We start from the raw sequence: 53911 nt of genomic DNA, 5'->3' as shown, positions 1-53911 counted from the left end.
GCGATCACGGTCTCCGGCCGGCAGCGTGGCCGGCCTGGTCCGATCCGGGCGACGCTGATGCCATCCAGCAGCGGCAGCAGCTGCGGGTTGTCTCCCGCTTGGCCTGGGGTGAGCAGGATCCGGACCGGCAGGCCTCGCCCTTCGACGGCAAGGTGGATCTTGGTGCTCAGTCCGCCGCGGGACCGGCCGAGTCCTTCCCCGTCGCAGGCGATGGCTTCGGTTCCGTCGCTGCATCCCCCTTTTTCCGGGCACCGGCAGCATGCTGGTGCGCCCGGACCACGCTCGAGTCGACCGAGGTGATCCATTCGAGTTCGCCGACGGCGTCGTCTTTGACGATCACCCGGTCGAGGATCTTCTCCCAGGTGCCGTCTTTGGTCCACAACCGCAGCCGTTCATGCGCGGTCTTCCACGGGCCATAGCGATCGGGCAGGTCACGCCAGGGGGCACCGGTGCGCAGCTTCCACAGGATCGCGTTGATCACCTGACGGTGATCCCGCCACCGCCGCCCACCACCCTGCACCGGCGGCAGCAGCGGCTCGATCACCGCCCACGCCTTATCCGTCAACTCACCGCGACCAACCACCACGCATAGCTACCAGAGGTCCAGCTCAACCACTTACAGGACACGCCCTAGGCACCCGTCGACGAGCCGGGCCGGACGATCATCAGCACCGTGACGACCGCCCACAGCAGGTTGAACACGCCGGTCAGCATGGCCAGCCGACCCAGGGTGTCCGATGTGGACTCCTCGGCCAGCAGCCGCCGCTGGCGCGGCAGGATCAGCAGGGCGAGCACCGCGGCCGCGACGGCCGTCAGGCCGATCGACGTGAGCAGCCACGGATCGCCCATGACGTGCATGGTGCCGGCGACGCCGAAGCCGAACACCGGAACCGCGATGGCGGCGTAGGCGTACACGCGGCAGATGCGGTGCAGCAGGGCCGCCGTCTTGCCGTCGCCCCGGCGCACGGCGGCGGGGAACATGCTGGTCGCGACCGCGACCGGGCCGACGGCGAGGATGGCCGCCAGGACGTGGATCGAGAGAAAGATTTTCGACACGCGCCCGAAGCTAGCGATCTTGGCGGCCCCGGGGGAGTGGCTGGATTGCCACGAACCGCCGGAATCCGGCCATCCCCCCGATGACTGTCGAATCCGGCGCTGCTCGCTCGACGTCCTGGCAGAGGGGAAGGAGAGCACGATGACCGCCACGACCACCACCCCGAACCGCGTCCGGAGCTTGCCGGTCCTGCTCGCCACCGAGGACGACGCCGAGGACATGGGCCTGCTGGCGCCCGACGACCGGCTGACCTGCCACGTGCACGGCCGGTGGATCCACCAGTGCGTCGCCTCACCGGCGCACGTCAGCCCGGTCACCCGCCACCGCTGGTGCCGAGGCTGCCGCACCGAGCTGGCCGTCGCGGTCGACGAGCTGTCCCTGGCCGTGACGATGACCTGCCCGACCTGCGGCCACGGCGACAGCCCGGCCACCACCCGCCTGACCACGGCGTGCCGAGCGAGCCTCGCCGCCGAGCGAGCCACCCGCCGCGCGGCTTAGCCCGGCATCGCCATGGTGACCTGGCGCCACGGTGTGCCTCGCCATCGGGGCGGACCCACGGCTGCGAGCCCACCGCCGCCCTCGGGCAGCGGTGCTGGCCGCGGCTGCGAGTCCACCGCGCCGCGGCTTGACGTGCGGGCATCGCCGCCGCCTGCCGTGTGGGGCTGCAGCGGCGAGTCCGCCGCCGACCGCGGGCAGCGCACGTTGACCGCTGCGTGCCGGGCGAGTCTCGCCGCCGGGCGGGTCACCCGCCGGGTGGCTCAGCCCGGCACCCACATCGTCACGCGGGTGCCGCGGCCCGGCTGCGAGTCCACCGTTCCGTGCCCGCCGACTTCGGCCAGGCGGGCCATGATGGACTGGCTGATGCCGAAGCCCGGCGGCCGGTCCCGGACATCGAAGCCCTGCCCCTGGTCGCGGGCCACCACCGCGATTCCGCCGTCGCGTTGCTCCACGCGCAGCACGACCTGCTTCGTCCCCGAGTGCTTCACCGTGTTGCGCAACGCTTCCCGGACCGCTTCGCACAACGCCGTGCGGCGGTCCTGCGAGACCTTGTGGTCGTCGGCGAAGTCCGCGGCGACGAGCTGCGTGCGCAGGCCGTCGCGGGCCAGTTCCGTGGCGACGTCGGCCAGCTCGACCGCGAAACCCCGCGCCGAGCCGGTCGGCACCGGCTCGGTGATCCGGCGGCGCAGCTCGGCCGCCTCCGCCTTGGCGACCGAGCGCAGCTCCGACAGCCGGGTGACGGCCTGGGCGTCGTCTCCCGGTGCCGAAATGGCCAGCGCTTCCAACGTCTGCAGCACGCTGTCGTGCATGATGCGCCGGGTTCGGTGGCGCTCGGCCTCGCGGCCGCGCCGCAGCCCGATGTCCACCGCGAAGCGGGTGCCGACGCCGAGCATGATGAGGATCGCCACCGCGAGCACGATTGCCACCGCCAGCGCCACCATGCAGCCGATCGACCGCGTCAGCGCGAGCTGGTGGTCGAGCGGCAGGCCGCCGGCCACGGTCAGCAACGCCCGGAACGGAACGGCCGCGGCGAACAGCCACAGCGCCGCGGGCAGCCCGGACGTGCCCGCCCACATGGCGACCGAGCCGACGAGCCAGGTCCACGACACGTCGACGGCGAACGGCTGGATCTCGGCCGGGGCCGTCACGGCTACCACCAGGTTGAGGACCACGCCCAGGGACAGGTCCAGACTGAGCGCGCGGCCGGTGAGGCGGGCCCGCAGGCCGCCCGAGCGCAGCACCCAGACGATCGCGGCGATGTTGGCCGCGACGCCGAACACCGTGGCGCCCAGCACTGGTCCGAGCCCGAGCACGCCGTTCGCGGCGGTGAACCCGATGAACACCTTGACGAACGCGGCGGCCCGGTAGGCCATCGGCACGGCCACCCAGTAGCGCGAGGCGCGAGCGAGCGTCGCGTCCCCCACGGCGGTGAGATCGCCGCTGTCGGGAAGGGGCTCGGTCGGTTCCGCTGGTGTGCCGCTGCGCAGCAGCGTGCGGACGAAGGCGCGTGGCGGTGCGGCAGAGCCCGCCTCGGGCATCGGTGGTCCCCATTCATCCGGCCGTCCGGGCGGCCTGAGCCTGGCAGTGCGGCGGGGGACTCGTCAACCGTCCCGGCCCGGAGCCAGCCCGCTGGAGCAAACCCCTCTACCGCTTCGTGATCTGCCGGGGACGCGCCGTCAGTACGCGTGGAACATGGCGTCCTCGTCCGTGTACTCCGGCCAGCCCGGCGAACCCGTCGTCGCGAAGCGGTACCAGGCGCCGTTCAGCTCCGCGGCCAGCTCGGGTGGCGGGTTTTCGCCGAGCAGCCCTCGCGGCCCCGACAGCGCGTCCAGTGCTCCGAACACGAACGGCAGCTCCAGCCCGTGGCACGCGCCCAGCCTGCCTTCGAGCAGGGGTGAGCCCCACTCGAACTCGTACCGGAACGTCCGTCCCGCGTGGTTCTCGGCCAGCGCGCGGACGCCGTCGCGGAAGACCAGGTCCGTCAGGGCCTCGACCAGGACCTCGCCCGCCGTGCGGCCGGAACCGAGGCCGTACGCGTACAGCACGCCCGCGGGGTCCGGGTGGGACACCGCCAGGGAGGCCACCGCCTGGTCGTCGGTGACCGCTTCGAGGGCGCCCGTCGGCACCAGGTAGAGCCGCATCTCTTCGCTGCAGCTGCCGGCGATCAGGTCGACGTCGCGGCCCGCGCCCGCCTTGATCGCCTTGGCCGGGTGCTGCGGCAGGACGTCGTCGCCGACCACCGGGAGGAAGGGGCTCAGGCCGTAGCCGCGGTCATAGCCCAGCGCGTCACGCAGGTCGGGCGCGCCGCCCGGGCGCAGGACCGCGTCCTGGGCGTCGAGCAGCTGCTCGGTCGACACCTTGCGGAACGCCTCCGCGGTCGGTTCCGCCTTCAGCTCGTCCGCGACCACCTTGGCCAGCCGGCGGGCCTGGACGCCGTCGCGGACCATGTCCGGGTGTCCGCTTTGGACGATCGCGCGGTGGAAGAGCCCGGTCGAGAGCGGTGAGCCGAGCAGGCAGGCGACGCTGACCGCGCCGGAAGCCGCGCCGAAGAGGGTCACGTTGGCCGGGTCGCCGCCGAACGCGGCGATGTTCTCGTGGACCCAGTGCAGGGCCGCGAGCTGGTCGCGCAGGCCCAGGTTCGTCGCGCCGCCGTCCAGGGGGAGAAAGCCGTCGACGCCGAGCCGGTACTGGACGGTCACCAGGACCGCGCCGGAGCGGGCGAACGCCGTGCCGTCGTGGACCGCGGCGGACGCGGCGCCGCCGAGGAACGCGCCGCCGTGCACGAACACCAGTACCGGCAGGGAAGCGGCGCCCGGCTGCGGCGTCCAGACGTCGACCGTGAGGTACTCCGGTCCCGGGCGCCAGCCGGTGCCGGTGAGCGGGGTCAGGTCGAGGTGGGGCACATCGTGACGGCGTTGCGGTGCCGTCGGCCCGGGTCTCCGCGTGTCGCGGACGCCCTCCCACGGTGGGGCGGGGACGGGTTCGGCGAAGCGGAGCTCGCCCTCGGGTGCGGCGGCGTACGGGATGCCGCGGAAGAGCGCCACGCCGGCGGGGGTGACCTGACCGCGGACCGCGCCGGACGTGGTGGGGACGACGGGGTCGGTCATGCGGGGGTCCCTTCGTGGACTGTCGGGGGAGGCGCCCGTCAGCCTAGGACCGCGGACGGGCCGCCGTCATGGGCGTTCCGTCTCCGAGGTTGTCGCGGATGGATAACGGCGACCGGCCCGGATCGACTCCGGTGGCGGCGCCGTGGGTTCCCGGCGCGGTGCGGGCAGGGCGTTGGGGAACGCCCTGCCCACACCGTCAGCCTTCGAGGAGGTCCTCGATGGTGATCGGGATGTGCCGGACCCGGATGCCGGTGGCGTTGTACACGGCGTTGGCGACCGCGGCCGCCATGCCGACCGTGCCGATCTCGCCGAGGCCCCGCGCGCCCACCGCGTTGTGGAGGGTGTCCGGGTACTCGACGAAGTGGACGCCGACCTCCGGGATGTCGGCGTTGACCGGCAGCAGGTAGCTCGCGAAGTCGCCGTTGGCGAGCCGCCCGTTGGCCTCGATCTCGAGGCCCTCGTGCAGCGCCGCCGAGACACCCCAGATCATGCCGCCCATGATCTGGCTGCGGGCCGCCTTGTCGTTGATGATCCGGCCCGCGTCGAACACCCCGAGCATCCGGGAGACGCGTGCTTCACGCGTCCACTTGTGCACCCGGACCTCGCAGAACTGGGCGCCCCACGAGGCGAAGGAGTGCTTGGTCATCTCCTCGCCGGGCGCCGACGTCCCGGTCACCTGGAGTGACTCGCGTCCCACCGCCCGCAGCAGCTCGCCGAACGTCATCGACTCGCCGTCGGCGAAGACGCGGCCGTCGGCGTAGGTGACCTGGCGCCCGGCGAAGGGCGCGCCGGGGTCGGCGGCGAGCGCGGTCAGTTCGTCGATCGCCTTGGTGGCGGCGAGCATGATCGCCGTTCCCGCGCTCGCCGTCGCCGTCGAGCCGCCGGACATGCCGCCCGGCGGGAGCGCGGAGTCGCCCAGGCGCGGGGTGATCCGGTCGGCCGGGATGTCCAGTGACTCGGCGCCGATCAGGGAGAGCACGGTCAGCAGGCCGGTGCCGGGGTCCGCGCCGCTCGTCCCGACGACGGCGGTGTCGTCCGCGTGCAGCGTGATGCCGACGGTGGCCGGGAACCGCAGGGCGGGGAACACCGCGGTGGCGACGCCCATGCCGACGAGCCAGTCGCCGTCGGTGCGGGAGCCCGCCGGGCGGTGCGCCCAGCCGAAGCGGTCCGCACCGATGCGGAAGCACTCGTCGAGGTGCTTGCTCGACCACTGCAGGTCGTGACCGGGCGGAGCGGTCGAGTTGTTGCGGACGCGCAGCTCGATCGGGTCCATGCCCAGCTTCACGGCGAGCTCGTCGATCGCGCTTTCCAGCGCGAACGAGCCGGGTGCCTCGCCGGGGGCCCGCATGAACGTCGTCGGCGGGAGGTTGAGCGGCACGACCTTCTGGGTGATGGACAGGTTCTTCGTCGAGTACCACTCGCGCGAGGTGCCGTGCGACGTCGGTTCGACGAACGACCGGGCCGTGTCGGTGTGGCACCACGAGTCGTGGCGCAGGGCGACCAGGGTGCCGTCCGGCTCGGCGCCGATCGCGAGCTTCTGGATCGTCGCGGCCCGGCCGGCGGTGGCGGTGAAGACCTGTTCGCGGGTGAGCGCGGCCTTCACCGGCCGGCCGAGGCTGCGGGCGGCCGCCGCGGCCAGGAACGCCGGCGTGGACGTCCGCCCCTTGCCGCCGAACGCGCCGCCGACGAACGGGTTGACCGCGTGGACGGCTTCCGGGGCCAGCTCGAGCGCGATGGCCAGCTCCGCGGCCTGCATGTCGGAGGCCTGGTTGCCGCTGTAGACGGTCAGCTCGCCGTCGTCCCACACCGCGACCGCGGAGTGCGGCTCCATCGCGGCGTGGTTCTGCGTCGCGGTCGTGTAGGTCGCCTCGACGACCACCGGGCTCGCGGCCAAGGCGGCTTCGATGGATTCGACGTCCTCGGCGAGCACCTCGATTTCGGGCGGCGCGCCGCCGAAGGTCGGTGCCGCGGGTTCGGCCGTGTCGAGGCCCTCGACGAGCGAGGTCAGGGCGGGCCGCTCCCGGTAGGTGACCTCGACGAGGGCCGCGGCGTCCCTGGCCTGCTCGAACGTCTCCGCGACCACGAAACCGATCGGCTGGCCGTAGTAGGTGACCTGCTTGTCCTGCAGGGGAACCCACGTCTCGCCGAAGACCGGCAGGCTCGGCGTGCGCAGGGTCAGGGGGTCGAACGGCGTGTACACCGCGAGCACGCCGGGCGCGCTCTTCGCCGCGGTGGCGTCCACGGCCTCGATCTCGCCGTGGGCGATCGTGCTGAGCACGACGTAGCCGTAGACCATGCCGGGGAAGGTGTGGTCGGCGCCGTACTTGGCGTCGCCGGTGACCTTCAGCGGCGCGTCCAGCCGGGTGATCATCGGGAGCTCCCCTCGGTCAGTTCGAGCAGTGCCCGGACGATGGTGCGCTGCAGCAGCGTCACCTTGAACCCGTTTTCGGACAACGGTTGTGCGCCGTCGGCGGCCACGGCCGCGGCCGCTTCGAAGGCCGCCTCGGTCGCCGGGCCGCCGCGCAGGGCCGCCTCGACGGACGGCAGCCGCCACGGCACCGTCCCGACGCCGCCGGCGGCGACCCGGGCGTCGGCGACGACCCCGTCGCGCACGTCCAGCGCGACGGCGGCGGAGCACAGCGCGAACTCGTAGGACTGCCGGTCGCGCACCTTGACGTAGGTGGAGTTCGCGGCCCAGTCCAGCCGCGGCACGACCACCTCGGTGATCAGTTCGCCGGGGCGCAGGTCGTTCTCCACGGCGGGGGTGTCGCCGGGCAGCTGGTAGAAGTCGCCGAGCGCGACCTCGCGGGTGCCGGTCGCGTCGGCCAGCCGCAGGCGGGCGTCGAGGGCGACCAGGGCGACGGCGACGTCACTGGCGTGGGTCGCCACGCACGACTCGCTGGTGCCGAGGATCGCGTGCATCCGGTTCGCGCCGGTGATCGCCGAACAACCGCTGCCGGGAACGCGCTTGTTGCACGGCATGGCGACGTCGCGGAAGTACGAGCAACGCGTGCGCTGCAGCAGGTTCCCGCCGATGCTGGCCATGTTCCGCAGCTGCTGGGACGCGCTCAGCAGCAGGGCGCGCGAGATCGCCGGGTAGACGCCGGGGTGCGCGGCGATGGCCGCCATCCGCTCCAGCGCGCCGAAGCGCAGCCCGTCGCTGGTGTCGATGCCGCGCAACGGCACCTCGTTGATGTCCAGGACGTGCTCGGGCGTCAGGACGTCGAGCTTCATGAGGTCGACCAGGGTCGTCCCGCCGGCCAGGTACGTGCCGGGCGTGGCGACCGCCGCTTCGACGGTGGTGGGTGCGGTCAGCTCAAAGGGACGCATCGGCCCGCCTCGCCTGCTCGACCGCCTTGACGATGTTCGGGTAGGCCGCGCACCGGCAGAGGTTGCCGGACATGAACTCCCGCACGTCCTCGACGTCCTGCTCGACGGCGGCGACCGCCGACATGATCTGCCCGGCGGTGCAGAACCCGCACTGCAGGGCGTCCTGGTCGACGAACGCCTGCTGCACCGGGTGCAGTCCGTCCTCTGTGGACAGTCCTTCGACGGTGGTCACGGGCTGCTTGACGGTGGCGGCCAGGGTGAGGCACGAGAGCACGGGCTTGCCGCCGACGTGCACGGTGCAGGCGCCGCACTGCCCGCGGTCGCAGCCCTTCTTCGGGCCGGTGACGGCGAGCCGCTCGCGCAAGGCGTCCAGGAGTGTCACGCCGGGATCGACGTCCAGGTGTTCGGGTGTGCCGTTGACTTCGAGTGAGATTTCCACTGGTCTCTTTCCGCGGAGCCGGGCGGACGGCCCGGCAGTGTGGTGGGCGGTGCCGAGGGGGAGCGGATAGTCATCCGCTTCACTCGCCGCGAGGCTAGCGGATTACAATCCGCTTGGCAATGAACCGGTCAGGCCGGAGTTGCTCCAGCGCTCGGCTAGATTCAGCGGACGGCACGACCACCGGGAGGAACCATGACGACCGGATCGGTCAGCCCCCGCCGCGCGGACACGCGGCGCAACCACGAGCGCATCCTCGTCGCGGCGGCGGCGTCGCTGGCCGAGACGGGCGAGGTCTCGTTCAACGCGATCGCCAAGCAGGCCGAGGTCGGCGTCGGCACGGTCTACCGGCACTTCCCGACTCCGGAGGCCCTGATCCTGGCGGTCTACCGGCGGGAGGTCCGGCACATCGTGGAGATCGTGCCGGTGCTGCTGGACAAGCACCCCCCGGAAGAAGCGCTCCGGGTGTGGGTGACCGACCACGTCGCCCACTACATGATGACGAAGAAGGGCCTGGCCGACGCCCTGCGAACGGCGACGGCGGCCCGGGGCGAGCTGCCCGGCGACGCGTACGAGGACATGCTCGGCGCGGTGTCGGCGATGCTCGAAGCCAACGTGGCGGCCGGGACGGTCCGCCCGGGCCTGACCCCGGTCCTGGTGATGCGAGGACTGGGCGGCCTGCTGTGGCTCGACCCGGACGGCGACTGGCGGCGCGACGCGGCGGAGCTCGCCGACCTCCTCTGGCACGGGATGGCCGCGCAGCCCGGTTAGACGTCGCCGTCGAGGCGGACGGTCACGGTGACCCGGCCCTTTCCGTCGCGCCGCGCGACCGCGTGACCGGCGTGGCCGGCGCGGCCGGCGCCGTCGAGTTCGAGGGTGACCGGGCCGCCGTCGCCGGTGAAGTTGCGCCACCACGACTTCGCGTCGGGCATCATCACGCGGATGGTGACGACGTCGCCGGTCCGCCGGTAGCCGACCGGAGTGCTGAAGGTGCGCCCCGACCGCCGCCCGGTGTAGCTGATCCGCGTGAGGTGGCGGCGGACCAGCGGGCCCCAGCGCGGTGACGTCCGGAGCGTGTCCACGCAGGCGTTGGCCCGGGTGATCGCGGATTTCGGCAGCGGGCCTCGGAATCCCACGGCAGCCTCCTCGGAGTGGTTGCCGCCACCGTACCGGAAAACGGAGAGCTATGTTCCGGTTGTGAGTGGGGTTCGGTCGCTCGCCCGGCCGAAGACCGAGGGGCCCGTGGTGCTGAGGGGCCGGCGGAGGGCGCGGCACCTGTGGGCGCGGCCCCGGTAGGGCGGAATGGGCGGGGTCGAGAGATCGGCGAGGCGTGAAATGGATGAGGGCGGGGGCGGCCGGGCTCCCGGTGCCGGCGCGGCTACGGCATGGTCCGCGACACTAGCTGGACGTGGGGAAGGTGAAGGCGGCCTCGGTGTGGGGCCAGCGGGTGGTGACGACCTTCGCGCGCGTGTAGAAGCGGACGCCCGCCGGGCCGTGGATGGGGCTGTCGCCGATGAGGGAGTCCTTCCAGCCGCCGAAGGAGTAGTACGACATCGGGACCGGGATCGGGACGTTGACGCCGATCATGCCGACCTTCACTTCGCGCTGGAACTTGCGGGCCGCTTCGCCGCTGGCTGTGAAGACGGCGGTGCCGTTGCCGTACGGGTTGGCGTTGATCACGGCGATCGCCTCGTCGAGTGTCTGCGCGCGGACGATCGCCAGGACCGGGCCGAAGATCTCCTCGCGGTAGGCGTCCATTTCGGGGGTGACGCCGTCGAGCAGGGACGGGCCGACGAAGAAGCCTTCCTCGTGGCCTTCGACGGTCAAGCCGCGGCCGTCGACGATGACCTTCGCGCCCTGTTCCGCGCCTCGGGCGATGGAGCGGACCACGCGCTCGCGGGCGGCTTCGCTGACGACCGGGCCCATGTCGCTGGCCGGGTCCGTGCCGGGGCCGACCTTCACCTCGTGGGCCGTGCGTTCGAGGATCTCCACCAGCTTGTCGCCGGCCGAGCCGACCGCGACGCCGACGGAAACCGCCATGCAGCGCTGGCCGGCGGAGCCGAACGCGGCGGCGGTCAGGTGGTCGGCGGCGTATTCGAGGTCGGCGTCGGGCAGGACCACCGCGTGGTTCTTCGCGCCGCCCAGGGCCTGGACGCGTTTGCCGGCCGCGGTGCCGCGCTCGTGGACGTACTTGGCGATCGGGGTGGAGCCGACGAACGACACCGCCGCGATGCCGGGGTGGTCGAGGATCGCGTCGACGGCGGTCTTGTCGCCGTGGACGACGTTGAAGACGCCGTCGGGCAGGCCGGCTTCGGCGTACAGCCGGGCGACGTAGTTCGAGGCCGAGGGGTCGCGTTCGCTGGGCTTGAGGACGAACGTGTTGCCGGTGGCGATGGCGATCGGGTGCATCCACAGCGGCACCATGATCGGGAAGTTGAACGGGGTGATGCCGGCGACCACGCCCAGGGGCTGGCGGAAGTCGTGGACGTCGACGTCGCGGGAGACCTGGTCGGAGAAGCCGCCCTTCAGCGCGTCGGCGATGCCGCAGGCGTACTCGACGACTTCGCGGCCGCGGACGATCTCGCCGCGGGCGTCCTCGATGACCTTGCCGTGCTCGGCGGAAATGATCCGCGCCAGCTCGTCTTCGTGCCGCACGAGCAGCTCGCGGAAGGCGAACAGCACCTTGGTGCGCTGGGACAGCGAGGAATCGCCCCAGGCCTCGAACGCCTTGTCCGCGGCCGCGACCGCGGTGTCCACATCGGACGATTCGGCCAGCAGCACCGACGCCTGCCGCTGCCCGGTGGCGGGGTCGTGGACCGGCGCCGTACGGGTCGAGCCCGCCGAGGTGGCCGTGCCGTTGATCCAGTGCTCGATGGTGTTCACGGTGTTCCTCCGGGTAGTGGCGCCGGGACGGTGGTGCGGGTTCACAGCAGGCCCACCGCGGTGTCGACGGCCTTGGCGACGTCTCCGTCGTGGGGGTAGAGCAGCGACCGGCCGACCACCAAGCCCTGCACCGTCGGCTGGGTCAGGGCCTGCTGCCAGGCGGCGAAGGCCGCGTCCGGATCCTTGACCTCACCGCCGAGCAGGACGGCCGGCAGGGTCGAGGCCGCCAGCACGCGCTCCATCTCCTCCACCACGGGCAGCTTGAGCCAGGTGTAGGCCGACGAGTGGCCGAGACCGGCCGCGATCGTGATGGACCTGATGACCGCGTCGGGGGAGAGGTCGTTCTGCAGGCGCCCGTCGGCCCACGTCGACAGGAACGGCTCGACCATCGCGATCAGTCGGCGGCCGGCCAGATCGTTGATCGCCTTCGCGGTGTTCTCCAGGACGCCCGGCGTGGCCGGGTCGTCCAGGCAGATCCGGGTCAGCGCCTTGCCGCCGTCGAAGCGCATCCGCTCGATCGTTTCCGCGTCGTAGCAGGCGAAGCGATCGTCGATCTCGAAACTCGAGCCGGCCAGCCCGGTGCGGTTCATCGACCCGATCACCGTCTTGCCGTCCAGCACGCCGAGCAGCAGCAGGTCGTCGACGACGTCCGCGGTCGCCAGGACACCGGTGACCCCCGGGCGCTCCAGGGCCAGGCACAGCCGCTCCAGCAGCTCACCGCGGTCGGCCATCGCCGATGGGTTGCCGCCCACCGCGTTCGCACCGCGGGCGGGGTGGTCCGCCGCGATGATCATCGTGCGGCCCCGGGCGTTGAAGGGCGACTCGGCCCGGACGCGGTGCGCGGCCGCCTCGGCGATCGCTTCCGGGTCGTGCACGCGTTGGGCGACGATGCGCCGCAGCACGTCGGTCACAGTTCCGCTCCCCGCCGGTCTCCGGGGCACGGCCTTCGTGTCCCTGGCGTCGACGATTCCAGCGGGCTTGAAGTTTGTCAAGACATATGGACAACACGTCATCCCAACAGGTGGCCCGGGGGCGGTAGGATCCGTGGATGAGCAAGCCGGACGTCACCTTCCCGGCCTGGGACGCGGGGCGCGAGATCGTCCTGGACCCGGGCAGCCCCGAGCCGCTGTACTTCCAGGTGTCCCGGCAGCTGCACGCCGCGATCGAGGACGGCAGGCTGCCGGCGGGGGCGCGGCTGGACAACGAGGTCGACCTCGCCGCGCGCCTGCGCCTGTCGCGGCCGACGATCCGGCAGGCGATCCAGACGCTGGTCAACCAGGGTCTGCTCGTGCGGCGGCGCGGGGTCGGCACGCAGGTCGTCCGCACGAAGGTCGCCCGGCCGCTGCGGCTGAGCAGCCTGTTCGACGACCTCGCCGGGCTGGGCGGCAAGCCGGAGTCGGCCGTGCTGGTCAACCGGGTCGAGGAGGCCGGCGCCGACGTGGCCGAGCTGCTGGAGGCCCCCGGGCTGACGCACGTCCGGCGGCTCAAGCGGCTCCGGTCGGCCGACGGCGAACCGCTCGCCCTGATGAACAACTACCTGCCCGACGGCCTCGTCGACCCCGGCGACGACGAGCTGCGCGAACGCGGGCTCTACCAGCTCCTGCGGTCGGCGGGGGTGCGGCTGCACGCGGCCGAGCAGAACATCGGCGCCCGGCTCGCGACCGAAGAGGACGCGGAACTGCTCCAGGAGGAGCCCGGGGCGGCGCTGCTCACGATGCGGCGCACGACCTACGACGACACCGGCCGGGTGGTCGAGTACGGGTGGCACGTGTACCGGGCGTCCCGCTACACGTTCAACCTTTCGCTGACCAACGGGCCGCAGTAGGCAAGAGCGCAAGACCGGTTCGCCTGGGCGCGGCCGCACGAAGCAGGGCAGGGTGTCAGTGCCCGGCCAGCGGGATCGCCCCCACGAGGCAGCCGCCGCGCTCGGCCGGCAGGACCAGCCTGCTCACGTCGTCGATGATCAAGGCGTCGTCGGCCGCGTGCGGGCGCGGCGGCAGCAGCACGAACAGCACCTGCCGCTGGCGGCGGGCGGCCGCGAGCCAGGGCGGGGGCGGCTCCGCGAACTCGAAGCCGACCGTGAGGCTGTGCCCGCCGACGTGCACCGTCACCGCCGCCGGCCCCTCCGCCAGCGCGACCTCGCACCCCGCCGCCAGCGGCCAGAAGCCGTGCTGCCACTCCCACGTCGTCGCGGCCGCCAGTCCCGCACGGGCCAGGAGACCGAGCAGCCGCCGGTGGTCCTCCGGGCGGCCCGGCTGCAGGAGCAGCACGGGATAGGAGTACTCCTCCTCGTAGACCAGGATGTCGATCTGCCAGCGGGACGGTATCGCCGCGCCGGTCACGGCCGGCCCTGCCCTTCTCGCGGTTCGCCGCCGAGGCCTTGGCCGAGCTTTCCCTGCCGGGCCGCCGCTTCCAGGGCCGCGGTCTCCTCGGGCGGGTCGGGGCGCAGCAGGCTGCCCGGGACCGCGTGCCCGGCGGCGCCGAGCTTGTTCGGCTTCTTCGGCACGGACGCTCCTTGGTAGGCCAGCGCCTTGCCGTCGAGCGGCTGGTGGATCTCGAGGTAAGTGCCGTCCGGCGACCGGGTGATGATGCCCGTTTCGACGCCGTGTTCGAGCACCTCGCGGTCCGACCGCTGCAGGGCGAGGCAGATGCGGTAGGTGAGCACGTACGCGACGGGCGGGGCGACCAGCAGCCCGATGCGTCCCGCCCAGGTGGTGGCGTTGAGCGAGATGTCGAACTCCAGCGCGATGATGTCGTTGAACGACGACAGCGTCAGCACGCCGTAGAGGGCGAGCGCCATCATGCCGATGCTCGTGCGCACCGGGACGTCGCGGGGGCGCTGGACGAGGTTGTGGTGGGCGGTGTCGCCGGACAGCCTGCGTTCGATCCACGGGTAGGCGAGCAGCGGCACGAACAGCACGGTCAGGCCGATGACGCCGGCGAAGAACGGCTGCGGGATGGTGTGGTCGCCGGGGAACAGCTCCCACGGCGGGTAGACGCGCAGCAGGCCGTCGGCGAACCCCATGTACCAGTCGGGCTGGGAACCGGCGGACACCTTCGACGGGTCGTACGGGCCGAACTTCCACACCGGGTTGATCTGGAACAGCCCGGACATCAGCGCCAGGATCCCGGTGACGAGCGCGAAGAACGCGCCGCCCTTCAGCGCGAACACCGGCAGGATCCGGACGCCGACGACGTTGGTCTCCTTCCGCCGGACGCCGGGGAACTGCGTGTGCTTCTGGTACCAGACCAGGGCGAGGTGCGCGCCGACGAGCGCGAGCATGATCCCGGGCAGCAGCAGGATGTGGATGGTGTAGAGCCGGGGGATGATGACGTCGCCGGGGAATTCGCCGCCGAACAGCGCCCAGTGCAGCCACGTCCCGATCACGGGCAGGGACAGCACGATCCCGGACAGCGTCGCGCGGATGCCGGTGCCCGAGAGCAGGTCGTCGGGCAGGGAGTAGCCGAAGAACCCTTCGAACATGCCGAGGATGAGCAGCAGCGCCCCGATCACCCAGTTCGCTTCGCGGGGACGGCGGAAGGCTCCGGTGAAGAAGATCCGGAGCATGTGCACCATCATGGCGGCGACGAAGATCAACGCCGCCCAGTGGTGCAACTGGCGCACGAAGAGCCCGCCGCGGACCTCGAACGACAGGTCGAGGGTGGTCGCGAACGCCCGCGACATGGGGACACCGCGCAGGCCCGGGTAGGTGCCCTGGTACACGACCTCCTGCATCGAGGGGTCGAAGAACAGCGTCAGGTACACCCCGCTCAGGAGCAGGACCAGGAAGCTGTACAGCGCCACTTCGCCGAGCAGGAACGACCAGTGGGTCGGGAAGACCTTGTTGAACTGGCGGCGCAGGCCGCCGGCCGCGTGCACCCGCTCGTCGGCGGCGCCGGCCACCGCTCCTGCCGCGCGGGTGGCGCGGCCCGGCCCGCGGGTGGGGGCGGGAACGTGGCTGGGGCTCATGGCCTCTCCCGGAAGTCGGTGACCGTCAGCCGTGCGTACCCGGGCTTGCCGGCGACAACCCCTTTTCTTCCCGGACTCCCGCCTGCGTGGTGAGCTTTCCCTCCACGGCGACCCCGTGCGCCTTCCCGGGCGCGGGTGCGGGCCGGTCCGCCGGGGCACAGGCCGCGACGGCGAGCGCGAGGAGCCCCGCCGCCGCGAGCCGTCCGATCAGCGGCGGCGCCACCGCAGCACCTTCCGGACCGCCGAGTACGCCAGCCCCGCCGCCAGCACCCAGGGACCCGCCACGATGACCGGGTCCACCAGGTGGTGCTTGACGTCCGCGCGGTTCTTGCCCACCCGCGACGAGAAGCCGTGCCGGGTGAACTCGCTCAGCACCCCCGTCTCGGTGACCGGGTTGTCCGGGCGCAGCGTCGCGAACGAACGCAGGTGGCTCTCCCACGCGTCCACCCGGTCGGCGGCCAGCAGGAGCAGCCAGTGCGCGGCCCGCCCTTCGCTGTACTTCCGGTACGAGAACTTGCGCAGCGCGCCGGAAAGGCCTTTCGGCGGGCACGACGTCCCGAACACCGGGGTCAGGAACTCGTGCTCGATCGAGCGCTCCCGCGGCCACTTCTCCGGCTGCCGCTCGGGGAAGTCCCAGTGGGCGCCGCTCTTGTCCTCCTGCCACTGCAGCTTCGGCACCGACGGCCGGTCCTTCGGGTCCAGGTCCGCGCCCCAGCCGGGGATCCGCGCGCGCAGGCTCCCGCTCGACTCGGCGATCGGCGGCCGCTCCGACGTGTACGTCATGGTGGTTCCTTCCTCAGCCGGCGTTCGGGACGATCAGCGGTTTGATGCAGCCGTCCAGCTTGGCGGAGAAGATGTGGTAGCCCTCGGCGATGTGTTCCAGCGGGATGCGGTGGGTGACGATGTCGCTGGGCTTGAGGTAGCCGTTGCGGATGTGCTCGAACAGCCGCGGCCACTGCCGCTTCACCGGGCACTGGTTCATCCGCAGCGTCAGGCCCTTGTTGAGGGCGTCGCCGAACTTGACCGCGCTGAACATCGGGCCGTAGGCGCCCATCACCGAGACCGTGCCGCCCTTGCGGACGCCGTCGATGCACCAGTTGAGCGCCACCGGCGAGCCGCCCTGCAGCTTCAGCTTGGCCGAGGTGACGTGCTGGGTGAGGTTGCCGTCGGCCTCCGCGCCCACCGCGTCGATGGCGACGTCGGCGCCGAGGTGGCCGGTCAGCTTCTTCAGGTGCACGACGATGTCGTCGTACTCGGTGAAGTTGTACGTCTCGGCGTGGGCGAAAGTACGCGCTTTCTCGAGGCGGTTCTCCAGGTGGTCGATGACGATCACCCGGCCCGCGCCCATCAGCCACGCCGACTTCGCCGCGAACAGGCCGACCGGTCCGGCGCCGAACACCACGACGACGTCGCCTTCGACGATTCCGCCGAGCTGGGCGCCGAAGTAGCCGGTGGCGAGCGCGTCGGTGAGCAGGACGGCGTCCTCGTCGTCCAGCCAGTCCGGGATCACCGACGGCCCGACGTCGGCGAACGGGACCCGGACGAACTCGGCCTGGCCGCCGTCGTAGCCGCCGCAGGTGTGGGAGTAGCCGTAGATGCCGCCGACGGCGGTGGCGTTCGGGTTGACGTTGTGGCAGTTGGAGTACAGGCCCCGCGCGCAGAACCAGCACGTGCCGCAGTAGACGTTGAAGGGCACCATGACGCGGTCGCCGCGCTTGAGGTTCCGCACGCCGGAGCCGACTTCCTCGACCACGCCGATGAACTCGTGCCCGAAGGTCATGCCGACGCGGGTGTCCGGCATCATGCCGTGGTACAGGTGCAGGTCCGAACCGCAGATCGCGGCCAGCGTCACCCGGACGATCGCGTCACCGGGGTGCTCGATCGCGGGGACGTCCTTCTCTTCGACGCGGATCTTGTACGGACCGCGGTACACCATCGCACGCACAGGGCCTCCTTCCGACGGGTCGTCGGCATACCCGGGCCCACCGCGGCTAACCCTGGGCGAACTCCGTGATCAACGCCGAGGTCGCGCCGCCGGCGCGGGCGGGGAACGTGTGCGCGCCCGGGACGGTGACGAACTCGCCGCGCGCCGCGGCCGCCAGCGACCGGGCCCAGGGTTCGGGACTCAGCGTGTCCCGGCGGCCGCGGACGACGAGGACGGGGCAGCGCAGCAGCGGCATGGCCCGCTCCGGTGCGTCCCGCTGGGCCGAGCGGATCATCCGCAGCAGCCGCCGCGGGCCGGCCCGCAGGTAGTGCGGGACCGTGCCCGGCAGCGCGGACGGCGATTCGTGGACCACGTCGGCCAGGAACGCCGCCGCCAGGGGGCCGAGGCGGCGCAGCTCCGGCGGGAACGTGGGCCCGGCGAGCACGAGCGCCCGGACGAGGTCCGGGCGCCGCACCGCCACCCTGAGGGCGACCTGCGCGGCCGTCGAGTGTCCGAAGAGGACGGAGGGCCGGTCCAGCCAGCCGGCGACGGTGCCCGCGATCGCGTCGATGTCCGGCGCGCAGGCGAGGGGGCCCGGCCGGCCGAAGCCGGGGACGTCGAGGAGGTGGGCGCGCGTGACCGCGGCGCAGCCGTGCAGGGTGTCGACGAGGTAGCCGGGCGCCCCGAGGCCCGGCAGGAGGACGACCGGGGGACGGCCCGGGCGTCCGGTGCCGGCGGAGAGGACCCGCAGCGGGCCGGCGGAGATCGAGGTGTGCACCCGGGGCGGAGTACCCCCGGACGGCGAACGCACACCGGCGCGAGGCGCAGCTCTCACGTGAAAGCTACGCCTCGGGCGGCGCCGGTGTCCGGCGGAGGGCCAGGACCACCGTGTCGTCGGCGTGCAGGACCACGTCGTGCATGCGGGTCACCAGCTCGCGGGGCAGGCCCGCCACCGGCCACGTGCGGTGGGCCCCCGCCAGCGTCAGCAGCCGGGCCTGGCCTTCGTCGATGTCCTTGCGGCTCTCCACCAGGCCGTCCGTGTAGAGCAGCACCGTGTCGCCCTCGGCGAGGACCACCTCGACCAGCTCGCGGCTGCCCGGGTCGGGGAAGCCGACCCCGCGGCCCGGCACCGGGGCGGGCAGCAGCCGGGCCGGCTCGCCCGCCTCGACCAGCACCGGCTCCGGGTGGCCGCCGTTCGCGAAGCGGGTGCGGCCCGTCGCCGGGTCCACCCGGGCCAGCAGGACCGTCGCCATCAGGCCCGGCTCGATCGCCGCGAGCGTGTGGGACGCGTGGGCGATCAGGTCCGGGAACGGGTGGCCCTCCAGCGCGAGGGTGCGGATCGCGTGCGTGACGGTCAGGGCGTGCCGGGTCGAGGTGACGCCGTGGCCGACCGCGTCGACCAGGGTCACGTGGACCTGGCCGCCGGGCAGGACGAACCAGTCGTAGAGGTCGCCGCCGGTCGGGGAGTCCTGGTCGGTCGGCGAGTAGTGGACGGCCAGCTCCAGGCCCGGCACCACCGGCGGACGCGGACGCAGCGCGTCCTCCAGCTCCCGGAAGATGGCCGCGTGCGCGCGGCGGAGCTGCTCGTCCCGCTGTTCCAGCTCGACGTACATCGCGAGCACGCCGCTGTTGGTCTCGGCGAGCTCGTGCTTGAGGTCCCGCTGCTCGTTGGCGAGGGTGTCGGCGCGGGCCACCAGCGCCAGCATCTCCTCGCGCGTCGCCCGGTCGTCGTCGGCGGCGGCCGGGGCCGTGGGCCGGCCGCCGGCGAGGTGCCAGGTCAGCGTCCGGCCGTCGCCGCGCTCGGGCAGCAGCGGCAGGGCGTCGCGGCTGCCCTGGCTCACCGCGTGCTCCAGCTGCACCGTGACGGCGAGCCGCCGGTCCGAAGCCGCCGTCGCGACGTCCACGGTCTCGCCCGCGGTCAGGGCGGGTTCGGCCAGCAGCGTGACGGCGAGGACCAGCCGCCCGCGGTCGTCGGCGAGCACGCCGGCCTGGGTGCAGGCGGTGCGGAGGCGCCGCCGGATCCGCGCCAGGTCGGGGCGCATCAGGTGGACCGGTCCGCGCGCAGGGCGAGCATCGCGGCGTCGTCGCGGGCGTTCCGGTGCCGGTAGGCGAGGTCCGCGGCGAGCAGCAGCAGGTCGGGGGCCCGGCCGGGGACGCGCCAGCCGGTGCCGACGCCGTCGGTGTGCAGCACGACGACGTCGTCGTCGGCCAGCGCCAGGTGCCGGACCGGGGCCGACGGCAACGTGAACCCGACGATGCCGGGGGTGCTGAGCAGCAGCCGGGACGGGCCGCCGCCGAGGCTCGCGCCGCTCACGTTGCCGACGCCGCAGAACTCCAGCCGCCGCGGCGCGATCCGCAGCAGGGCGACCGCCGCGCCGCGGGTCGTGCGCAGCGCGCGGTGCATGTTCGTCAGCTGGTGGGACAGCGGCCGGTCGGGGTTCTCGCCGAACACGCGCAGAGCGGCCTCCGCCGCTTCGGCGGCGTCGGGTCCGTGGCCGAGCCCGTCGGCGACGACGGCGGTCCGGCTGCCGGCGACGTCGGCCAGCGCCACGGCGTCCCCGCAGTGCTCCTCGCCGTCGCGGGCCAGGCGGAAGTGCCCGATCGCGCGGCGGGCCGGTGGCGCGGCGGGGGCGAGCAGGCGGGCGGCGGCCAGGGTGCCGGCCGCGGGCGAGGACGTGATCCGGAACTCGGTCGCCATCCGCCGCACCGCGCCGAGGCCGGTGCCCAGGGTGGCGGTCGTCGTGTTGCCGTCGACCAGCCAGTGGTCGAGGTCGGCCATGCCGGGTCCGTCGTCGGCGGCCAGCACGTCGACACCGCGCCCGGTGAGCGACGGCTGCACGAACACGGAGCCGCCGCCGGCGTGCTTGTCGATGTTGCCGGCGAGCTCGGCGGCCACCACCGCGGCGCGGTCGGCGGGCTCGCCCGCGAGCCCGGCCGCGTGCGCGGTTTCGCGCGCGACGCGGGCGGCGGCGTACCCCGCGCTGGAGTGGTCGACGCGGATGTGGCGCGTCAGGCCGGCGACGGTGGCGGTCATCGCTTCCAGCGCACGACCGTGACGGTGGTGCCCCGCCCCGGTGTGGTCTCGAGGTCGAACTCGTCGACCAGCCGCCGGGTGCCGCCGAGGCCGTGCCCGAGCCCGGCGCCGGTGCTGAACCCGTCGGTCATCGCCTGCTCGACGTCGGCGATCCCGGGCCCCTCGTCGCGCACCCGCAGCCGGAGCCCGAGCCGCCCCGCCGGGTCCCGCACGGGCTCGACGGTCATGGCGCCGCCCCCGCCGTGGATGTAGGCGTTGCGGACCAGCTCGCTGGCCGCGGTGACGATCTTCGTCTGGTCGACGATCGTGAACCCGGCGGCGACCGCGGCCGCCCGCACCGCGTGCCGGGCCGCGAGGAGGTCCTCCTCCACCCGGACGGGGTGCTCGCCGGAGGGGATGGTCCGCTCGTCAGGAAGCATGGGGCGCTTCTTCGGCGGGACGGCGCCAGCCCAGCTGCTCCATCGCCTGTTCCGCGTTGAGGGCGGTCCGGACGCCGGTGAGCTGGAGCCCGAGCTCGGTCAGGGTCAGCGCGACGGCCGGGCGCATCCCCGCCACGATCATCCGCGCGCCGAGCAGCCGCCCGGTTTCCGCCAGCTGCATGAGCACGCGGGCGACGAACGAGTCGATGATCTCCAGCCGGGAGATGTCGACGATGACGCCGCGGATGTGCTCGTCGGCGATCCGGTGGGTGAGCTCGTCGGTGAAGGCGAGGGCGGTCTTGTCGTCGAGGTCGCTCAGCAGCCCGCCGAGCAGGATGTCCCCGAGCCGCAGGATCGGCAGGCCGGCGCTCACCCGGCCACCGGGCCCGGCCGGCCGCTGTCGCCGAGCAGCTGCATGGCGGTCGCCAGCGCGTCGGCCAGCGAGCCACGGGTGACGATGTGGGACAGGTCGATGCCGAGCTGGGTGATGGTCTGGGCGATCGACGGCCGGATGCCGCTGATCACGCATTCGGCGCCCATCAGCCGGACCGCGCTGACGGTCTGCAGCAGGTGCTGCGCCACCGCGGTGTCGACCGTCGGGACGCCGGTGATGTCGATGATCGCGACCCGGGCCTCGTTCGCCTGGATCGCCTCCAGGAGGCTGTTCATCACGACCTGGGTCCGCGCGCTGTCGAGGGTGCCGATCAGAGGGGCCGCGAGGACGTGCCGCCACAACCGCACCACGGGGGTGGACAGCTCGAGCATCTGGCTGTGCTGCTCGCGGATGATCCGTTCCCGGCCGGCGCAGTACACCTCGAACGTGAGCACGCCGGCGCTGTCGAGCAGCTCGTTGACCAGCAGCGCGGCCCGGTAGCGCAGCGCGGAATCGTCGGTGTGCCGCTCGATGGCGCTCAGCATCGTGCGCTTGAGCGCGAGGATCGCCATGGCGGTGGCCGACGGCTGGGCGCCCGCGCGGGCCCGGCGCTCCGACAGCGACGTCAGCGCGTCCCGCACCGCCGCGTCCTGGTCGACGATCCGGGACACCGGGAGCGTGCCGCCCAGCGCGTCGCTGAGGGCTTGCAGCAGCTCGACGGCTTCGCTCCGGTCGCCGTCGTGCGGTTCCTGCCCGGCCCAGTCACGGGCCAGCGCGGTCCGGTCCTCCTCCAGCATGCGCACCAGGACCGTGCGGACCTGGCTGTCATCCGTGCGCAGCACCCACTCCTCCTCCGGAGTCCGGGGCGCGCTCTGCTGTACGCCGACCTAAGTATTGCCATATAACAATAGTGGTGTCAGTGATGCAAATCCGGGGGGTCGCCCGCCGCCGCGGCGAGGGCACGGTACTCCTTCAGCCCGGCGGCCAGTGCCGCCCGGCCCCCGGGGCTCATCTTGGTCAGCAGCGCCTCGAGGCGGTCCCGGCGGCGGGCCCGCAGGTCCTGGAGGTAGGCCCGGCCGCGGTCGGACAGCCGCAGCGTCAGCTCCCGCCGGCTGCGCGCGCTGGGCAGGCGTTCGAGGAAGCCGACCGCCTCCAGCCGGTCGCAGAGCCTGCTGACCAGCGGCGGCGTCGAGCCCAGCTGCTCGGCCAGCTGCCGCAGGTTGACCCCGTCGTGCCGATCCAGTGCGACGACCGCGCGCAGCTGCGACACCGACAGCGGGCGCGGCGACACGTCCCGCTCGCTCTCGACCACCGACTCGAGGAGCCGGGCGAGGTCGGACACGGCAGCCGTCCCGTCCGGGCCGGGCTGCTCGCGGGATCGATCCACGGCGTCCACTCTGGCATCCCTATGCTGAACCGGCAGCACAGCTCACGCGACTCGCCGTGGACCGGCGCGCCGGAGCGGCGCAGACTCGACAGGACCGGCACGGGCACGTGAGCAGGAGGCAGGCGTTGGACAGATCCCTGGCGGTGGAGCGTCTCCTCCGTGACGTACCACCGCACGACCTGCCCCGTGCGCTGCGCTCGGGCCTGCGCGAACACTTCGGCGCCGAAGCGGTCGAGCTGCTCATGGCCGACTACGCCTTGACGGAGCTGTGCCAGGTGGGCGAGCAGCCCTACACGACGGAGCCGATCCCGGTCGACGGCACGACCCCCGGGTCGGCGTTCCTCGCCCAAGCCGCCGCGTTCACCCGCGAGGGTGACCGCGTCACCGGGTACCTGCCGGTCAGCGTCCGCGGCGACCGGCTCGGCGTCCTGGCCGTCACCCTGCCGCGGGAACCCGAGCCGCAGGTGTGGGCCGAACTCGAGCGGTTCGCCGAAGCGGTGGCCCACGAGCTGTTCGTCGCCGACCGGGACACCGATCTGTACATCCAGGCGCGGCGGTCTTCGCGGCTGACGCTGGCCGCGGAGATGCAGTGGCAGCTGCTGCCCGGGCGCGCCTGCACCCGCGCCGAGTTCGCGCTCGGGGGCCAGCTGGAGCCCGCCTACGCCATCTACGGCGACTGCTTCGACTGGTCGGCGTCGGCGCGGAAGCTCGCGGTCACGCTGATCAACGGCATGGGGGAGGGCAGCGAGGCGGCGCTGCTGACCAACCTCGCGGTGAACGCGCTGCGCAACGCCCGGCGCGCCGGCATCCCGCTCGACGCGCAGGCCGAGCTCGCCGACCAGGCGCTGTACGCGCACTACCGCGGCGCCGAGCACGTGGCCGCGCTGCTGCTGGAGTTCGACCTGGGTACCGGTGCGGTGACGGTGGTCGACGCGGGTTCGCCGCGGCTGTGGCGGCTGCGCGACGGCAAGGCCGAGCGCATCCTGTTCGACGAGCAGCTCCCGCTGGGAACGTTCGACGGAACGATCTACACGCTCGAGAGCTTCCAGGCGGCGGACGGCGACCGGTTCGTCTTCGTCAGCGACGGCGTGTACAACGCGCTCGGCCCGCACGGCGACCTGTACGGAGACCGCGAGCTCGCCGACGCGGTGACGGCGACGGCGGAGCTGCCGGCGGCGCACGTACCGGGCGCGATGCTGCGGGAGCTGTCGACCCGCCGCCACGGCAGCCAGGCCGAGGACGACGCGATGGTGGTGTGCCTGGACTGGTTCGGGTCGACGCCGTTGTCCGGGACCGGGAAGGGGCCGGCGATGAGCGTGCGGCGGGCCGGCGGGGCGGGGTAGGGCTGAGCGGGCGGCCGTTGAGTGGGTCGCCTTGCGGGGTGAGTCGCTTGGGAGGTGGGCCGGCCGCAGGGCAGTGGGCTGGGTCGCTTGGGGTGGGCCGCCCCGCTTCGAAGGTGGGCCCGGCCGCGGGGGCGCCCCCCGTTTTCCACGCTACCGGTGACCACCGACAATTCCGGTGCGCGTGGATCAGGCGGCCGCCGCCCGGGCCGGTTCGGCGGTGGCCGGGCGCTGCTGACCCAGACCCGGCCGGCGTGCGGGTCAGGCGGCCACCGAGGTCTGGTGCTCGCGTGGTGTCCGGCGCTCTCGTGGTGCCGTGCGGCCCGCGCTGGTGACCGCCGCTAGGACGTCGTCCGCGTCGAGGGCCGGGTCCCACAGTTCGCAGCCGACCACGTGGGCCAGCTTGCGCCGCCTGTGTTGCGGGGTGTCGGTGAGCGCGACCTCGGTCGGGCGGCCCTTCTTGACCGCGTGGACCGCCCGGGTCACGAGGATCGCCTCCTGGCGCGTGGTGCCGAGTTCCGCCGCCGCGGCGAAGATCCTCTCCGCCGCGGCGCGGGCCTGGTCGTTCATCAGGCCTGGATTTCCTTGCGGTCGGACTGGGTGCCGCTGATCTCGATGCGCCGCGGCTTGGCCTTCTCGGCGACCGGGATGCGCAGGGTCAGCACGCCGGCCTCGTAGTCGGCGGAAATGTGGTCGGTGTCGAGGGTGTCGCCGAGGAACAGCTGGCGCGAGAAGACGCCCAGCGGCCGCTCGGAAACCTGCATCTCCACGTTGTCCCCGCCGGGGAGCGGACGGCGCTCGGCCTTGACCGTCAGCACGTTGCGCTCGATGTCGAGCTCGATGGCGTCCGGGGAAACGCCCGGCAGGTCGAAGCAGACCACGAACTCGTCGCCGGCGCGGTAGGCGTCCATCGGCATCGCGGCCGGCTTCGACCAGGTTCCGGCGGTGCCGAGGACCTGCTGGGTGAAGCGGTCCAGCTCACGGAACGGGTCGGTGCGCATCAACATCGGTGTCCTCCTTCTGGCTCGACGATGGGTGTCAACACGCACTACTGTTCTAGCATGTCATCCAAATGATGACAAGTGGAAAGTCGTCATCAAGATGACAGTGTGAGCCGCCCTCCATCGGGAACACGGCACGGAAAGGTCATTTCCGTATCGGAGGAGTCACTGTGTCCGAGCAGCCCGCCCAGCAGCAGACCCCGCCCGGGACGACCGCCGCGATGACGCCGCGGCCCGACCACGGCGAGCACACCTACCGCGGTTCCGGCAAGCTGACCGGCAAGGCGGCGCTGATCACCGGGGCGGACAGCGGGATCGGCCGCGCCGTGGCGATCGCGTACGCGCGCGAAGGCGCCGACGTGCTGATCTCCTACCTGAACGAGCACGAAGACGCCGAAGAGACGCGGCGCTGGGTCGAGGAAGCCGGGCGCAAGGCCGTCGTCGTGCCCGGGGACGTCGCCGACCCGGCGCACTGCCGGGCCCTGGTCGCCCGCACGGTCGAGGAGTTCGGCCGGATCGACGTCCTGGTGAACAACGCCGCCTTCCAGATGAGCCACGAGACCCTGGCCGAAATCCCGGACGAGGAGTGGGACCGCACCCTCGCCATCAACCTGAGCGCGTTCTTCCACCTCGCCAAGGCGGCCGTGCCGCACATGGAGCCGGGGGCGTCGATCATCGGCAGCTCGTCGGTCAACTCCGACAACCCGACCCCGCAGCTGCTGCCCTACGACGTGACGAAGGCCGGCATCGCGAACATGTGCGCGGCGCTGGCGCAGATGCTGGGGCCGAAGGGCATCCGGGTCAACAGCGTCGCGCCGGGGCCGATCTGGACGCCGCTGATCCCGTCCACCATGCCGGAGGAGCAGGTGAAGTCCTTCGGCGAGCAGGTGCCGCTGGGCCGCGCCGGCCAGCCCGCCGAGCTCGCGCCGGTGTACGTGCTGCTGGCTTCGGACGACGGCAGTTACGTCTCCGGGGCGCGCGTCGCGGTGACGGGCGGCGCGCCGATCCTCTGACCCGCCGGCGGGAAAGCCGACGGAAAAGCCGCCGGGGCCACGAGCTCCGGCGGCTTTCCCGCGCTCAGCCCCCGCGCTGGACGATCGTCGTGGTGAGGGTCGCGGCGATCAGGTCCAGGGCGCGGTCGTCCAGCTGCCGGCGCAGGTCGCCGCGGGTGATCACCTCGCTCGCCCCCGCGGTCCGGTCCCCGGAGGGCTCGACCACCAGCCGGCCGCCGGTCAGGACCAGCACCGGATCCGGCACGTCGGAGTCGAGCAGCCCGCGCAGGTCGTCGACGGTCACCTCGGCCATGGGTTTCCTCTCGTTCGGTGGAGCCGGCCGGTCCGGTCCAGGTGCAGGCAGACGGCGAGCTGGCCGGCGACGCACCCGGCGAACAGCCACGGCAGCGCCAGGAAGATCCCGGCGGCCAGCAACGCCAGCGCGACGGCGTCCAGACCCAGGCACAGCAGCAGCCGTCCCCGGGCGCCGCTGCGCAGGCCTCGCTCGATCCCGCGCAGCCGCCGCCGTTCCGCCGCCGTCAGCGGCCGGCCCGCGTCAGCGGCCGCGGGGGTCGTCACTTTCGCCCTGCTCGTCGGGCTGGGTGGCACCCGCGGCGACCTCGAACGGCGACGCCTTGCCGTCGGGGTGCCCGCGGGTGATGTGGCCTTCGGCGCGCATCCGTTCGACCATGTGGGGGTAGTGCAGCTCGAACGCGGGACGTTCGGAGCGGATGCGGGGCAGCTCGAGGAAGTTGTGCCGCGGCGGCGGGCTGGTGGTCGCCCATTCGAGCGAGTTGCCGTAGCCCCACGGGTCGTCGACGTCGATGGGTTCGCCGTAGCGGTAGCTCTTGAACACGTTCCAGATGAACGGCAGCACCGACAACCCGAGCAGGAACGCGCCGATCGTGGACACCATGTGCATCCAGGTGAAGTTGTCGCTGGAGAGGTAGTCGGCGTAGCGGCGCGGCATGCCGGCGTCGCCGAGCCAGTGCTGGATGAGGAACGTCGTGTGGAAGCCGATGAACGTCGTCCAGAAGTGCCACTTCGCCAGTCCCTCGTCGAGCATCCGGCCGGTGATCTTCGGGAACCAGAAGTAGATGCCGGCGAAGGTCGCGAACACGATCGTGCCGAAGAGCACGTAGTGGAAGTGCGCGACGACGAAGTAGCTGTCGTGCACGTGGAAGTCCAGCGGTGGCGACGCGAGGATGATCCCGGTCAGGCCGCCGAGCAGGAACGTGACGAGGAAGCCGACCGACCACAGCATCGGCGACTCGAACGTCAGCTGCCCCTTCCACATCGTGCCGATCCAGTTGAAGAACTTGATCCCGGTCGGCACGGCGATGAGGAACGTCATGAAGGAGAAGAACGGCAGCAGCACCGCGCCGGTGGCGAACATGTGGTGCGCCCACACGGCCACCGAGAGCGCGGTGATGCCGATCGTGGCGAACACCATGGTCTTGTAGCCGAACAGGGGTTTCCGGCTGAAGACGGGGATGATTTCGGTGACGATCCCGAAGTAGGGCAGGGCGACGACGTAGACCTCGGGGTGGCCGAAGAACCAGAAGAGGTGCTGCCAGAGGATGGCGCCGCCGTTTTCGGGGTCGAACACGTGTGCGCCGAGGTGCCGGTCGGCCATGAGCCCGAACAGCGCGGCGGTGAGGATCGGGAAGGCGAGCAGGATCAGCACCGAGGTGAACAGGATGTTCCAGGTGAAGATCGGCATGCGCCACATGAGCATCCCGGGACAGCGCAGGCACACGATGGTGGTGATCATGTTGACGGCGCCGAGGATGGTGCCGAGGCCGGTGACGATGAGCCCGGCGATCCACAGGTCCCCGCCGACGCCGGGGGAGTGGATGGCGTTGGACAGCGGGGTGTAGGCGGTCCAGCCGAAGTCGGGCGGCCCGCCCGGGGTGGCGTAGGCGGAGAGGACGACCAGGCCGCCGAACAGGTACAGCCAGTAGGAGAACGCGTTGAGCCGGGGGAACGCGACGTCCGGGGAGCCGATCTGCAGGGGCAGCACGAAGTTGGCGAACCCGAACAGGTTCGGGGTGGCGTAGAGCAGCAGCATGATCGTGCCGTGCATGGTGAACAGCTGGTTGTACTGCTCCGGGGAGAGGAACTGCAGGCCGGGCCGGGCCAGCTCGCCCCGCATGAGCAGCGCCGTCAGGCCGCCGATCAGGAAGAACGCGAACGACGTCGTCAGGTAGAGCACGCCGATCGTCTTGTGGTCGGTGGTGCGGATGGTCTTGAGGATCGTCGCGCCGCGCCGCCCCCGCCACACCGGCCGGTGGGCGATCGGAACCGGGCGCGTCACCGTGTCGGTCATCGGACTCCCACCTGTTGTGGCCGGGGAAACGACTGGTCCCGCGCGTATACCCGGACCTGGCGCGGATACACGCGGCGGTCGGGTGCTCTCAGCCGCCCGGGTGCAGCACCGCGCGCAGGCAGTCGTCTTTCTTGTGCTTGAACAGGTCGTAGGCTCGCGGTCCGTCCGCCAGCGGCAGGCGGTGGGTGGCCAGGTGGCCGGTCGGCAGCTCGCCGCGGGCCATCCGGTCGAGCAGCATCGGCACGTACCGCTGCCCGTGCTGCTGGGCCCCGCGCACGGTGAGGCCCTTGTTCATGACGGCCCCGAGCGGGAACTTGTCGACGACGCCCGCGAAGACGCCGAGGATGAACACCGTCCCGCCCTTGCGGCACGAGTAGATCGCCTCGCGCACGGCGTCCGGCCGGTCGGTCTCCAGCCGCAGCTGCTGCTTGACCTGGTCGTAGGCGTGGTGCACCCCGGCGCTGTGCGCTTCCATGCCGACCGCCTCGACGCAGACGTCCGGCCCGCGGCCGCCGGTGCGTTCGCGCAGCTCGGCGCCGACGTCGGTGGCGGAGTAGTCGATCGTCTCCGACCCGATGTGCCGCTCGGTCATCCGCAGCCGGTAGCCGAACCGGTCGATGGAGAACACCCGCTCGGCGCCGAGCAGCATCGCCGCCTTGGCCGCCAGCTGCCCGACCGCGCCGCAGCCCCACACGGCGACGACGTCACCCGGCCGCACGCCACCGAGGTCCGCGCCCATCCAGCCGGTCGGGGCCGCGTCGGAGGCGAACAGCGCGCTGTCGTCGTCGAGGCCTTCAGGCACTCCGAAGGCGCCGTAGTCGGCGAAGGGAACCCGGACGTACTCGGCGTGGCTGCCGCGGAAGCCGCCCATGACGTGCGAATAGCCGAAGACGGCGCCGGATTCGTAGCCGAACAGCGCCGAGCCGAGGCCCGGGTTCGTGTTGCTGTTGTCGCACAGCGACCACAGGTCGTGGGCGCAGTACCAGCAGCGGCCGCAGCCGATGAACGAGCAGACGACCACCCGGTCGCCGACCTTGTGCTTGCGGACCTGCGAGCCGACCTCGACGACCTCGCCGAGGAACTCGTGGCCGAGCACGTCCCCGGCCTGCATCGCCGGGATGTAGCCGCCGATGAGGTGCAGGTCGGAGCCGCAGGTCGTGGTCGCGGTGACCTTGAGGATCACGTCCTGCTCGTTGCGGATCTCCGGGTCGGGGACGGTCTCCACGGAAAGCTGGTTCACGCCTTGCCAGCACAGGGCCTTCACAGCCGTCCCTCCCCACCCGCGCGCCGGGTCGCCAGCCGCAGCACCAGCCCGCCCGGGGTCGGCTTCCCGGTCGTCGGGGGGTCGGTGCGGAGCACCTCGCCGGTCTCCAGCAGCGACTTGACGTCCCGGAGCGCGCTGCGCACCGGCTGGCGCGGATCGCGGCCGGCCAGCCGCCGGGCGGCGCCGCTCAGCCCGGACCCCGCCGGCCGCCGCGGCCGGGCCGCCAGTTCCGTGCCGTGCCCGCCGGGAGCGGGACGCACCCGGGTTTCGGCGTCCTCCGCGAGTTCCGCGAAGGCCTCCCGCAGCCGCGGGTCGCGCTCGACCTCGTCCGGCGGCAGGTTGACGGTCACGCCGAGCCAGCGGTCCGGCTCCGCGGGCTTCCGCCGCGCCGCGGCGGTGCCGGCCGCGATGCCCGCCACGGCGAGTGCTCCGATCGGCCACTTCATGCCGGGTCCTTTCCTCGACGACACGCTGGGCTCCGGCTTCCCGGATCGCCGCCGGACACACGCGGGACGACCGGCCGTGTTCGCAACCGGAGTGAGACCCGGACCGGGGATTGACACCGGTCCGGGCGGGTATGCCGTCCGGCGTAGCGCCGTCCACCGGCCGGACCACGGACCACGCGGTCCGGCGGCGGCGCGATCGCCGAAAGGAACCGCCCATGTCCACCGCTTCCCCCACCCGCACCAGGACCCCCGTGCAGGTCGCCGCCGCGGTCGTAGCGGTCGTCTTCCTGCTGGTCGGCGTGCTCGGTTTCGTCCCGGGCATCACGACGGACTACGACCAGCTGAGCTTCGCCGGTCACGACTCGATGGCCATGCTGCTGGGCGTCTTCATGGTCTCGGTGCTGCACAACATCGTCCACCTGCTGTTCGGCGTCGCCGGCCTCGCCGCGGCCCGCACCGCGCGCGGCGCCCGGCTGTTCCTCATCGTCGGCGGTGCCGTCTACCTGGTGCTGTGGCTCTACGGGCTGCTCATCGACCACGGCAGCGACGCGAACTTCGTGCCGGTCAACACCGCGGACAACTGGCTGCACCTCGGCCTCGGCGTCGGCATGATCGCCCTCGGCCTGCTCACCGCCCGCGCCGGCCGCACCGCCGGTCCGGGCCCGCACGCCACCCGGGGTCCCGGCCTCGGCTGACGAGCCACGCACCGCGTGGTCACCGGGGACGTCGGCGGCTGCCTCACCATGGCCCGCCGACGTCCCGCGCCGTGCTCTACCGCCGGCTACCGGGCTTCGATGATCCGCTTGAACTCGGTGCAGGCCCGCTCCACCTTGTTCTGCGGATTCGCCAGCAGGGCGGCCACCGCCTCTCCGAGCTTGCCGCCGGGCAGGGCGTACTCGAGGCTCACTTCGAGTCCGGTGCGCCCGTCGCCCAGGTCTTCGAAGAGGACGACGCCGGCGTTGGTGACGTCGGGGTCGGACTCCGCGACCGTGGTCCAGGCGAGCCGGTGCGGTGCGGCGTCTTCGGTGATCCGCGCTTCCCACTCGACGGTGGAGCCGGCCGGGCCCGCCACCTTCCAGCGCGTCCGCGTTTCGTCGCCGGTGACCGCCTCGACGGATTCGACGTCGGAGAAGATCTCCGGCAGCCGGGTCAGCGGCCGCCACCAGTCGTAGCAGGCCTGGGCCGGGGCGTGGACCTCGATGCGGTACGTGGCCTTGTCCATGGGGGTGCCTTCCGTTCACGCGGCGGTAGCCGGGCCGCGTCGGCCCGGCCCGTCCCGGCTACCCCGCGTGAGCGGTGTTACCCCTCCTGGTCCTTGGTGCGCAGCAACACGGTCAGCGACCGGCCGCCGACCACCAGCTCGCCGTCGCCGGGCACCGTGCGGGGCGTCGCCAGCTGGTCGCCCGCCACGCCGCCGACCAGGACGCCGCCCACGGACCGGTGGAACACCTCGCCCGTCGCGGAGTCGAGCACGATCGCCCACTCCTCGCCGTAGCCGCCGGGGATCGTCATGGTGATGTCGTCGTCGTGGGCGTTGAAGCACAGCAGGAACGAGTCGTCCACCACCCGCTCGCCGCGGGCGTCGAGGTCGGGGATCGCCGTGCCGTTGAGGAACACCATGATGCTGCGGCCGAAGCCGGCTTCCCAGTCCTGGTCGGTCATCTCGTCGCCGGCCGGGGTGAACCAGGCGATGTCGCGCAGTTCGTCGCCGCGGCGGATCGGGCGCCCGGCGAAGAACCGGCGGCGGCGGAACACCGGGTGCTGGTGGCGGAGGTCGACGACCGCCGAGGTGAACTCGAACAGCTCGCGGTTGCGCTCCAGCAGTGACCAGTCCACCCAGGACAGCTCGTTGTCCTGGCAGTAGGCGTTGTTGTTGCCCTGCTGGGTGCGGCCGAGCTCGTCGCCGTGCAGGAGCATCGGCACGCCCTGGGACAGCAGCAGCGTGGCGATCATGTTGCGGCGCTGGCGCGCCCGCAGGTCGAGGACCTTCTCGTCCTCGGTCGGGCCTTCCGCGCCGCAGTTCCACGAGCGGTTGTCGTCGGCGCCGTCGCGGCCGTCCTCGCCGTTGGCCTCGTTGTGCTTCTCGTTGTACGACACCAGGTCGTTCAGCGTGAAGCCGTCGTGGGCGGTGACGAAGTTGATCGACGCGAACGGGCGGCGGCCGTCGCTCTGGTAGAGGTCCGACGAGCCGGTGATGCGCGAGGCGAACTCGCCCAGCGTCGCCGGCTCGCCCCGCCAGAAGTCGCGGACGGTGTCCCGGTAGGCGCCGTTCCACTCCGTCCACAACGGCGGGAAGTTGCCGACCTGGTAGCCGCCCGGCCCGACGTCCCACGGCTCGGCGATCAGCTTCACCTGGCTGACCACGGGGTCCTGCTGGACCAGGTCGAAGAAGGTGGCCAGCCGGTCGACGTCGTAGAACTCGCGGGCGAGCGTGGCGGCGAGGTCGAAGCGGAAGCCGTCGACGTGCATCTCGGTCACCCAGTAGCGCAGCGAGTCCATGATGAGCTGCAGGGTGTGCGGCTGGCGCACGTTGAGCGAGTTGCCGGTGCCGGTGTAGTCCATGTAGTACTGCGGGTCGTTCTCCACCAGCCGGTAGTAGGCCTGGTTGTCGATGCCGCGCATGGACAGCGTCGGCCCGAGGTGGTTTCCCTCGGCCGTGTGGTTGTAGACGACGTCGAGGATGACCTCGATGCCCGCCTCGTGCAGCGTCCGCACCATCGCCTTGAACTCGTGCACCTCGCTGCCCGGCGTGGCGGACATGATCGACGCCGCGTACTCGTTGTGCGGCGCGAAGAAGGCGATGGTGTTGTAGCCCCAGTAGTTGGCGAGCCCGCGCTCGGTGAGGGCGTGGTCGTGCAGGAACTGGTGGACCGGCATCAGCTCGACGGCCGTGACGCCGAGGGTCTTGAGGTACTCGATCATCACCGGGTGCGCCAGCCCGGAGTAGGTCCCGCGCAGCTCCTCCGGGATGTCCGGGTGGAGCTTCGTCAGCCCGCGGACGTGGGCCTCGTAGACGACGGACTCGTTGTAGGGCACGTTCGGCGGCCGGTCGTTCGCCCAATCGAAGTACGGGTTGACGACGACCGCGCGGACGGTGTGCGCCGCCGAGTCGTCGTCGTTGCGCTCCTCGGGACGGCCGAACCGGTAGCCGAACACGGATTCGTCCCAGTCCACCCGGCCGGTGACGGCCTTGGCGTACGGGTCGAGCAGCAGCTTCGCGGGGTTGCAGCGCAGCCCGCGGGCGGGGTCGTGCGGTCCGTGGATCCGGAAGCCGTACTCCTGGCCGGGACCGACGCCGGTCAGGTAGCCGTGGTGGACGAAGCCGTCGACCTCCGGCAGCCGGATCCGGGTCTCGGTTCCGTCCGGGTCGAACAGGCAGAGGTCGACGCGGTCGGCGACCTCGGAGAAGAGCGCGAAATTGGTGCCGACGCCGTCGTAATCGGCTCCGAGCGGGTAGGGGGAACCGGGCCAAGGCTGCACTGGGCCTCCACTGTGCGAGGGATCTCGACCCGGGATACCCACCCCGGCCGCCCCGGACACCGTGACGTCGCCCTCCTCACCCGGACGCACCACCCGGCGCGGGACCGCTGTGCGTTCAACGGTCCCGCGCCGATCGCCGGTGGGCGTCAGGTCAGCTTGTTCTTGAGTTCCTTGGCCTTGCCCTTGGCCGTGCCCTTGGCGTCCTGCAGGGGTGCGTAGGTGCCGAAGAGCGCCGGGTCGGGCTTCGGCGCGGTGCCGGGGCCGCCGAGCGGTTCGGGGTCCATCAGGTACTCGATGCCGGCGCCGGTGGTCCAGCTGGCGCCCTTGGCGCCGTCGGGGCCGTCGGAGAGGTGCCAGATCGTGTGGTTGTGGGTCTGGTCTTCTTCGTCGAGCAGTGCGCCGGGGGCGATGTCGCCTTCCAACCCGTCGGCCTGGAGCTCTTCGATCGCGGCCAGCCACTGCTTCTGGTGGACGGTGTCACGGGCGAGGTTGAACTGGAGCATCGCCTTGACACCCGGGTCGTCGGTCATGTTGTACAGCCGGGCGGTCTGCAGCCGCCCCTGCGCTTCGGCGGCGACGTTGGCGCGGAAGTCGGCGAGCAGGTTGCCGGAGGCGACGATGTACTTGCCGTTCCAGGGGTAGCCGTTGCTGTCGGCGGGCAGCGCCCCGCCGCCGCCGACGATGGCCTGCTGGACGTCCATCCCGCCGATCGTCGCGGCCATCACCGGGTCCTTGACGGCTTCGGCGGTGACGGTCGCGGGGGCGCCTTCGAGCAGGCGGGCGACCATGGTGGCGAGCATTTCGACGTGGCCGATTTCCTCGGTCGCGGTGTCCATGATCAGGTCTTTGTACTTGCCTTCGATGCGGCAGTTCCAGCCCTGGAACAGGTACTGCATCGTCACGGTCATCTCACCGAACGCGCCGCCGATGAGTTCCTGGAGCTTGCGGGCGTAGACGGCGTCCGGCTTTTCGGGCTTGGCTTCGAACTGCAGCAGCTTCGTGTGACGGAACACGAGAATTCCCTCCGTCGTCCGGGGTGGTGCCGGCGGGGGCCGGCGGTCCAGGGGGCTTTCCCGGTTAGCGGACGGTTAATCACCCGCATCTCCCGCTGCCCGCGCCGGGGAGGAGAGGATCGACAACGCCACCGTCGCTGTGGTAGTTGAACGCGGAACGTTCGATGGCGAGTGGAGCGATACGTGAGCGATCACCAGCAGCGGGTGCCGACCTGCCGGCGGTACCAGTGCGACGAGCCGGCCCTCTGGCGGAGGATGTGCGCGGCTCACTGGGCTCGCTGGCAGAACGGGACCGACCCGCTCGACCAGCCCGGCGACGACGGCGAGTCCCCCGAACCCCGGGTGTGGCAGCCGCCGTTGCGGGAGAACAGCGTTTCGCGGCGTCATCCCGGCCGGCCGGGATGACGCCGGTGGGGAGCCCCGCCAGGAGGCTCCCCACCGTGGCGTGGTTCAGAGCGTGCCGACGACCTCGGCCACGGTGACGCCGATCGGCGTGCTGGGGCGCCCGATCAGGGTACGCAGGTCGGGCGTGGTCTCGGCGAGCAAGCCGTCCTTGATGCCGGCGTCCAGCGCGGCGAGGAAGCCGGCCACCTGCTCCGGGAGACCCGCATCGGTCAGTGCCTTGACGTGCTCGTCGGCCGGCAGGTCGACGTAGGTGATCTCGCGGCCGGTCGCCTTGCCGATCTCGGCGGCGAGGTCCGCGTTCGTCCAGGTGGCGTCGCCGGCGAGTTCATAGATCTTGCCTTCGTGGCCTTCGCCGGTCAGCACCGCGACCGCGGCCGCGGCGTAGTCGGCCCGCGTGGCGCTGGCGACGCGGCCGTCACCGGCGCTGCCGACGAAGCTGCCGGTTTGGGCGGCCTGCTTGATCGTGTCGGCGTAGTTCTCGTTGTACCAGTTGTTGCGCAGGATCGTGGCGGGCAGGCCGGAGGCCTGGATCAGTTCCTCGGTCGCCTTGTGCTCCGGGGCCAGCACGAGCGCCGACGTCGTCGCCCGCGGCGCGCTGGTGTAGACGAGGTGGCGGACGCCGGCCTGCCCGGCCGCGTCGACGACCGCCTGGTGCTGGGCGACGCGCTGACCGACCTCGCTGCTCGAGACCAGCAGCACCTTGTCGGCGCCCTTGAGCGCGGCGACCAGGCTTTCCGGGTCGGAGTAGTCCGCGCGGCGGACCTCGACACCGCGTTCGGCGAGGTCGGCGGCCTTCTCCGGAGTGCGCACCGCGGCGACGACCTGGTCGGCGGGCAGCTTCTCGAGCAGGCCTTCGACGACGAGCCGGCCGAGGTGGCCGGTGGCGCCGGTGACGACGATCATGAGAACTCCTTGAAGGTTCAAGTAACTGGTCTCTGGAGCATGTACTAACTTTTAGAAAGTACCAACTGATTGTTAGTGCCGTCACATCCATTGTGCAAACTCTTGGGTAGTATCGAGGCGTGGATGGACAACGAGCCGACGGCGTGCCCGACGCCGAGCACGAGGCGCTGGTCGCCGACGTGTTCAGTGCCGCGTGCGCGTCCCGGGCCGTGCTGGAGCACGTGACCGGGCGGTGGGGTGTGCTGGCGCTCGTCGCGCTCAACGACGGCGTGTTCCGGTTCAACGCGCTGCGCCGCCGGGTGCAGGGGGTCAGCGAGAAGATGCTCGCCCAGACGCTGCAGGCGCTGGAGCGCGACGGGTTCGTGCACCGGGAGGCGCGGCCGACGATCCCGCCGCACGTGGAGTACAGCCTCACACCCGCCGGACGCGAAGTCGCCCAGCGGCTGGCGGGACTGATCGAGGTCCTGGAGGCGAGCGTGCCCGGCGTCGCGGCGGCCCAGGCGCGGTACGACGCGGCGAAAGCCGCCGGCGCGTGACGCTGGCCTAGGAGCTGTCCTGTAAGTCATCGGAGCCGGAGGACGACGGCGGCGATGGCTTGGCGTAGCGGGTGGCTGGGCCGGGGGTGAGCAGGATCCGGACCGGCAGGCCTTGCCCTTCGACAGCAAGATGGATCTCGGTGCTCAGCACGCCATTACCGGACTCGCCCTAGCCGGTCGAGCCGGACGTCTTGGCGGGCAACGGTTTCCGGGCCGCGGCGAGCAGGAACATCCCCGCCGCGACGACCAGCATCGTCAGCACGCCCCGCGGCCAGAAGATGTGGCTGTCGAAGAAGGAAACACTGGCGGCCAGCAGCACCGCGGCTCCCGGTGCGGCGCGCCACGAAGCTTCCCGCGCGACCGCCGCGACGATCAGGGCATTGGCTGCGAGAAAGCAGAGCGCGCCGATGTGGCCGAGCGTGTCACCGATGCCGAACACCGCTCCGGTGACCGGGGTGACGGCGTGCTCGGTGTGGACCACGGTTCCGGCGGCGATGCCGGCCACGGCGTCGAGGCCGCCGTAGAACGCCGCGAACCCGAACGCCGCGAGGCGGCCCGGACGGCGCAGCGCCGCGGGTGCGGACGAGAGCAGCAGCCACTGCGCCACCGCGAGCAAGGGGAACACCGGCAGCAGGACGACGTGCAGGGTGGTCCACCACGGCGCGCTCGCCGGGCCGAGCGCGAGGGGATGGGCCAGACCGGACGCCGCCAGCGCGAGTCCGGGTGCGGCGTACCCGGCGGCACGCGACCATCGAGAGTGAAGCATCGCCCGACGGTATCGGCCGCCCGGCCCGTCCGGTGGTTACCGAACTCTTACCGCCCGGTGCGGCGACCCGGCCGCGTCCGCTGGCAGGCACGCGGGGGCGCGGAGGGCAAGGGAGCCAACGGATCCGTCGTGTCCGATTCCGTCCGCGGCGGGAAAACCGGCCATTGCACTCCGTCCGCGCGGGCGTTATGTTAGCGCTCACAATCGCTCCGCTTGTGCCGTTCCTGCGTGTCGGTGATCGAGGAGGAGGTTGGCACCGTCGCCGGCCCGCGCCCCTGTCGAATTCGACGATTTCCGTACCCCAGCGGGAGTTCACCCATGGCACGACAGCCGAGATATGCCCGTCCACGCGCCATCGCGGCGACCCTCATCGCCGCCGGCACCCTCGTCACCGGCCTGATCGCCGGCGGCGGTACGTCCCAGGCGGCCACGCAAGGGCCGTGCGACATCTACGCGGCCGGCGGCACGCCGTGCGTGGCCGCGCACTCCACCACCCGGGCCCTGTACGGCGCCTACACCGGTCCGCTGTACCAAGTCCGGCGCGCGTCCGACAACACCACGCGCGACATCGCCCCCTTGACCGCGGGTGGCGTGGCCGACGCGTCGACGCAGGATTCGTTCTGCGCGGGCACGACCTGCCTGATCACGGTCATCTACGACCAGACCGGCCGGAACAACCGCCTCACGCAGGCGCCACCCGGCGGGTTCCAAGGGCCGGCCGCGGGCGGCTACGACAACCTCGCCAACGCCACCGCGGCGCCCATCACCGTCGGCGGCCACAAGGCCTACGGCGTCTACGTGGCGCCCGGAACCGGTTACCGCAACAACAACACCAACGGCATCGCGACCGGTGACCAGCCGGAGGGCATGTACGCGATCTTCGACGGCACGCACTACAACGGCGGCTGCTGCTTCGACTACGGCAACGCCGAACGCAACAGCCGGGACAACGGCAACGGCACGATGGAAGCCATCTACTTCGGCAACATCAAGGTCTGGGGCTACGGTGCCGGAAACGGGCCGTGGATCATGGCCGACCTCGAGAACGGCCTGTTCTCCGGCGTCAACCAGCACTACAACGCCAACGACCCGAGCATCAGCCACCGCTTCCTGACCGCCATCGTCAAGGGCGGCCCCAACCACTGGGCCATCCGCGGCGGCAACGCCCAGTCCGGCGGCGTGTCCACCTTCTACGACGGCGTGCGCCCGAACGTCGCGGGCTACAACCCGATGAAGAAGGAAGGCGCGATCATCCTGGGCATCGGCGGTGACAACAGCGTCGGCGCCCGCGGCACGTTCTACGAAGGCGTGATGACGTCCGGTTATCCCTCGGACGCCACGGAAAACGCGGTGCAGGCCAACATCACCGCGGCCGGTTACGCCACGAGCTCCGTGAACACCGGCCTGACGCCGGGCACGTCCGTCTCGCTGCGCGCCACCACCGCCTGCTGCACCGACCGCTACATCCACCACACCGGCTCCACTGTGGACACCGCGGTCATCGGCAGCGGCAGTTCGGCCACGGAGAAGGGCAACGCGTCCTGGACCGTCCGAACCGGACTCGGCAGCGGCTCGTGCGTGTCGTTCGAGTCGAAGAACGCGGCCGGTCAGTACCTGCGGCACCAGAACTACCGGCTGTACCTGCAGGCCAACGACGGCAGCGCGCTGTTCGCCCAGGACGCGACGTTCTGCCCGGAGGCCGGCCGCAACGGCCAGGGTGCCTCGCTCCGGTCGCTCAACTTCTCCGACCGGTACGTCCGCCACTACGACAACATCGTCTACATCGCCGCCAACGGCGGGTCGAACACGTTCGACAGCGCCAACGCCTACAGCGACGACGTGAGCTGGCTCGTCAGCTCACCGTGGGCGTCCTGATCGCCAACGCCCGTCACGCGCCCCGCCCGGCAATCGGGCGGGGCCCGTGAGAGCGCTTTCCGGTGTCTTGCCGGGACCGCGAAACCTGGGTTACGCTCGGCGGAGAGCGCTCCGGCGGAAAGTGTTGTCTTGGACATGACGGGGCTGGCCGGCCGGTCGTCTTCTCAGCACCAGAAAGGACGCCTCGGATGCGCCTGCGCCGAACCGCAGTGGTCCTGGCCGTTTCCGCGTCGCTGCTGAGCCCGGTGACGGCGGAAGCGGCGCCCTCGCACGGTGCTCCACCGGGGTGGGTGACCCTGACCGAGTCCGCGCTCCAAGGCGTGCACGGCACCGCCCCCGACGTCACCGTCCGCAACGTGCTCACCGTGACCGCGACCGGGACGGCCCTGCGGGTCCGGCTGAGCAATCCCTTCGGCGGTACCGCGATGACCGTGCGGTCGGTGTGGGTCGGCCGGCAGCCGTCGACGGACTCGCCCGCGCTGGCGCCGAGATCGAACCGCCGGGCCACGTTCGGCTTCCGGCACGCGGTGACGATCCCGCCCGGCGCGAGCGCGTGGACCGATCCGCTGCCGCTGCCGGTCCGGCGCGGCGACCACGTCGCGGTGAGCGTGTACGCGCCGGGGGCGCCGGTCAACGACCACACCTTCCCGCCACCGGAGAAGGACACACCGGGGTCGTTCACCTCCGCCGGGCCCGGCGACGCCGGCGCGGACGAGTCGGGGAGCGCGTACGGGCCCTTCGCGCCCGGTGTCCTGTGGTGGGCCGACGCGATCAGCGCCGTGTCGCCCGCCCGCGGCACGATCGTCGCGCTCGGCGACTCGATCACCGACGGCTACAACGCCTTCGGCGGCGGTCCGCGCTGGACCGACGTGCTCGCCGAGCGCATCGGCACGCTCCCGCCGTCGCGGCGGCTGTCGGTGGCCAACGCGGGGATCAGCGGCAACACCGTCAGTGTCCAGCCGAACCCGTACGACCCCACCGGCCAGTGCTGTGGCCCGCCCGCGCCGCTCCGGCTCGACCGCGACGTGCTCTCCCTGCCTGGCGTGCGGTACGTCCTGCTGCTGGAGGGCACGAACGACCTCGGCGGCGGCGACAACGCACCGCCCGCGCCGGCGGCGCAGGTCGTCGACGCCATGCGCACCATCGCCGGGCGCGTGCACGCGGCGGGGCGCCGGATCGTCGGCGCGACGGTCCTGCCGATGTGCAACGCGGCCGGCAGCGCGAAGGAGCAGGCCCGGCTCGCGGTGAACACGTGGATCCGCACGTCGGGGACGTTCGACGCGGTGCTCGACTTCGACGCCGTGCTGCGCGACCCGGCCGACCCGACGGTGATCCGCGCGGACTGGCGCACCGACTGCTACCACCCGAACGCGGCAGGCGACCGCCGCCTCGGCGATTCGATCGACCTCCGGGTCTTCGCCCGCTGACCCCGCACGTCTCACCCACGGACCCGAACGGCCCGCTCGAACCGGTTCGAACGGGCCCTTCCGGGGCCGCGAGCCGACGGTTCACGCGTGACCCCGACCCGGCTGTTTCCCGTGAACGTCGCCGATCCCGGGTCCACGCCCGGCGTTCGCCCAGGCGGCACTTTCACGTGAAAGTGCCCGGTGAGTGGCGGGAGGTGGTTGCGTCCCGGCCCGCCGTGGGTGTGCGTCCCGGGCCGGGCGTGCCGCCGGTCAGTGGCGGCGCCGGGCGCCCGTGCTCGACCGCAGCGAGATCGGGGGCTCCAGCAGGGCGTGCCGTGGTTCCGCGCCGGCGTCCGCGATCTGGGCCAGCAACAGATCCACCGCCAGCTTGCCCAGCTCCACGGCCGGCACGTCGGCCGCCGTGAGGGGTGGGTGGAAGTCCTCGGCCAGGCGCTCGGCGATCACGCCCGTCAAAGAAAAGTCGCGGGGCACCTCGAGGCCCGCCCGGTGCAACGCGCGCTGGACGCCCGGCAGGGCCGCTTCGTTGATCGTCACCGCCGCCGTCACCGCGGGCCACTCCGCCCGGATCTGCTCGAAGCAGGCCAGGCCCGCCGCCGCTTCGTCGGCGCAGCACACCGTGCGGGCCGTCAGGCCGCGGGCTGCCGTCGCGTCGAGGAAGCCCGTGGCCGAGCGCAGGGCCGGCCCGTAGCCCGCCGCGACCAGCTCCGCCGATCGGTTGATCAGCACCACCTCTTCGTGGCCCAGGTCCGCCAGGTGGTGCACGCAGCGCGTGATCAGGGCGCCGTAGTCGACGTCCACCCACCAGGACGCCCCCGGGTGCTCGACGTGGCCGATCGTCACGAACGGCAGGCTCGCCTGGCTCAGCCGCTCGACCCGCGGGTCCTCGAGGAGGATCTCCATCAGGATCACGCCGTCGACGCGCCGGCCGGTCACGATGCGCTCGAACGAGCGGTCGTGGTCGCCGCCGCTCGGGGACAGCAGGACGTCGAGGTCGTGGGCCGCCGCCGCGTCGACGACGCTGCCGACGAACCCGAGCTGGACGTCGGTCAGCCGGCGGCTGGCCGGGGGAACCACCAGGCCGAGGGTGCGGGTGCGGCCTTCGGCCAGGGCGCGGGCGCTGGCGTTGGGCCGGTAGCCGAGTTCGGCGATGACGTCGTTGATGCGCTGGACGGTGGCCGCCGACACCGGGCGCTTGCCGCTCAGCGCGTACGACACGGTGCTGCGCGAAACCCCCGCGCGCCGCGCGATCTCCCCGATGTTCATGCCACTCCTGACCCCGGTGCTCAGAACCGGTTCGATCGTAGTACACGCAGTATTGCGCCGGAGTGTCCTCGGGGTTTACGGTGACGCCGCTCGCCATCGTCGAACCGGTTCGATGAGGCGGCGGACGTCGCCGCAGGTGCCGACAGGAAGGACCTCCCATGAAGCGTCACCCGATCACCCGGCTGCTGTCGGTGGCCGTCGCCGCGACGACACTGGCCGCCTGCTCCTCCGGGCCCGCTCCCACGGCGGGCGGCGGCACCTTCACCGTCTGGGACCCCTACCCGCAGTTCGACGCGAGCTCCGCGTGGGCCAAGGTCGTCGACAAGTGCGGCGCCGACGCCGGGGTCAAGATCGCGCGGCAGGCGTTCGACACGACCGACCTCACCAACAAGGTGCTGCTCGCCGCCCAGCAGAACACCGCGCCGAACGTGCTCGTCGTCGACAACCCGGTCGTCTCCACCCTGGCCGAGGGCGGGGTGCTGAAGTCCAATGCGGACACCGGGCTCGACGCCGCGCAGGTCGCCCCCAACCTGCTCGCCGCCGCCGACGTCAAGGGCCAGGTGTACGGCGTCCCGATCGGGGCGAACACGCTCGCCCTCTACTACAACAAGGCCGTGCTGACCGCGGCCGGCGTCGACCCGGCGTCGGTGAAGGACTGGGCCTCGCTCGACGCGGCGCTGGCCAAGGTGCACGCGGCGGGCAAGAAGGGCATCACGTTCTCCGCCATCGGCACCGAGGAAGGCAGCTTCCAGTTCCTGCCGTGGTTCTGGGGCTCGGGCGCGAACCTGACCGACCTCGCTTCCGCCGACGCCGTCGCGGCGCTCACGCAGTGGAAGTCCTGGCTGGACAAGGGGTACGCGCCGAACTCGGTGGTCGGCAACACGCAGACCACCAGCTGGCAGGAGTTCGCGACGGGCGAGTACGCCTTCGCCGAGAACGGCACCTGGCAGCTGCAGAACGCGAAGAAGGCCGGCTTGGACTACGGCGTCCTCCCGATCCCGGCGCGCACCGGGGGAGCGGCGCCGGCACCGACCGGCGGCGAGTTCGTCACCGTGCCCGCCCAGAGCAGCCCGGACGCGGAGAAGACCGCGGGCAAGATCGCGTCCTGCCTGACCAGCCCGGCCAACGTCGGAGACTCCGACACCGCGCTGACCTACGTCTCCGCCGTGCCGTCGGTGCAGGAGAAGCAGGTCGCGGCCCAGCCGGAGCTGAAGGTGTGGGTCGAGGCGGTCAAGGTCGCGAAGGGCCGCACCGGCGACAACCTCGGTACCCGGTACCCGCGGATCTCCGAACCGCTCTGGGGTGGCGTGCAGGCCGCGCTCACCGGCGCCAAGGCCCCGGACGCGGCGCTCGCGGCGGCGCAGGCGACCGCGGCGTCGGCGAAGTAGGCCGGCTCGTGCTGGACACCCGTCAGCCGGTCACCGCCCGTCCGGACGCGCGAGCACCCGGGCGGGCCGGGCGGCGCCGCCACCAGCGGCTGCTCGCGTGGGCGTTCCTCGCCCCGCTCGTCGCCTACCTCGTGCTGTGCTACGGCTATCCGCTGGTGACGAACGTCGACCTCAGCCTGCGCGACTACACCGTCCGCACCTTCGTCCACGGCGGCGCGCCGGTGGTCTGGTTCGACAACTACGCGGTCGTGTTCACCGATCCGACCTTCCGCACCGCGCTGCTCAACACGCTCGTCTTCACCGCCGCGTCGCTGCTCTTCCAGTACGGCATCGGCCTGGCGACGGCGGTGTTCTTCGCCCGCCACTTCCGCTTGGGTCCGACCCTGCGCGCGCTGTTCCTCGTGCCGTGGCTGCTGCCGCTGATCGTCTCGGGATCGACGTGGGCGTGGCTGCTCAACAGCGAGTCCGGCGTGGTCAACTCCGTGCTGGGCTGGTTCGGCGCCGGCCGGATCGACTGGCTGACGTCGCCGGCGTGGTCGCTGGTCTCGGTGATCATCGCCAACATCTGGATCGGCGTGCCGTTCAACCTCGTCGTGCTGCACAGCGGCCTGCAGAACATCCCGGCCGAGGTGGACGAGGCGGCGTCGCTCGACGGCGCCGGGGCGTGGCAGCGGTTCCGGCACGTCACCTTCCCGCTGCTGCGCGGAGTTTCGGCGATCACCCTGCTGCTGGGCCTGGTCTACACGCTGAAGGTCTTCGACGTCATCTGGATCATGACCAAGGGCGGCCCCGGCGGCTCGTCGACCACCCTGGCCACCTGGTCCTACCAGCTCGGCTTCGGCAGCATGCTGCCGCGGTTCGGGCCCAGCGCGGCCGTGGGCAACGTGCTCATCCTGCTGGCCCTGGTCGCCGGGCTGCTCTACATCCGCGCGCAGCGCAGGCAGGAGGCAGTGTGATCGGTCGCTGGGTGATCCGCCGCTGGCGCACCGCGGTGGGCCTCGTCCTCACCGCCGTGATGCTGTTCCCCGTCTACTGGATGGTCAACGTGTCGCTGACCCCGGCCGGGCGGATGCGCAAGTCGCCGCCCGACTGGTTCCCCGCCGCGCCGACGTTCGAAGGCTACGAACGGGTGCTGCGCGAGCAGTTGCCGTACTTCGCCACCAGCCTCTTCGTCGCGCTGGGCACCGTGGCGCTGACGCTGGCCCTGGCCGCGCCTTCGGCGTACGCGCTGGCCAAACTGCGCCCGCGCGGCGGCCGGGCGCTGGGGTTCGTGCTGCTCGTCGCGCAGATGATCCCGGGCATCATCATGGCGCTCGGCTTCTACGGCATCTACGTCACCCTCGGCATCACGAACACCGCCTGGGGCCTGGTCCTCGCCGATTCGACGATCGCGGTGCCCTTCGCCGTGCTCATCCTCACCTCGTTCATGGCCTCGGTCCCGGACGAGCTCGTCCAGGCGGCCACGATCGACGGCGCGGGCGCGGTGCGCGCGTTCTGGTCGGTGGTGCTGCCCGCGAGCCGCAACGGGGTGGTGACCGCGGGGCTGTTCTCGTTCCTGTGGGCCTGGTCGGACTTCGTCTTCGCGGCGACGCTCGACGGCGGCGGCTCGATGCGGCCGCTGACCCTGGGCATCTACCGCTACATCGGCAACAACAACCAGGAGTGGAACTCCATCATGGCGACGGCGGTGGTCGCCTCCGTGCCCGCCGCGGTGCTCCTCGTGCTGGCGCAGCGGTTCGTCGCCGCCGGCGTCACCGCGGGCGCCGTCAAGGACTGAGCCCTCTCGGAAAGGACGACCTCTGTGCCCACGGGCGAATTTTCGCTGCGGGAAATCCCCTTCAGCCACCCGGGATCCTGGTTCGACGTCTCCCCGGTGGTGGCCCAGGCCACCTACGCCGGCGACCTGCACCTGGTGTCCCACCGCCACGGCATGCACGCCGTCCTGGCGCTGATCCCCGAACGCGCCGGGGAGCGGGCGGCGGTACCGGCCGCCGCCACGCCGTCCGCGCTCACCTGGGGCGAGGGTGACCGGCGGATCACCGCGGCGTACGCGGCACCGGACACGCTCCGGATCGCCGGCCGCGGCCTCGACCTGCGCATCCGGGCGGCGGAGCCCACGCTGACGCCGTTCACCGGTACCTACTTCTTCGCCGATCCGGTCGACGGCTCGGCCGTGTTCACCTCGTACGAAACCGGTCAGCGCTACCGGGTCACCGTCCTTTTCGGACAGACGCGGCACGTCGGCGCCGAAGCGCTGGCCACCGCCGAGCGCGCCGTCGTGGTGAGCGGCGACGCCTGGGAGGTGGCGATCGAGGAGCTGCCCGGCGCCCGCGAGCCGTATGTGCCGGCATCGGCGTTCGGCGACGTGGTCACCGCCGCCCGGACGGATTTCGCGGGGTTCGCCGACGCGGTGGCGCCGTGGCGCGGCGAGCGCACGCCGGCGGCCGAGCTCGCCTGTTACGTGCTCTGGTCGGCCGTCGTGGCGCCCGCCGGGTTCGTCGGCCGTCCCGCCGTGCTGATGTCGAAGCACTGGATGGACAAGGTGTGGAGCTGGGACCACTGCTTCAACGCGCTCGCGCTGGCCGGGGGCCGCCCCGAGCTGGCCTGGCACCAGTTCCAGGTGGTCTTCGACCACCAGGACGACCGGGGGGCGCTGCCGGACTCGATCACCCACGCCGAGGTGCTGCGCAACTTCGTCAAACCACCCATCCACGGCTGGGCGCTGAGCCGCCTGCGCGGCCGCCTTCCCGGTGGCCTGCCCGATCCCGGGCCGGCGTACCGGCAGCTGGCGGCGTGGACGACGTTCTGGCTCGAGCACCGCCGCGTGCCCGGCGCGCCGTTCGCCCACTACGAGCACGGCAACGACAGCGGCTGGGACAACGCGACGCCGTTCGCCGAGCGGCGGCTCGTGCAGACGCCCGACCTCGCCGCGTTCCTGGTGCTGCAGCTGAAGGAGCTGGCCGTGCTGGCCGCCGGGCAGGGCGACCCCGGCGCGGCCGCCCGGTGGGACGCCGAAGCCGGACGCATGCTGGCGGCCCTGCTGGACGAGCTGTGGGACGGCACGAAGTTCATCAGCCGCTCGGCCGCGACCGGGGAGGTGCGGTCCGGGGCGAGCCTGCTGGAGCTGATGCCGATCGTGCTGGGCGAACACCTGCCGCCGGAGGTCCGGGACAAGGTGGTGGCGGGACTGGAAGCGCACCTGACCGGCATCGGCCTGGCAACCGAGCGGCCGTCGTCGGCGTTCTACGAGCCGGACGGCTACTGGCGCGGGCCGGTGTGGGCACCCGTCACCGTGCTGGTCGAAGACGGCCTCCGCCGCGCGGGCGCGACCGACCTCGCCGACCGCGTCAGCGCCCGGTTCCGCGCGGTGTGCGAAAAGTCCGGGTTCGCCGAGAACTTCGACGCGCTGACCGGCGACGGCCTGCGCGACCGCGCCTACACCTGGACGGCGGCCGCCTACCTCCTGCTCGCCGCCGACGCCGAACGACGGCACGCGGAAGAAGCGCCTTCATGATATTCCGGTTCATTCGACCGAATCGACGACCGCCGCCATTGAAATCGTCGAAGTCATTGTTCACTTCGGTCGAAGGGGGTGAATAACGAACGGAATCTTGACCAGCGCACAAGCTGACTGCAATAGTCGTCCCGGTCTCCCCGTTCGATTCCCGGGAAAGGGCGAACCCATGCACAAAGCCGTGCGTTCCCTGCTCGTCTCACTGACCGCGGCCGCCGTGGTGGCGACCACCGCGGGGGTGGCCGAGGCGGCCACCTGGTCGTCTTCGGACAAATGGGCGACCTGGTCCAACGGCGGGTACACCGTCCGCAACGACGTCTGGGGCAGCGGCGCGGGCCCGCAGACGATCTGGGCGAACTCCTTCAGCAATTGGGGAGTGTGGGCGGACCACCCGAACACGGGCGGCATCAAGTCGTACCCCCACTCGGCGAAGAACGTCGGCCGCACGATCGGTTCCCTGCGCCAGGTTTCCAGCAGCTTCAGCGTCACCCGCCCGGGCGCCGGCGCGTACGAGACGGCCTATGACATCTGGGCGAACAACAACGCGTACGAAATCATGTTGTGGGTGAACAAGCAGGGCGCGGTGGGCCCCCTGGGCACCAGGCAGGCCACGGTCACCGTGGGCGGCCACACCTGGGACGTCTACAAGGGATCGAACGGATCGAACGCGGTGTTCTCGTTCCTCCGCACGTCGAACACGAACGCGGGCACCGTCGACATCCTCGCGGTGCTGAACTGGATCAGGAGCCGAGGCTGGTTCGGCGACGTGACCCTGGGCGAAGTCCAGTTCGGCTTCGAAATCACCTCATCGTCGGGCGGCTTGAACTTCACGTCGAACAGCTATTCCGTTTCGGCATCCTGACCGGGAGGTGCAGGATCGGGCACCGCACCTGCCCTGCACCTCCTCGTCCCGGGTATTCCGAATCAGCGATCCACCCGCAGCCCGGCAACGATGAGATCGAGCATCCGCGCAGTGCGGTCGGCATCCCGCTCGCCGGCAGTGGACAGGAAAACCCCGAGCAGCAGCAGCGTCACATCCTCCGGATCGGCCCCACCCCGCAACGTTCCCACCTTCACCCCGGCATCGAGGATCGCCCCGATCGCCGCGGTGATGCGCTGCCGCGTCGCCGGCGTGGCGATCCGGCCCGACGCCACACTGGCGCGGAGAAGATCCCCCATCCCCCGCTTGGTGGCCACGAACGCCGCGTACCGATCCATCCACGCGCGGAGCGCGTCCTCCGGGGCCATTTCTTCGAGCAGGGCCGGCGCGCTGGCCGTGACATCGTCGAGTTCCGCCGCGTAGACGGCCTCGACCAGAGCCTCCCGCGTCGGAAAATGCCGATACAGCGTCCCGATGCCCACGCCGGCCTCACGGGCGACGGCTTCGAGGGCGACGGGACCGTCGGCGGCGAACGCGGCGCGCGCCACGGCGACAAGCTTGTCCCGGTTGCGCCGCGCGTCCGAGCGCACGGGCCGGGTGGGATCAGGCGAAGGCAAAGCGGAGGCACCTCCGGTTGTGCTACGGTCGGCTCGAGCGGAGGCTCCTCCGCTTAGTCATCATCGCACGAGGACGGGGACCCCCATGCCTTCCACCGCCCGCGGCCCGCTCGCCGGCCGCACCGTCTGCCGCGTCGGCTACGGGGCGATGCAGCTCGAGCGCCTGCACGACGACCGCGCCGCGGCCGTCGCCCTCCTGCGCCGGGCGATCGACCTCGGCGTCGACCACGTCGACACCGCGCAGTTCTACGGCAACGGCTTCGTCAACGACGTCATCCGCGAAGCCCTCCGGCCCGGCGACGACGTCCTGATCGCCAGCAAAGTCGGCGCCGACCCCGACCCCGGCGGCCCGATCCCGCTCCGCCTGGCGCAACGGCCCGAACAGCTGCGCGCGAGCGTCGAGGACAACCTCCGGTCGCTCGGGCTCGACCGCATCCCGCTGGTGAACCTGCGCCGCGCCGACCGGCTGCCCGGCCTCGTCGCCGAAGGTGACCAGCGCGTCGGCCTCGACGACCAGCTCGAGGTGATGACGGCCCTGCGCGACGAGGGCAAGATCGGCGCGATCGGGCTCAGCGCCGTCACCCTCGACGGCCTGCGCCGGGCGCTCCCGGCGGGGATCGCGTGCGTGCAGAACGCCTACAGCCTGGTCGGCCGCGACGACGAGGACATGGTGGAGCTGTGCGTCGCGGAAGGGGTGGCCTGGGTGCCGTTCTTCCCGCTGGGCGGCGCGTTCCCCGGGGTGCCCAAGGTGACCGACGAGCCCGCGGTCCAGGCGGCCGCGCAAGCCCTGGGCCGGACGCCGGCGCAGGTCGGCCTCGCCTGGCTGCTGCACCGGGCGCCGAACGTCCACCTCATCCCGGGCACCGCGAGCGCGGCGCACCTGGAAGCCAACCTCGCCGTCGCGGACATCGCGCTCGACGGCGAGACGCTGGCCGCGCTGAACGCGATCCCGGCCCGGTCGATGGACGTCACCCTGAGCTGAGCGGGCGCCTGGGTGGGTGTGGCCCGCTCGTCGAGCGGGCCGCCTCGGCGGCGGCGCCGGGTGCCCTCCGCGGCGGGACTGAGCGTGCACCGGGGCGGGTGTGCCCCGGTTGTCGAGCGGACCTCGGACGGTCGCGGCGCGGGGGTGGTCGTTCGCGGGGTGCCCTCCGCGGCGGGGTTGAGCGCGCACCCGAGCGAGTGCGCCTCGATCGTCGGGCGAGCCGCCGCGGCCGCGGCGGCGGTCGTGCGTCGGGTGCCCCGCTGCGGGGCTGAGCGCGCACCCGGGTGGGTGTGGCCCGCTCGTCGAGCGGGCCGCCGGACGGCCGTGGCTGCGGCGGGGTTGAGTGCGCACCCGGGTGGGTGTGGACCGCTCGTCGAGCGAACCGCCGGACGGCCGTGGCCGCGGCGGGGCTGAGCGCGCACCCGGCGGGTGCGCCCCGATCGGCGAGCGAGCCGCCTCAGCCGCGGCGGCAGCAGTGCGCCGGCTGTCCCGCAGGCGGGGTCAAGCCTGCGGCGGATCGTCCGTCAGGCCCGCCGCGGTCGAGGTGAGGTGCCGGGTCAGGGCTTCGGCCGCGGCGTCGGCGTCGCGGGCCAAGGCCGTCTGCTCCAGCAGTGCGTGCTCGGCCAGGTAATCGCGGCCGGGGGTGCGGTGGGCCGACCAGCGGCGGGCCAGCTCGCTCGCCGTCCACATCCGGTCGAACGTCTCCAGGAGCACCGGGTTGCCGCAGCCTTCGAGCAGCGTGCGGTGGAAGATCCGGTGGGCTTCGGCCCATTCGCCGCGGTAGTGGCGGCCCTCGCCGGGGGTGAACGCCGGGGTGCGGGCCAGCCGGTGGTGCGTGGCTCGCACCCGCGCCTCCCAGGCGAGGTCGCCGCGCTCGAGGGACAGGCGCAGCACGAGCGGTTCGACCGTCCGGCGGGCCTCCGCGACTTCCTGCCAGCGGCGGTCGGAGATGTGCGGGACCGCGAAGCCGCGGTTGGGCAGGCGATCGGCGAGGCCGTCGCCGACCAGCCGCACGAGCGCTTCCCGCACGACGGCCAGGCTCACGCCGTGTTCCTTGGCCAGGTCCTGCGGTTTCAGCGCCTCGCCGGGGGAGTACCGCCCGTGCATGATCGCGTCCCGCAGGTGGGTGTGGACCTGCTCGGAGAGCATCGGCCGTCCCGATGGAGCTTCTGTCACCCCGGAAGCATAGACGATCCCCGAGATAATCGATTATTAGTGCTATGGTCGATGGAGACCGCAATCCAGCACTGGGAGACGACCGATCCGATGAACGACCCCTTCGCCCGCCTGCCCGAGGCGGCTTCCTTCACCGTCACCAGCACCACGATCACCGACGGCGCCACCCTGCCGCCCGCGCACCGGTCCGGGAGAGACCTCTCCCCGCAGCTGTCCTGGAGTGGTGCTCCGGCAGGCACGAAGAGCTACGCCGTCACCGTCTACGACCCGGACGCCCCGACCGGCTCCGGGTTCTGGCACTGGGCCGTCGCCGACATCCCCGCCACCGTCACCGAGTTGCCCGAGGGGGCGGGGGACGACACCGGCTCGGGCCTGCCGGACGGCGCTTTCCAGCTTCCGGGCGACACCCGCCAGGCCCGGTTCGTCGGCGCGGCCCCGCCGGCCGGGCACGGCCCGCACCGCTACTTCTTCGTCGTGCACGCCCTCGACGTCGCCTCGATCGGCGTCCCGGCCGAGGCCACCCCGGCCGTCCTCGGCTTCACCATGGCCGGGCACGTCCTCGGCCGCGCGGTCCTGACCGCCACCGCGGAAACCCCGGGCGAGGTCGTCGAACGCCTCGAGGTCTCCCGCGTCGTCCCGGCGCCCGCCGACGCCGTCTTCGCGGTCTTGACCGACCCGCAGGGACACGTGGACATCGACGCGTCGGGCATGCTCATGGCCGCCGAGGGACACCCGGTCGAGCGGGCCGGCGACCGGTTCGTGGTGCACATGGACCGGGACGCGCTGGGGGACGTTCCCCTCGGCAAGTACGACGTCGAGGTCGTCATCACCAAGCTCGTCCCCGGTGAGGAGATCGCCTGGACCGTCGAGGGCCGGACCGGGTCGCACGTCCGCCACGTCTACGGCTACCGGCTGGAGCCGGCCGAAGGCGGCACGCGCGTCACGTCCTACTACGACTGGTCGGAGATCCCCGAAGGGTGGAAGCGGCGCCTCACCTTTCCGGTGGTCCCCGAGTCCGCCCTCAAAGCCACCCTCGGCATCCTGGAACGCACCGTCCGCCGGCGCATGGCCCGAAGGTAGCCGGCCGACTGGATCCCGCCACGCGGCGTACGTTTGCGCTATGTACACGGTTGCGGTGCTGGCGCTCGACGACGTGATCGCCTTCGATCTGGCCACACCGATCGAAACGCTCGGCCGGGTCCGGCTGCCGGACGGCCGCGGGGGCTACCGGGTCGTCGTCGCCGGGCCGGAGCCGGTGGTCGGGGCCGGTCCGGTGCGGCTCCAGGTCGACGCCGGGCTCGACGAGGTCGTGCGCGCCGACCTCGTCGTCGTCCCCGGGCGGAACGACCCCGACCGGCCCGCACCGGACGGCGTGGCGGAGTTCCTGCGCGCTTCCGTGGCGCGCGGGACGCGGGTCGCCTCGATCTGCGTCGGCGCCTTCACCCTGGCCGAGGCCGGGCTGCTCGACGGGCAGCGCGCGACCACCCACTGGCTCGCCACCGACGAGCTGGCCCGCCGGTACCCGGCGGTGCGGGTCGAACCGGACGCGCTCTACGTCGACAACGGGCAGATCCTGACGTCCGCGGGCGCGTCGGCGGGCCTGGACATGTGCCTGCACATCGTGAAACGCGACTACGGCGCCGCGGTGGCCGCCGACGCCGCCCGGCTGGCCGTCGCGCCGCTGCAGCGCACCGGCGGGCAGGGCCAGTACATCCTCCGCAACCGGCCGACCTACCAGACCGCGACGCTGGAGAAGGCGCTGGCGTGGATCGAAGAGAACGCCCACCGCCCGCTCACCCTCGCCGACATCGCCGACGCGGCGGGCATGAGCACCCGCACGCTGACCCGCCACTTCCACGCCGAGACCGGGCAGAGCCCGATCCAGTGGCTGACCGGAGTGCGGATCCGGCACGCGCAGGAGCTGCTGGAGCTGACCGACCACACGATCGACCGCATCGCCGGCCAGGTCGGCTTCCCGTCGCCGAGCAACTTCCGCGTCCAGTTCGCCCAGACCGTGCGGGTCAGCCCGAGCGCGTACCGGAAGACGTTCCGGCCCCGGTGAGGGGCGGGTTCCCGATCAGCCCTGGTACCCGGCGGCGACGTCGATGATCCAGGTGACGCCGAAGCGGTCGGCCAGCATGCCGAACGCCGGCGCCCACGGGGCCGGGCCGAACTCTTCGATGACGGTCGCGCCCTCGGCCAGGCCCTTCCACACCGGCGAGACCTCCTCGACGGTGGCGCCGCGGACGGACAGGAAGAAGGGCTCCTTGGTGATCGTGGTGCCGTTTTCGCGGCGCGTCGTCGGCGCGGCCGGGGTGGCCGGGCCGTCGGTGCCGGGGACGTCGTAGGCCATGACGCTGAAGCCGTTGTCCGCGGTGACCTGGCCGAACACCACCTTGCCCGCGTCGGGCAGTGCGGCGGGCATCCCGAAGTCGCCGTAGGTGACGATCGTGGCCTGGCCGCCGAAGACCGACCGGTAGAACTCGAGCGCCTCGCGGGCCTGGCCGGTGAAGTTGAGGTGGGCGACAGCGGTGAGCGACATGGAATCGGTCTTTCTCGAGGAGTGGTGTCGCTCGGAGGTCCCGGCGACGAGAGCCACGATCGCAGCGGTAGCGGTCAGGGAACGTCCGCTTCTCGTGGCACCATGAAATCCGTGCCGACCGCGTCCTCGACGGCGACCTCGAGTCGCCTGCTCTCGCTGCTGTCCCTGCTGCAGGCCCGCCGGGACTGGCCCGGCGCGCTGCTCGCCGGCCGGCTGGGTGTGAGCGAGCGGACCGTGCGCCGGGACGTCGACCGGCTGCGGGAGCTCGGCTACCCCGTGCGGGCGGTCAAGGGACCCGACGGCGGCTACCGGCTCGAAGCCGGCAGCCACCTGCCGCCGTTGCTGTTCGACGAGGACCAGGCGGTCGCGCTCGCGGTGGCGCTGCGGATCGCCGTCGGGACCGGCGCGGGCATCGAGGAAGCCGCTGCGCGGGCGCTGGCCACCGTGCGCCAGGTGCTGCCGTCGCGGCTGCGGCAGCGCGTCGACGGGCTGGAGGTCGCCGCCGCCGGGGGCGCGGGGGTCCAGGTCGGCACGGAGGTCCTGCTGGCGCTGAGTGCGGCGATCCGGGCCACCGAGGAGATCCGGTTCGACTACGAGTCCCCGTCCCGTCCGGCGGACGACGGACCCCGGCCGCCGCGCCGGGTGCAGCCGCACCACCTCGTCGTCCGGAGTGGACGGTGGTACCTGGTCGGGTGGGACGCCGTCCGCGCGGACTGGCGGACCTACCGCGTCGACCGGCTGCGCCTGCGCGTGCCGAACGGACCGCGGTTCACGCCGCGGGAGGTGCCGGGCGGCGACGTCGCGACGTTCCTTTCCGCCCGCTTCAAGGGATCCGACGCGGATGCGTGGCCGTGCCGGGGCGAGGTGGTCCTCGCCCTGCCGGTGGCCGAGGTGGCGCCGTTCGCCGGCGACGGCGTCGTGGCGGAAATCGCCCCGGGGAAGACCCGGCTGCTGACCGGGTCCTGGTCCTGGGCGGCGCTCGCCGCCGGCTTGCTGCGCTTCGGAGGCGAGCTCGAAGTGGTGGACCCGCCGCAGCTGCGCGCGGCCTTCGCGGACCTGGCCGGCCGGGCCACCCGCGCGGCCGGTGACGCCGGCCGCCCGGGATCGCGGGGCCGCTGAGCTCCGTGACGGCGCCCGGGCGGCGGCGGCTCGACGGCTGAACGCCTCACCCCGCCGTGGATTCGTGGTTGAGGCCGCCGGAGCGGAAGGGCGCGACGGCCGCCTCGGCGAAACCACGCGCCCGCACGGCATCCACCAACCGCGGGTCGTCGCGGACCTCGGCGGCCACGGCGGCGTCGAGCTCGATCCGGGCGGTTCCGCCGAGGTCGCGGACGCGCACGTCACGGGAGGGCAGGCT

At 72.2% G+C, this 53911-nt stretch carries 57 protein-coding genes and 1 pseudogene (1 of these 58 running past the window's edge); 19 read left to right on the top strand and 39 right to left on the bottom strand.

Going from position 1 to position 53911, the window contains the following annotated elements:
• The 3 genes and pseudogenes from DV20_RS47295 to DV20_RS09570 form a co-directional block, all read right to left on the bottom strand.
• Nucleotides 1-158, bottom strand: a pseudogene (locus DV20_RS47295) (IS5 family transposase); the annotation flags it as partial.
• A gap of 8 nt (nucleotides 159-166) precedes the next feature.
• Nucleotides 167-583, bottom strand: a complete 417-nt coding sequence (locus DV20_RS46110; protein WP_043778490.1) for an IS5 family transposase — start codon at nucleotides 581-583, stop codon at nucleotides 167-169.
• A gap of 47 nt (nucleotides 584-630) precedes the next feature.
• Nucleotides 631-1056 (bottom strand): membrane protein, encoded by a 426-nt coding sequence (locus DV20_RS09570; RefSeq protein ID WP_043778487.1) that lies wholly within the window; start codon nucleotides 1054-1056, stop codon nucleotides 631-633.
• Nucleotides 1057-1195: 139 nt separating this feature from the next.
• Between DV20_RS09570 and DV20_RS09565 the strand changes: the two genes are divergently transcribed.
• Nucleotides 1196-1552 carry a hypothetical protein gene (locus DV20_RS09565; protein ID WP_043778483.1) on the top strand — a complete coding sequence of 119 codons (357 nt, stop codon included), beginning with the start codon at nucleotides 1196-1198 and terminating at the stop codon, nucleotides 1550-1552.
• 260 nt (nucleotides 1553-1812) lie between these two features.
• Here the strand turns inward: DV20_RS09565 and DV20_RS09560 are convergent, their stop codons facing one another.
• The 5 genes from DV20_RS09560 to DV20_RS09540 all read right to left on the bottom strand — a co-directional run bounded on the left by DV20_RS09560 (nucleotide 1813) and on the right by DV20_RS09540 (nucleotide 8428).
• Entirely contained in the window at nucleotides 1813-3090 is a 1278-nt protein-coding gene (locus tag DV20_RS09560; RefSeq protein WP_043778482.1) for a sensor histidine kinase, read from the bottom strand.
• Between the two features lie 138 nt (nucleotides 3091-3228).
• Complete coding sequence (locus DV20_RS09555; RefSeq protein WP_043778481.1) at nucleotides 3229-4659, bottom strand: carboxylesterase/lipase family protein; 1431 nt, start codon at nucleotides 4657-4659, stop codon at nucleotides 3229-3231.
• A 196-nt stretch (nucleotides 4660-4855) separates the two neighbouring features.
• On the bottom strand, nucleotides 4856-7030 hold the full coding sequence (locus tag DV20_RS09550; protein ID WP_043778480.1) for a xanthine dehydrogenase family protein molybdopterin-binding subunit: 2175 nt from the start codon (nucleotides 7028-7030) through the stop codon (nucleotides 4856-4858).
• Nucleotides 7027-7989, bottom strand: a complete 963-nt coding sequence (locus DV20_RS09545) for an FAD binding domain-containing protein (protein ID WP_043778479.1) — start codon at nucleotides 7987-7989, stop codon at nucleotides 7027-7029. Before DV20_RS09545 ends, DV20_RS09550 begins: the two co-directional genes overlap by 4 nt.
• A complete protein-coding gene (locus DV20_RS09540) occupies nucleotides 7976-8428 on the bottom strand; it encodes a (2Fe-2S)-binding protein (protein WP_043778478.1) in 453 nt (150 codons plus the stop codon). The genes DV20_RS09545 and DV20_RS09540 overlap by 14 nt, the downstream gene beginning before the upstream one ends.
• Nucleotides 8429-8620: 192 nt before the next feature.
• On the opposite strand from DV20_RS09540, the gene DV20_RS09535 reads away from it, so the two are divergent.
• The gene (locus tag DV20_RS09535) at nucleotides 8621-9196 is read left to right on the top strand and encodes a TetR/AcrR family transcriptional regulator (RefSeq protein ID WP_043778477.1); all 576 of its coding nucleotides are present in this window, start codon (nucleotides 8621-8623) and stop codon (nucleotides 9194-9196) included.
• On the opposite strand, the gene DV20_RS09530 is transcribed toward DV20_RS09535, so the two are convergent.
• The 3 genes from DV20_RS09530 to DV20_RS09520 all read right to left on the bottom strand — a co-directional run bounded on the left by DV20_RS09530 (nucleotide 9193) and on the right by DV20_RS09520 (nucleotide 12219).
• The gene (locus tag DV20_RS09530; RefSeq protein ID WP_043778476.1) at nucleotides 9193-9561 is read right to left on the bottom strand and encodes a hypothetical protein; all 369 of its coding nucleotides are present in this window, start codon (nucleotides 9559-9561) and stop codon (nucleotides 9193-9195) included. The two genes, DV20_RS09535 and DV20_RS09530, sit on opposite strands and share 4 nt — an antisense overlap.
• A 262-nt stretch (nucleotides 9562-9823) precedes the next feature.
• Complete coding sequence (locus DV20_RS09525; RefSeq protein ID WP_043778475.1) at nucleotides 9824-11308, bottom strand: CoA-acylating methylmalonate-semialdehyde dehydrogenase; 1485 nt, start codon at nucleotides 11306-11308, stop codon at nucleotides 9824-9826.
• Nucleotides 11309-11349: 41 nt separating this feature from the next.
• Nucleotides 11350-12219 carry a Cgl0159 family (beta/alpha)8-fold protein gene (locus DV20_RS09520; protein ID WP_043778474.1) on the bottom strand — a complete coding sequence of 290 codons (870 nt, stop codon included), beginning with the start codon at nucleotides 12217-12219 and terminating at the stop codon, nucleotides 11350-11352.
• A 137-nt stretch (nucleotides 12220-12356) separates the two neighbouring features.
• Between DV20_RS09520 and DV20_RS09515 the strand changes: the two genes are divergently transcribed.
• Complete coding sequence (locus DV20_RS09515; protein WP_043778473.1) at nucleotides 12357-13133, top strand: GntR family transcriptional regulator; 777 nt, start codon at nucleotides 12357-12359, stop codon at nucleotides 13131-13133.
• A gap of 55 nt (nucleotides 13134-13188) precedes the next feature.
• Here the strand turns inward: DV20_RS09515 and DV20_RS09510 are convergent, their stop codons facing one another.
• The 11 genes from DV20_RS09510 to DV20_RS09455 all read right to left on the bottom strand — a co-directional run bounded on the left by DV20_RS09510 (nucleotide 13189) and on the right by DV20_RS09455 (nucleotide 22370).
• The gene (locus DV20_RS09510; RefSeq protein WP_043778472.1) at nucleotides 13189-13650 is read right to left on the bottom strand and encodes a hypothetical protein; all 462 of its coding nucleotides are present in this window, start codon (nucleotides 13648-13650) and stop codon (nucleotides 13189-13191) included.
• The gene (gene qcrB / locus DV20_RS09505) at nucleotides 13647-15278 is read right to left on the bottom strand and encodes a cytochrome bc1 complex cytochrome b subunit (protein ID WP_043778471.1); all 1632 of its coding nucleotides are present in this window, start codon (nucleotides 15276-15278) and stop codon (nucleotides 13647-13649) included. The genes DV20_RS09510 and qcrB overlap by 4 nt, the downstream gene beginning before the upstream one ends.
• A 207-nt stretch (nucleotides 15279-15485) precedes the next feature.
• Entirely contained in the window at nucleotides 15486-16061 is a 576-nt protein-coding gene (locus DV20_RS09495) for a hypothetical protein (RefSeq protein WP_043778469.1), read from the bottom strand.
• A 13-nt stretch (nucleotides 16062-16074) separates the two neighbouring features.
• Nucleotides 16075-17214, bottom strand: a complete 1140-nt coding sequence (locus DV20_RS09490; protein WP_235190762.1) for a zinc-dependent alcohol dehydrogenase — start codon at nucleotides 17212-17214, stop codon at nucleotides 16075-16077.
• 55 nt (nucleotides 17215-17269) lie between these two features.
• Nucleotides 17270-17980: an alpha/beta fold hydrolase gene (locus DV20_RS09485; protein WP_051735869.1), complete on the bottom strand. Its 711-nt coding sequence runs from the start codon at nucleotides 17978-17980 to the stop codon at nucleotides 17270-17272.
• Between the two features lie 64 nt (nucleotides 17981-18044).
• Nucleotides 18045-19244 (bottom strand): PP2C family protein-serine/threonine phosphatase, encoded by a 1200-nt coding sequence (locus DV20_RS09480; RefSeq protein WP_043778467.1) that lies wholly within the window; start codon nucleotides 19242-19244, stop codon nucleotides 18045-18047.
• Nucleotides 19244-20236 carry an ATP-binding protein gene (locus tag DV20_RS09475; RefSeq protein ID WP_043778466.1) on the bottom strand — a complete coding sequence of 331 codons (993 nt, stop codon included), beginning with the start codon at nucleotides 20234-20236 and terminating at the stop codon, nucleotides 19244-19246. The genes DV20_RS09480 and DV20_RS09475 overlap by 1 nt, the downstream gene beginning before the upstream one ends.
• Nucleotides 20233-20655, bottom strand: coding sequence for an ATP-binding protein (locus DV20_RS09470; protein ID WP_043778464.1), 423 nt, complete (start codon nucleotides 20653-20655; stop codon nucleotides 20233-20235). Before DV20_RS09470 ends, DV20_RS09475 begins: the two co-directional genes overlap by 4 nt.
• Nucleotides 20645-21028, bottom strand: a complete 384-nt coding sequence (locus DV20_RS09465) for an STAS domain-containing protein (protein ID WP_043778462.1) — start codon at nucleotides 21026-21028, stop codon at nucleotides 20645-20647. The genes DV20_RS09470 and DV20_RS09465 overlap by 11 nt, the downstream gene beginning before the upstream one ends.
• Nucleotides 21025-21870, bottom strand: coding sequence for an STAS domain-containing protein (locus DV20_RS09460; RefSeq protein ID WP_043778461.1), 846 nt, complete (start codon nucleotides 21868-21870; stop codon nucleotides 21025-21027). Before DV20_RS09460 ends, DV20_RS09465 begins: the two co-directional genes overlap by 4 nt.
• Nucleotides 21871-21944: 74 nt before the next feature.
• A complete protein-coding gene (locus DV20_RS09455) occupies nucleotides 21945-22370 on the bottom strand; it encodes a MarR family transcriptional regulator (protein ID WP_043778458.1) in 426 nt (141 codons plus the stop codon).
• Between the two features lie 170 nt (nucleotides 22371-22540).
• Here DV20_RS09455 and DV20_RS09450 point away from each other — a divergent pair, with 170 nt between their 5' ends.
• A complete protein-coding gene (locus DV20_RS09450; protein ID WP_043778455.1) occupies nucleotides 22541-23758 on the top strand; it encodes a PP2C family protein-serine/threonine phosphatase in 1218 nt (405 codons plus the stop codon).
• Between the two features lie 258 nt (nucleotides 23759-24016).
• Here the strand turns inward: DV20_RS09450 and DV20_RS09445 are convergent, their stop codons facing one another.
• Both DV20_RS09445 and DV20_RS09440 read right to left on the bottom strand, forming a co-directional pair.
• Nucleotides 24017-24325, bottom strand: coding sequence for a hypothetical protein (locus DV20_RS09445; protein ID WP_051735868.1), 309 nt, complete (start codon nucleotides 24323-24325; stop codon nucleotides 24017-24019).
• Entirely contained in the window at nucleotides 24325-24762 is a 438-nt protein-coding gene (locus tag DV20_RS09440; protein WP_043778454.1) for an Hsp20/alpha crystallin family protein, read from the bottom strand. The genes DV20_RS09445 and DV20_RS09440 overlap by 1 nt, the downstream gene beginning before the upstream one ends.
• A gap of 164 nt (nucleotides 24763-24926) precedes the next feature.
• On the opposite strand from DV20_RS09440, the gene DV20_RS09435 reads away from it, so the two are divergent.
• Nucleotides 24927-25769 carry an SDR family oxidoreductase gene (locus tag DV20_RS09435; RefSeq protein WP_043778452.1) on the top strand — a complete coding sequence of 281 codons (843 nt, stop codon included), beginning with the start codon at nucleotides 24927-24929 and terminating at the stop codon, nucleotides 25767-25769.
• 64 nt (nucleotides 25770-25833) lie between these two features.
• Here DV20_RS09435 and DV20_RS09430 read toward each other — a convergent pair whose 3' ends face one another.
• From DV20_RS09430 to DV20_RS09410, 5 genes are all read right to left on the bottom strand, one after another.
• Nucleotides 25834-26061: a hypothetical protein gene (locus DV20_RS09430; RefSeq protein ID WP_043778450.1), complete on the bottom strand. Its 228-nt coding sequence runs from the start codon at nucleotides 26059-26061 to the stop codon at nucleotides 25834-25836.
• Nucleotides 26049-26327: a hypothetical protein gene (locus DV20_RS09425; protein ID WP_043778447.1), complete on the bottom strand. Its 279-nt coding sequence runs from the start codon at nucleotides 26325-26327 to the stop codon at nucleotides 26049-26051. Before DV20_RS09425 ends, DV20_RS09430 begins: the two co-directional genes overlap by 13 nt.
• Nucleotides 26305-28077: an aa3-type cytochrome oxidase subunit I gene (gene ctaD, locus DV20_RS09420; RefSeq protein WP_043778444.1), complete on the bottom strand. Its 1773-nt coding sequence runs from the start codon at nucleotides 28075-28077 to the stop codon at nucleotides 26305-26307. The genes DV20_RS09425 and ctaD overlap by 23 nt, the downstream gene beginning before the upstream one ends.
• 88 nt (nucleotides 28078-28165) lie before the next feature.
• On the bottom strand, nucleotides 28166-29317 hold the full coding sequence (locus tag DV20_RS09415) for a zinc-dependent alcohol dehydrogenase (RefSeq protein ID WP_235190759.1): 1152 nt from the start codon (nucleotides 29315-29317) through the stop codon (nucleotides 28166-28168).
• Between the two features lie 20 nt (nucleotides 29318-29337).
• Nucleotides 29338-29787 carry a hypothetical protein gene (locus tag DV20_RS09410; RefSeq protein WP_043778439.1) on the bottom strand — a complete coding sequence of 150 codons (450 nt, stop codon included), beginning with the start codon at nucleotides 29785-29787 and terminating at the stop codon, nucleotides 29338-29340.
• 215 nt (nucleotides 29788-30002) lie between these two features.
• Here DV20_RS09410 and DV20_RS09405 point away from each other — a divergent pair, with 215 nt between their 5' ends.
• Nucleotides 30003-30482 (top strand): DUF4383 domain-containing protein, encoded by a 480-nt coding sequence (locus DV20_RS09405; RefSeq protein ID WP_051735867.1) that lies wholly within the window; start codon nucleotides 30003-30005, stop codon nucleotides 30480-30482.
• An 86-nt stretch (nucleotides 30483-30568) separates the two neighbouring features.
• Here the strand turns inward: DV20_RS09405 and DV20_RS09400 are convergent, their stop codons facing one another.
• The 3 genes from DV20_RS09400 to DV20_RS09390 all read right to left on the bottom strand — a co-directional run bounded on the left by DV20_RS09400 (nucleotide 30569) and on the right by DV20_RS09390 (nucleotide 34280).
• Nucleotides 30569-31009, bottom strand: coding sequence for an SRPBCC family protein (locus DV20_RS09400; protein ID WP_043778437.1), 441 nt, complete (start codon nucleotides 31007-31009; stop codon nucleotides 30569-30571).
• 77 nt (nucleotides 31010-31086) lie between these two features.
• On the bottom strand, nucleotides 31087-33267 hold the full coding sequence (gene glgX, locus DV20_RS09395) for a glycogen debranching protein GlgX (RefSeq protein ID WP_043778435.1): 2181 nt from the start codon (nucleotides 33265-33267) through the stop codon (nucleotides 31087-31089).
• 146 nt (nucleotides 33268-33413) lie between these two features.
• Nucleotides 33414-34280 carry a manganese catalase gene (locus DV20_RS09390; protein ID WP_043778432.1) on the bottom strand — a complete coding sequence of 289 codons (867 nt, stop codon included), beginning with the start codon at nucleotides 34278-34280 and terminating at the stop codon, nucleotides 33414-33416.
• Between the two features lie 183 nt (nucleotides 34281-34463).
• Here DV20_RS09390 and DV20_RS09385 point away from each other — a divergent pair, with 183 nt between their 5' ends.
• Nucleotides 34464-34685: a hypothetical protein gene (locus DV20_RS09385; protein WP_235190758.1), complete on the top strand. Its 222-nt coding sequence runs from the start codon at nucleotides 34464-34466 to the stop codon at nucleotides 34683-34685.
• A 45-nt stretch (nucleotides 34686-34730) separates the two neighbouring features.
• Here DV20_RS09385 and DV20_RS09380 read toward each other — a convergent pair whose 3' ends face one another.
• Nucleotides 34731-35588, bottom strand: a complete 858-nt coding sequence (locus DV20_RS09380) for an SDR family oxidoreductase (RefSeq protein WP_043778427.1) — start codon at nucleotides 35586-35588, stop codon at nucleotides 34731-34733.
• Nucleotides 35589-35731: 143 nt separating this feature from the next.
• On the opposite strand from DV20_RS09380, the gene DV20_RS09375 reads away from it, so the two are divergent.
• Complete coding sequence (locus tag DV20_RS09375; RefSeq protein ID WP_043778425.1) at nucleotides 35732-36124, top strand: winged helix-turn-helix transcriptional regulator; 393 nt, start codon at nucleotides 35732-35734, stop codon at nucleotides 36122-36124.
• A gap of 169 nt (nucleotides 36125-36293) precedes the next feature.
• On the opposite strand, the gene DV20_RS09370 is transcribed toward DV20_RS09375, so the two are convergent.
• Nucleotides 36294-36890: a hypothetical protein gene (locus DV20_RS09370; protein ID WP_043778424.1), complete on the bottom strand. Its 597-nt coding sequence runs from the start codon at nucleotides 36888-36890 to the stop codon at nucleotides 36294-36296.
• Between the two features lie 318 nt (nucleotides 36891-37208).
• On the opposite strand from DV20_RS09370, the gene DV20_RS09365 reads away from it, so the two are divergent.
• Both DV20_RS09365 and DV20_RS09360 read left to right on the top strand, forming a co-directional pair.
• Complete coding sequence (locus tag DV20_RS09365) at nucleotides 37209-38765, top strand: alpha-L-arabinofuranosidase B (RefSeq protein ID WP_043778420.1); 1557 nt, start codon at nucleotides 37209-37211, stop codon at nucleotides 38763-38765.
• Nucleotides 38766-38953: 188 nt separating this feature from the next.
• Nucleotides 38954-40192 carry a GDSL-type esterase/lipase family protein gene (locus tag DV20_RS09360; RefSeq protein WP_043778419.1) on the top strand — a complete coding sequence of 413 codons (1239 nt, stop codon included), beginning with the start codon at nucleotides 38954-38956 and terminating at the stop codon, nucleotides 40190-40192.
• Between the two features lie 249 nt (nucleotides 40193-40441).
• Here DV20_RS09360 and DV20_RS09355 read toward each other — a convergent pair whose 3' ends face one another.
• Complete coding sequence (locus DV20_RS09355; protein ID WP_043778417.1) at nucleotides 40442-41455, bottom strand: LacI family DNA-binding transcriptional regulator; 1014 nt, start codon at nucleotides 41453-41455, stop codon at nucleotides 40442-40444.
• A gap of 158 nt (nucleotides 41456-41613) precedes the next feature.
• Between DV20_RS09355 and DV20_RS09350 the strand changes: the two genes are divergently transcribed.
• From DV20_RS09350 to DV20_RS09330, 5 genes are all read left to right on the top strand, one after another.
• On the top strand, nucleotides 41614-42843 hold the full coding sequence (locus DV20_RS09350; RefSeq protein ID WP_043778415.1) for a sugar ABC transporter substrate-binding protein: 1230 nt from the start codon (nucleotides 41614-41616) through the stop codon (nucleotides 42841-42843).
• A gap of 8 nt (nucleotides 42844-42851) precedes the next feature.
• Complete coding sequence (locus DV20_RS09345) at nucleotides 42852-43799, top strand: carbohydrate ABC transporter permease (protein WP_043778412.1); 948 nt, start codon at nucleotides 42852-42854, stop codon at nucleotides 43797-43799.
• An 11-nt stretch (nucleotides 43800-43810) separates the two neighbouring features.
• On the top strand, nucleotides 43811-44620 hold the full coding sequence (locus DV20_RS09340; RefSeq protein WP_043778513.1) for a carbohydrate ABC transporter permease: 810 nt from the start codon (nucleotides 43811-43813) through the stop codon (nucleotides 44618-44620).
• A gap of 24 nt (nucleotides 44621-44644) precedes the next feature.
• A complete protein-coding gene (locus DV20_RS09335; protein WP_043778411.1) occupies nucleotides 44645-46357 on the top strand; it encodes an amylo-alpha-1,6-glucosidase in 1713 nt (570 codons plus the stop codon).
• A gap of 169 nt (nucleotides 46358-46526) precedes the next feature.
• On the top strand, nucleotides 46527-47219 hold the full coding sequence (locus tag DV20_RS09330) for a glycoside hydrolase family 12 protein (protein WP_043778409.1): 693 nt from the start codon (nucleotides 46527-46529) through the stop codon (nucleotides 47217-47219).
• Between the two features lie 62 nt (nucleotides 47220-47281).
• On the opposite strand, the gene DV20_RS09325 is transcribed toward DV20_RS09330, so the two are convergent.
• Nucleotides 47282-47854: a TetR/AcrR family transcriptional regulator gene (locus tag DV20_RS09325; protein WP_043778408.1), complete on the bottom strand. Its 573-nt coding sequence runs from the start codon at nucleotides 47852-47854 to the stop codon at nucleotides 47282-47284.
• Nucleotides 47855-47939: 85 nt separating this feature from the next.
• Here DV20_RS09325 and DV20_RS09320 point away from each other — a divergent pair, with 85 nt between their 5' ends.
• The gene (locus tag DV20_RS09320) at nucleotides 47940-48836 is read left to right on the top strand and encodes an aldo/keto reductase (RefSeq protein WP_043778405.1); all 897 of its coding nucleotides are present in this window, start codon (nucleotides 47940-47942) and stop codon (nucleotides 48834-48836) included.
• A 501-nt stretch (nucleotides 48837-49337) separates the two neighbouring features.
• On the opposite strand, the gene DV20_RS09315 is transcribed toward DV20_RS09320, so the two are convergent.
• Nucleotides 49338-49985, bottom strand: coding sequence for a GntR family transcriptional regulator (locus DV20_RS09315; RefSeq protein ID WP_043778404.1), 648 nt, complete (start codon nucleotides 49983-49985; stop codon nucleotides 49338-49340).
• A 78-nt stretch (nucleotides 49986-50063) separates the two neighbouring features.
• Here DV20_RS09315 and DV20_RS09310 point away from each other — a divergent pair, with 78 nt between their 5' ends.
• Both DV20_RS09310 and DV20_RS09305 read left to right on the top strand, forming a co-directional pair.
• Entirely contained in the window at nucleotides 50064-51092 is a 1029-nt protein-coding gene (locus DV20_RS09310) for a YbhB/YbcL family Raf kinase inhibitor-like protein (protein ID WP_235190757.1), read from the top strand.
• Between the two features lie 40 nt (nucleotides 51093-51132).
• On the top strand, nucleotides 51133-52074 hold the full coding sequence (locus tag DV20_RS09305) for a GlxA family transcriptional regulator (protein ID WP_043778402.1): 942 nt from the start codon (nucleotides 51133-51135) through the stop codon (nucleotides 52072-52074).
• A 15-nt stretch (nucleotides 52075-52089) separates the two neighbouring features.
• Here DV20_RS09305 and DV20_RS09300 read toward each other — a convergent pair whose 3' ends face one another.
• Nucleotides 52090-52554, bottom strand: a complete 465-nt coding sequence (locus DV20_RS09300) for a VOC family protein (RefSeq protein WP_043778400.1) — start codon at nucleotides 52552-52554, stop codon at nucleotides 52090-52092.
• Nucleotides 52555-52665: 111 nt separating this feature from the next.
• Here DV20_RS09300 and DV20_RS09295 point away from each other — a divergent pair, with 111 nt between their 5' ends.
• Nucleotides 52666-53673 carry a helix-turn-helix transcriptional regulator gene (locus tag DV20_RS09295; RefSeq protein WP_043778509.1) on the top strand — a complete coding sequence of 336 codons (1008 nt, stop codon included), beginning with the start codon at nucleotides 52666-52668 and terminating at the stop codon, nucleotides 53671-53673.
• 46 nt (nucleotides 53674-53719) lie between these two features.
• Here DV20_RS09295 and larE read toward each other — a convergent pair whose 3' ends face one another.
• A protein-coding gene (larE, locus tag DV20_RS09290; protein ID WP_051735866.1) for an ATP-dependent sacrificial sulfur transferase LarE crosses the window boundary here: on the bottom strand, nucleotides 53720-53911 show its final stretch. Its footprint extends 618 nt past the window's final position; 192 of the gene's 810 nt are visible here — the last part of the coding sequence; its start codon lies beyond the right edge, outside the window; the stop codon is at nucleotides 53720-53722.

Source organism: Amycolatopsis rifamycinica, from assembly GCF_000695625.1.
Lineage (GTDB): Bacteria > Actinomycetota > Actinomycetes > Mycobacteriales > Pseudonocardiaceae > Amycolatopsis > Amycolatopsis rifamycinica.
This window is presented reverse-complemented; position numbering and strand designations above follow the sequence as displayed.

Bases quoted from the DNA above. Each gene is read 5' to 3' on its own strand.
- DV20_RS09350 (WP_043778415.1), top strand. From the start codon at position 41,614: ATGAAGCGTCACCCGATCACCCGGCTGCTGTCGGTGGCCGTCGCCGCG.
- DV20_RS09360 (WP_043778419.1), top strand. From the start codon at position 38,954: ATGCGCCTGCGCCGAACCGCAGTGGTCCTGGCCGTTTCCGCGTCGCTG.
- DV20_RS09330 (WP_043778409.1), top strand. From the start codon at position 46,527: ATGCACAAAGCCGTGCGTTCCCTGCTCGTCTCACTGACCGCGGCCGCC.
- DV20_RS09380 (WP_043778427.1), bottom strand. From the start codon at position 35,588: ATGATCGTCGTCACCGGCGCCACCGGCCACCTCGGCCGGCTCGTCGTC.
- DV20_RS09515 (WP_043778473.1), top strand. From the start codon at position 12,357: ATGAGCAAGCCGGACGTCACCTTCCCGGCCTGGGACGCGGGGCGCGAG.
- DV20_RS09440 (WP_043778454.1), bottom strand. From the start codon at position 24,762: ATGTTGATGCGCACCGACCCGTTCCGTGAGCTGGACCGCTTCACCCAG.
- DV20_RS09490 (WP_235190762.1), bottom strand. From the start codon at position 17,214: ATGGTGTACCGCGGTCCGTACAAGATCCGCGTCGAAGAGAAGGACGTC.
- DV20_RS09560 (WP_043778482.1), bottom strand. From the start codon at position 3,090: ATGCCCGAGGCGGGCTCTGCCGCACCGCCACGCGCCTTCGTCCGCACG.
- DV20_RS09545 (WP_043778479.1), bottom strand. From the start codon at position 7,989: ATGCGTCCCTTTGAGCTGACCGCACCCACCACCGTCGAAGCGGCGGTC.
- DV20_RS09410 (WP_043778439.1), bottom strand. From the start codon at position 29,787: ATGAAGTGGCCGATCGGAGCACTCGCCGTGGCGGGCATCGCGGCCGGC.
- DV20_RS09305 (WP_043778402.1), top strand. From the start codon at position 51,133: ATGTACACGGTTGCGGTGCTGGCGCTCGACGACGTGATCGCCTTCGAT.
- DV20_RS09495 (WP_043778469.1), bottom strand. From the start codon at position 16,061: ATGACGTACACGTCGGAGCGGCCGCCGATCGCCGAGTCGAGCGGGAGC.
- DV20_RS09315 (WP_043778404.1), bottom strand. From the start codon at position 49,985: ATGCTCTCCGAGCAGGTCCACACCCACCTGCGGGACGCGATCATGCAC.
- DV20_RS09550 (WP_043778480.1), bottom strand. From the start codon at position 7,030: ATGATCACCCGGCTGGACGCGCCGCTGAAGGTCACCGGCGACGCCAAG.
- DV20_RS09430 (WP_043778450.1), bottom strand. From the start codon at position 26,061: ATGGCCGAGGTGACCGTCGACGACCTGCGCGGGCTGCTCGACTCCGAC.
- DV20_RS09565 (WP_043778483.1), top strand. From the start codon at position 1,196: ATGACCGCCACGACCACCACCCCGAACCGCGTCCGGAGCTTGCCGGTC.
- DV20_RS09355 (WP_043778417.1), bottom strand. From the start codon at position 41,455: ATGAACATCGGGGAGATCGCGCGGCGCGCGGGGGTTTCGCGCAGCACC.
- DV20_RS09370 (WP_043778424.1), bottom strand. From the start codon at position 36,890: ATGCTTCACTCTCGATGGTCGCGTGCCGCCGGGTACGCCGCACCCGGA.
- DV20_RS09555 (WP_043778481.1), bottom strand. From the start codon at position 4,659: ATGACCGACCCCGTCGTCCCCACCACGTCCGGCGCGGTCCGCGGTCAG.
- qcrB (WP_043778471.1), bottom strand. From the start codon at position 15,278: ATGAGCCCCAGCCACGTTCCCGCCCCCACCCGCGGGCCGGGCCGCGCC.
- DV20_RS09365 (WP_043778420.1), top strand. From the start codon at position 37,209: ATGGCACGACAGCCGAGATATGCCCGTCCACGCGCCATCGCGGCGACC.
- DV20_RS09475 (WP_043778466.1), bottom strand. From the start codon at position 20,236: ATGACCGCCACCGTCGCCGGCCTGACGCGCCACATCCGCGTCGACCAC.
- DV20_RS09445 (WP_051735868.1), bottom strand. From the start codon at position 24,325: ATGAACGACCAGGCCCGCGCCGCGGCGGAGAGGATCTTCGCCGCGGCG.
- DV20_RS09400 (WP_043778437.1), bottom strand. From the start codon at position 31,009: ATGGACAAGGCCACGTACCGCATCGAGGTCCACGCCCCGGCCCAGGCC.
- DV20_RS09470 (WP_043778464.1), bottom strand. From the start codon at position 20,655: ATGCTTCCTGACGAGCGGACCATCCCCTCCGGCGAGCACCCCGTCCGG.
- ctaD (WP_043778444.1), bottom strand. From the start codon at position 28,077: ATGACCGACACGGTGACGCGCCCGGTTCCGATCGCCCACCGGCCGGTG.
- DV20_RS09310 (WP_235190757.1), top strand. From the start codon at position 50,064: ATGGAGACCGCAATCCAGCACTGGGAGACGACCGATCCGATGAACGAC.
- DV20_RS09480 (WP_043778467.1), bottom strand. From the start codon at position 19,244: ATGCGCCCCGACCTGGCGCGGATCCGGCGGCGCCTCCGCACCGCCTGC.
- DV20_RS09320 (WP_043778405.1), top strand. From the start codon at position 47,940: ATGCCTTCCACCGCCCGCGGCCCGCTCGCCGGCCGCACCGTCTGCCGC.
- DV20_RS09405 (WP_051735867.1), top strand. From the start codon at position 30,003: ATGTCCACCGCTTCCCCCACCCGCACCAGGACCCCCGTGCAGGTCGCC.
- DV20_RS09535 (WP_043778477.1), top strand. From the start codon at position 8,621: ATGACGACCGGATCGGTCAGCCCCCGCCGCGCGGACACGCGGCGCAAC.
- DV20_RS09300 (WP_043778400.1), bottom strand. From the start codon at position 52,554: ATGTCGCTCACCGCTGTCGCCCACCTCAACTTCACCGGCCAGGCCCGC.